General features: G+C 48.8%; 60 protein-coding genes and 2 riboswitches (2 of these 62 only partly in view). Of the genes, 43 read left to right on the top strand and 17 right to left on the bottom strand.

All coding sequences use genetic code 11. The features are described from left to right. The 10 genes from fliR to KCG48_RS06270 form a co-directional block, all read left to right on the top strand. Positions 1–309 carry the 3' portion of a flagellar biosynthetic protein FliR gene (fliR, locus tag KCG48_RS06315; RefSeq protein WP_230977036.1) on the top strand. It extends 450 nt beyond the left edge of the window, so the window shows 309 of its 759 coding nt (coding positions 451–759); its start codon lies beyond the left edge, outside the window; it ends in the stop codon at positions 307–309. Positions 310–321: 12 nt separating this feature from the next. After that, complete coding sequence (gene flhB, locus KCG48_RS06310) at positions 322–1,380, top strand: flagellar biosynthesis protein FlhB (protein WP_211800646.1); 1,059 nt, start codon at positions 322–324, stop codon at positions 1,378–1,380. Between the two features lie 20 nt (positions 1,381–1,400). Next, positions 1,401–3,473, top strand: coding sequence for a flagellar biosynthesis protein FlhA (gene flhA / locus KCG48_RS06305; RefSeq protein WP_211800644.1), 2,073 nt, complete (start codon positions 1,401–1,403; stop codon positions 3,471–3,473). Next, entirely contained in the window at positions 3,470–4,504 is a 1,035-nt protein-coding gene (locus KCG48_RS06300) for a flagellar biosynthesis protein FlhF (protein WP_211800642.1), read from the top strand. The genes flhA and KCG48_RS06300 overlap by 4 nt, the downstream gene beginning before the upstream one ends. Then, on the top strand, positions 4,497–5,372 hold the full coding sequence (locus KCG48_RS06295) for a MinD/ParA family protein (protein ID WP_211800640.1): 876 nt from the start codon (positions 4,497–4,499) through the stop codon (positions 5,370–5,372). The genes KCG48_RS06300 and KCG48_RS06295 overlap by 8 nt, the downstream gene beginning before the upstream one ends. Before the next feature lie 10 nt (positions 5,373–5,382). Next, a complete protein-coding gene (locus KCG48_RS06290) occupies positions 5,383–6,054 on the top strand; it encodes a flagellar brake protein (RefSeq protein WP_211800638.1) in 672 nt (223 codons plus the stop codon). Between the two features lie 18 nt (positions 6,055–6,072). Next, positions 6,073–6,780, top strand: a complete 708-nt coding sequence (locus KCG48_RS06285) for a sigma-70 family RNA polymerase sigma factor (protein WP_211800636.1) — start codon at positions 6,073–6,075, stop codon at positions 6,778–6,780. An 11-nt stretch (positions 6,781–6,791) separates the two neighbouring features. Further along, a complete protein-coding gene (locus KCG48_RS06280) occupies positions 6,792–7,199 on the top strand; it encodes a hypothetical protein (RefSeq protein ID WP_211800635.1) in 408 nt (135 codons plus the stop codon). Between the two features lie 166 nt (positions 7,200–7,365). Beyond that, positions 7,366–8,124, top strand: coding sequence for a flagellar hook-basal body protein (locus tag KCG48_RS06275; RefSeq protein ID WP_211800634.1), 759 nt, complete (start codon positions 7,366–7,368; stop codon positions 8,122–8,124). 11 nt (positions 8,125–8,135) lie between these two features. After that, entirely contained in the window at positions 8,136–8,906 is a 771-nt protein-coding gene (locus tag KCG48_RS06270) for a flagellar hook-basal body protein (protein ID WP_211800633.1), read from the top strand. Positions 8,907–8,931: 25 nt separating this feature from the next. On the opposite strand, the gene KCG48_RS06265 is transcribed toward KCG48_RS06270, so the two are convergent. Next, complete coding sequence (locus KCG48_RS06265) at positions 8,932–9,651, bottom strand: pseudouridine synthase (RefSeq protein ID WP_211800632.1); 720 nt, start codon at positions 9,649–9,651, stop codon at positions 8,932–8,934. A gap of 361 nt (positions 9,652–10,012) precedes the next feature. Here KCG48_RS06265 and KCG48_RS06260 point away from each other — a divergent pair, with 361 nt between their 5' ends. The 4 genes from KCG48_RS06260 (at position 10,013) to KCG48_RS06245 (ending at position 12,257) form a co-directional block, all read left to right on the top strand. Then, a complete protein-coding gene (locus tag KCG48_RS06260) occupies positions 10,013–10,339 on the top strand; it encodes a helix-turn-helix domain-containing protein (RefSeq protein WP_211800631.1) in 327 nt (108 codons plus the stop codon). Beyond that, the gene (locus KCG48_RS06255; protein ID WP_211800630.1) at positions 10,332–11,684 is read left to right on the top strand and encodes an ImmA/IrrE family metallo-endopeptidase; all 1,353 of its coding nucleotides are present in this window, start codon (positions 10,332–10,334) and stop codon (positions 11,682–11,684) included. The genes KCG48_RS06260 and KCG48_RS06255 overlap by 8 nt, the downstream gene beginning before the upstream one ends. 67 nt (positions 11,685–11,751) lie before the next feature. Continuing rightward, on the top strand, positions 11,752–11,952 hold the full coding sequence (locus KCG48_RS06250) for a cysteine-rich CWC family protein (protein ID WP_211800629.1): 201 nt from the start codon (positions 11,752–11,754) through the stop codon (positions 11,950–11,952). Positions 11,953–12,023: 71 nt separating this feature from the next. Continuing rightward, positions 12,024–12,257, top strand: coding sequence for a glutaredoxin family protein (locus KCG48_RS06245; protein WP_211800628.1), 234 nt, complete (start codon positions 12,024–12,026; stop codon positions 12,255–12,257). Between the two features lie 45 nt (positions 12,258–12,302). Here the strand turns inward: KCG48_RS06245 and KCG48_RS06240 are convergent, their stop codons facing one another. Further along, positions 12,303–13,295, bottom strand: coding sequence for a hypothetical protein (locus KCG48_RS06240; RefSeq protein WP_211800627.1), 993 nt, complete (start codon positions 13,293–13,295; stop codon positions 12,303–12,305). Between the two features lie 193 nt (positions 13,296–13,488). Between KCG48_RS06240 and KCG48_RS06235 the strand changes: the two genes are divergently transcribed. From KCG48_RS06235 to KCG48_RS06205, 7 genes are all read left to right on the top strand, one after another. Next, positions 13,489–14,241 carry an alpha/beta fold hydrolase gene (locus KCG48_RS06235; protein ID WP_211800626.1) on the top strand — a complete coding sequence of 251 codons (753 nt, stop codon included), beginning with the start codon at positions 13,489–13,491 and terminating at the stop codon, positions 14,239–14,241. A gap of 222 nt (positions 14,242–14,463) precedes the next feature. Further along, entirely contained in the window at positions 14,464–15,099 is a 636-nt protein-coding gene (locus KCG48_RS06230) for a redox-sensing transcriptional repressor Rex (RefSeq protein WP_211800625.1), read from the top strand. Positions 15,100–15,332: 233 nt separating this feature from the next. After that, entirely contained in the window at positions 15,333–16,229 is an 897-nt protein-coding gene (locus tag KCG48_RS06225; RefSeq protein ID WP_211800624.1) for a sulfide/dihydroorotate dehydrogenase-like FAD/NAD-binding protein, read from the top strand. After that, positions 16,226–17,626 carry an NADPH-dependent glutamate synthase gene (gltA, locus tag KCG48_RS06220; RefSeq protein ID WP_211800622.1) on the top strand — a complete coding sequence of 467 codons (1,401 nt, stop codon included), beginning with the start codon at positions 16,226–16,228 and terminating at the stop codon, positions 17,624–17,626. Before KCG48_RS06225 ends, gltA begins: the two co-directional genes overlap by 4 nt. A gap of 17 nt (positions 17,627–17,643) precedes the next feature. Continuing rightward, positions 17,644–18,585 carry a DNA-3-methyladenine glycosylase family protein gene (locus KCG48_RS06215; RefSeq protein WP_211800620.1) on the top strand — a complete coding sequence of 314 codons (942 nt, stop codon included), beginning with the start codon at positions 17,644–17,646 and terminating at the stop codon, positions 18,583–18,585. Between the two features lie 440 nt (positions 18,586–19,025). Next, a complete protein-coding gene (locus KCG48_RS06210; RefSeq protein WP_211800618.1) occupies positions 19,026–19,358 on the top strand; it encodes a helix-turn-helix domain-containing protein in 333 nt (110 codons plus the stop codon). A gap of 180 nt (positions 19,359–19,538) precedes the next feature. Continuing rightward, on the top strand, positions 19,539–21,041 hold the full coding sequence (locus KCG48_RS06205) for an ATP-binding protein (protein WP_211800615.1): 1,503 nt from the start codon (positions 19,539–19,541) through the stop codon (positions 21,039–21,041). Between the two features lie 258 nt (positions 21,042–21,299). On the opposite strand, the gene KCG48_RS06200 is transcribed toward KCG48_RS06205, so the two are convergent. The 5 genes from KCG48_RS06200 to KCG48_RS06180 all read right to left on the bottom strand — a co-directional run bounded on the left by KCG48_RS06200 (position 21,300) and on the right by KCG48_RS06180 (position 25,382). Then, positions 21,300–22,091, bottom strand: coding sequence for an ABC transporter ATP-binding protein (locus KCG48_RS06200; protein ID WP_211800613.1), 792 nt, complete (start codon positions 22,089–22,091; stop codon positions 21,300–21,302). Then, on the bottom strand, positions 22,057–22,998 hold the full coding sequence (locus KCG48_RS06195) for an ABC transporter permease (RefSeq protein WP_211800612.1): 942 nt from the start codon (positions 22,996–22,998) through the stop codon (positions 22,057–22,059). The genes KCG48_RS06200 and KCG48_RS06195 overlap by 35 nt, the downstream gene beginning before the upstream one ends. Beyond that, entirely contained in the window at positions 22,998–23,972 is a 975-nt protein-coding gene (locus tag KCG48_RS06190) for an ABC transporter substrate-binding protein (RefSeq protein ID WP_211800610.1), read from the bottom strand. Before KCG48_RS06190 ends, KCG48_RS06195 begins: the two co-directional genes overlap by 1 nt. 315 nt (positions 23,973–24,287) lie before the next feature. Continuing rightward, positions 24,288–24,710: a HutP family protein gene (locus KCG48_RS06185; protein WP_211800609.1), complete on the bottom strand. Its 423-nt coding sequence runs from the start codon at positions 24,708–24,710 to the stop codon at positions 24,288–24,290. A 36-nt stretch (positions 24,711–24,746) separates the two neighbouring features. Continuing rightward, positions 24,747–25,382 (bottom strand): TIGR01906 family membrane protein, encoded by a 636-nt coding sequence (locus KCG48_RS06180; protein WP_211800608.1) that lies wholly within the window; start codon positions 25,380–25,382, stop codon positions 24,747–24,749. A gap of 323 nt (positions 25,383–25,705) precedes the next feature. Between KCG48_RS06180 and groES the strand changes: the two genes are divergently transcribed. The 8 genes from groES to guaA all read left to right on the top strand — a co-directional run bounded on the left by groES (position 25,706) and on the right by guaA (position 33,469). After that, positions 25,706–25,987 carry a co-chaperone GroES gene (gene groES / locus KCG48_RS06175; protein WP_211800607.1) on the top strand — a complete coding sequence of 94 codons (282 nt, stop codon included), beginning with the start codon at positions 25,706–25,708 and terminating at the stop codon, positions 25,985–25,987. A gap of 15 nt (positions 25,988–26,002) precedes the next feature. Beyond that, positions 26,003–27,619, top strand: a complete 1,617-nt coding sequence (gene groL / locus KCG48_RS06170; RefSeq protein WP_211800606.1) for a chaperonin GroEL — start codon at positions 26,003–26,005, stop codon at positions 27,617–27,619. A gap of 318 nt (positions 27,620–27,937) precedes the next feature. Then, positions 27,938–28,432, top strand: coding sequence for a rubrerythrin family protein (locus tag KCG48_RS06165; protein ID WP_211800605.1), 495 nt, complete (start codon positions 27,938–27,940; stop codon positions 28,430–28,432). 191 nt (positions 28,433–28,623) lie between these two features. Next, positions 28,624–29,157, top strand: coding sequence for a helix-turn-helix domain-containing protein (locus tag KCG48_RS06160; RefSeq protein ID WP_211800603.1), 534 nt, complete (start codon positions 28,624–28,626; stop codon positions 29,155–29,157). A gap of 112 nt (positions 29,158–29,269) precedes the next feature. Continuing rightward, a complete protein-coding gene (locus KCG48_RS06155; RefSeq protein ID WP_211800601.1) occupies positions 29,270–29,644 on the top strand; it encodes a type II secretion system protein in 375 nt (124 codons plus the stop codon). Continuing rightward, positions 29,644–30,207: a hypothetical protein gene (locus KCG48_RS06150; RefSeq protein WP_211800598.1), complete on the top strand. Its 564-nt coding sequence runs from the start codon at positions 29,644–29,646 to the stop codon at positions 30,205–30,207. Before KCG48_RS06155 ends, KCG48_RS06150 begins: the two co-directional genes overlap by 1 nt. A 103-nt stretch (positions 30,208–30,310) precedes the next feature. Beyond that, positions 30,311–30,410, top strand: a riboswitch (purine riboswitch). Between the two features lie 60 nt (positions 30,411–30,470). Continuing rightward, on the top strand, positions 30,471–31,928 hold the full coding sequence (gene guaB, locus KCG48_RS06145) for an IMP dehydrogenase (protein WP_211800597.1): 1,458 nt from the start codon (positions 30,471–30,473) through the stop codon (positions 31,926–31,928). A gap of 8 nt (positions 31,929–31,936) precedes the next feature. Continuing rightward, complete coding sequence (guaA, locus tag KCG48_RS06140; protein WP_211800596.1) at positions 31,937–33,469, top strand: glutamine-hydrolyzing GMP synthase; 1,533 nt, start codon at positions 31,937–31,939, stop codon at positions 33,467–33,469. A 92-nt stretch (positions 33,470–33,561) separates the two neighbouring features. Here guaA and KCG48_RS06135 read toward each other — a convergent pair whose 3' ends face one another. The 5 genes from KCG48_RS06135 to KCG48_RS06115 form a co-directional block, all read right to left on the bottom strand. Continuing rightward, positions 33,562–34,641: a site-specific integrase gene (locus KCG48_RS06135; RefSeq protein WP_211800595.1), complete on the bottom strand. Its 1,080-nt coding sequence runs from the start codon at positions 34,639–34,641 to the stop codon at positions 33,562–33,564. A gap of 72 nt (positions 34,642–34,713) precedes the next feature. Then, on the bottom strand, positions 34,714–34,911 hold the full coding sequence (locus tag KCG48_RS06130) for a helix-turn-helix domain-containing protein (RefSeq protein ID WP_211800593.1): 198 nt from the start codon (positions 34,909–34,911) through the stop codon (positions 34,714–34,716). 662 nt (positions 34,912–35,573) lie between these two features. Then, positions 35,574–35,999, bottom strand: a complete 426-nt coding sequence (locus KCG48_RS06125) for a sigma factor-like helix-turn-helix DNA-binding protein (RefSeq protein WP_211800591.1) — start codon at positions 35,997–35,999, stop codon at positions 35,574–35,576. Between the two features lie 347 nt (positions 36,000–36,346). Continuing rightward, entirely contained in the window at positions 36,347–36,658 is a 312-nt protein-coding gene (locus KCG48_RS06120) for a hypothetical protein (RefSeq protein ID WP_211800589.1), read from the bottom strand. Positions 36,659–36,675: 17 nt separating this feature from the next. Then, positions 36,676–37,131 (bottom strand): DinB/UmuC family translesion DNA polymerase, encoded by a 456-nt coding sequence (locus KCG48_RS06115; protein ID WP_211800587.1) that lies wholly within the window; start codon positions 37,129–37,131, stop codon positions 36,676–36,678. Between the two features lie 170 nt (positions 37,132–37,301). Here KCG48_RS06115 and KCG48_RS06110 point away from each other — a divergent pair, with 170 nt between their 5' ends. From KCG48_RS06110 to KCG48_RS06065, 10 genes are all read left to right on the top strand, one after another. Beyond that, positions 37,302–37,739: a helix-turn-helix transcriptional regulator gene (locus KCG48_RS06110; RefSeq protein WP_211800586.1), complete on the top strand. Its 438-nt coding sequence runs from the start codon at positions 37,302–37,304 to the stop codon at positions 37,737–37,739. 182 nt (positions 37,740–37,921) lie between these two features. Then, positions 37,922–38,428 (top strand): ImmA/IrrE family metallo-endopeptidase, encoded by a 507-nt coding sequence (locus KCG48_RS06105; protein ID WP_230977030.1) that lies wholly within the window; start codon positions 37,922–37,924, stop codon positions 38,426–38,428. Further along, on the top strand, positions 38,425–38,829 hold the full coding sequence (locus KCG48_RS15005; RefSeq protein WP_331000383.1) for a hypothetical protein: 405 nt from the start codon (positions 38,425–38,427) through the stop codon (positions 38,827–38,829). The genes KCG48_RS06105 and KCG48_RS15005 overlap by 4 nt, the downstream gene beginning before the upstream one ends. Positions 38,830–38,879: 50 nt before the next feature. Further along, positions 38,880–39,089 carry a helix-turn-helix domain-containing protein gene (locus KCG48_RS06095; protein WP_211800583.1) on the top strand — a complete coding sequence of 70 codons (210 nt, stop codon included), beginning with the start codon at positions 38,880–38,882 and terminating at the stop codon, positions 39,087–39,089. Further along, positions 39,090–40,592, top strand: coding sequence for a class I SAM-dependent DNA methyltransferase (locus KCG48_RS06090; RefSeq protein WP_211800582.1), 1,503 nt, complete (start codon positions 39,090–39,092; stop codon positions 40,590–40,592). Next, positions 40,549–41,664 (top strand): restriction endonuclease subunit S, encoded by a 1,116-nt coding sequence (locus KCG48_RS06085; protein WP_211800581.1) that lies wholly within the window; start codon positions 40,549–40,551, stop codon positions 41,662–41,664. Before KCG48_RS06090 ends, KCG48_RS06085 begins: the two co-directional genes overlap by 44 nt. Positions 41,665–41,695: 31 nt before the next feature. Beyond that, positions 41,696–43,192 (top strand): hypothetical protein, encoded by a 1,497-nt coding sequence (locus KCG48_RS06080; RefSeq protein ID WP_211800580.1) that lies wholly within the window; start codon positions 41,696–41,698, stop codon positions 43,190–43,192. A 33-nt stretch (positions 43,193–43,225) separates the two neighbouring features. After that, the gene (locus tag KCG48_RS06075) at positions 43,226–46,240 is read left to right on the top strand and encodes a type I restriction endonuclease subunit R (protein ID WP_211800579.1); all 3,015 of its coding nucleotides are present in this window, start codon (positions 43,226–43,228) and stop codon (positions 46,238–46,240) included. A gap of 173 nt (positions 46,241–46,413) precedes the next feature. Continuing rightward, on the top strand, positions 46,414–46,803 hold the full coding sequence (locus tag KCG48_RS06070) for a DUF2513 domain-containing protein (protein WP_211800577.1): 390 nt from the start codon (positions 46,414–46,416) through the stop codon (positions 46,801–46,803). Between the two features lie 93 nt (positions 46,804–46,896). Continuing rightward, positions 46,897–47,034, top strand: a complete 138-nt coding sequence (locus tag KCG48_RS06065; RefSeq protein ID WP_211800575.1) for a hypothetical protein — start codon at positions 46,897–46,899, stop codon at positions 47,032–47,034. Positions 47,035–47,100: 66 nt separating this feature from the next. Here KCG48_RS06065 and KCG48_RS06060 read toward each other — a convergent pair whose 3' ends face one another. Both KCG48_RS06060 and KCG48_RS06055 read right to left on the bottom strand, forming a co-directional pair. After that, positions 47,101–48,210 (bottom strand): MGDG synthase family glycosyltransferase, encoded by a 1,110-nt coding sequence (locus KCG48_RS06060; protein WP_211800573.1) that lies wholly within the window; start codon positions 48,208–48,210, stop codon positions 47,101–47,103. 102 nt (positions 48,211–48,312) lie between these two features. Continuing rightward, positions 48,313–49,206 carry a helix-turn-helix transcriptional regulator gene (locus tag KCG48_RS06055; RefSeq protein ID WP_211800571.1) on the bottom strand — a complete coding sequence of 298 codons (894 nt, stop codon included), beginning with the start codon at positions 49,204–49,206 and terminating at the stop codon, positions 48,313–48,315. A gap of 92 nt (positions 49,207–49,298) precedes the next feature. Here KCG48_RS06055 and KCG48_RS06050 point away from each other — a divergent pair, with 92 nt between their 5' ends. Further along, positions 49,299–50,633, top strand: coding sequence for an MATE family efflux transporter (locus tag KCG48_RS06050; protein WP_211800570.1), 1,335 nt, complete (start codon positions 49,299–49,301; stop codon positions 50,631–50,633). A 124-nt stretch (positions 50,634–50,757) separates the two neighbouring features. On the opposite strand, the gene KCG48_RS06045 is transcribed toward KCG48_RS06050, so the two are convergent. The 3 genes from KCG48_RS06045 to KCG48_RS06035 form a co-directional block, all read right to left on the bottom strand. Next, positions 50,758–51,048, bottom strand: coding sequence for a hypothetical protein (locus tag KCG48_RS06045; protein WP_211800569.1), 291 nt, complete (start codon positions 51,046–51,048; stop codon positions 50,758–50,760). Between the two features lie 82 nt (positions 51,049–51,130). Further along, positions 51,131–51,221, bottom strand: a riboswitch (SAM riboswitch). Positions 51,222–51,391: 170 nt separating this feature from the next. Beyond that, positions 51,392–51,961 carry an NUDIX hydrolase gene (locus KCG48_RS06040; protein ID WP_331000382.1) on the bottom strand — a complete coding sequence of 190 codons (570 nt, stop codon included), beginning with the start codon at positions 51,959–51,961 and terminating at the stop codon, positions 51,392–51,394. 59 nt (positions 51,962–52,020) lie between these two features. Further along, positions 52,021–52,605: a TetR/AcrR family transcriptional regulator gene (locus KCG48_RS06035; RefSeq protein WP_211800567.1), complete on the bottom strand. Its 585-nt coding sequence runs from the start codon at positions 52,603–52,605 to the stop codon at positions 52,021–52,023. A gap of 28 nt (positions 52,606–52,633) precedes the next feature. Between KCG48_RS06035 and KCG48_RS15000 the strand changes: the two genes are divergently transcribed. From KCG48_RS15000 to KCG48_RS06020, 3 genes are all read left to right on the top strand, one after another. Then, positions 52,634–53,344, top strand: a complete 711-nt coding sequence (locus KCG48_RS15000; protein ID WP_331000385.1) for a GyrI-like domain-containing protein — start codon at positions 52,634–52,636, stop codon at positions 53,342–53,344. Between the two features lie 557 nt (positions 53,345–53,901). Beyond that, positions 53,902–54,243: an HTH domain-containing protein gene (locus tag KCG48_RS06025; RefSeq protein WP_211800566.1), complete on the top strand. Its 342-nt coding sequence runs from the start codon at positions 53,902–53,904 to the stop codon at positions 54,241–54,243. 551 nt (positions 54,244–54,794) lie between these two features. Beyond that, positions 54,795–55,099, top strand: the start of a protein-coding gene (locus KCG48_RS06020) for a type II toxin-antitoxin system PemK/MazF family toxin (protein WP_211800565.1). Its footprint extends 310 nt past the window's final position; 305 of the gene's 615 nt are visible here — the first part of the coding sequence; it begins with the start codon at positions 54,795–54,797; the stop codon falls past the right edge of the window.

Genomic DNA, 55,099 nt, shown 5'->3' with positions numbered 1-55,099 from the left:
CCGGCGGGGCAGCTGGGCTTTGGGGCGGTGAAGCTGGATGCCGTGGTCCATCTCTTTTCCCTGGCCTTTCGCATGGGGTTCAGTATGGCGGCGCCGCTCCTCATCGTGCTCCTGCTGACGGATCTCGTCATGGGCATCATTTCCCGGACGGTGCCGCAGATCAACGTCTTCATGCTGGGCATGCCTCTGAAAACCCTGGTGGCCATGGTCATGACCCTCATGCTGCTTTCCGTGTTCATGAGCCTTGCGGGGAGAAACCTGGCCCAGATGGAGGGCGCCATCCGAAAAATCGCCGCCATGTTCCCCTAGAAGGAGGCCGCCGTGCAGGATAAACATTCAAAAACCGAACAGGCGACCCCCAAACGGCTGCGGGACAGCCGGAAAAAAGGTCAGACGCCCAAGAGTCACGACCTGGGGTCTTCCGCCGCCTTCCTGATCTTCACCCTGCTCCTCCTGAGCCTGGGGGAAGGGCTCTTCAGGGGATCCCTAAATCTTCTGAGGACCATGCTGGGCGCCGGGGGAACCGAGCCCCTGACCCTCCGGGAAACGGGGAAGCTCCTTCTGGGAGCCACGGGGAAAGGGCTCCTGCTCTTTCTCCCCTTCGGCGCCGTGGCCATGGTCACGGCCTGGATCACCGGGGTGGCCCAGGTGGGGTTTCTTTTCACCGCAGAACCGCTGAAACCGGACTTCAAGCGGCTGAATCCTCTAGAGGGAATGAAGAATCTCTTCTCTTCCCAGGCGCTGTTTAATCTGGTGAAGAGTCTCCTGAAGCTCTTCCTGGTGTCGTACCTCACCTTTTCCCAGGTGAAGGAGCTCTTTCCAGCCCTGTCGGGGACTGGCCAGATGGGCCTGGAGAAACTTTTCCCCTTCTTTCTGGAGATCCTGGCGACGCTGAGTAAAGACATCGCCTTTCTCATGGTCATCCTGGGCGTGGCGGATTTCATCGTCCAGAAGCGGAAGTTCAAGAAGAACCTCATGATGACCAAGCAGGAAATCAAGGAAGAGTACAAGCAGATGGAAGGGGATCCCAAGATGAAATCCCTTCGTCAGCAGAAGCAGCGGGAGATGTCCCGGTCCCGAACCCTGCAGCGGGTGGAGGAAGCCACGGTGGTCATCACGAACCCCACCCACCTGGCCATTGCCCTGCGCTATGAGCCGGGGAAGGATGAAGCGCCCGTAGTCCTGGCCAAGGGCGTGGACCATATGGCCCAGAAAATCCGGGAACGGGCAACGGAAAAGGGGATTCCCCTCATGGAGAACAAACCCCTGGCCCGGGCCCTTTACCCCAAAGTCGAAGAAGGGGACACCGTCCCCGTGGAAATGTATCAGGCCATTGCGGAAATTCTTGCCCTGGTATACCAGAAGAAGAATGCCCGCTGATTTGCCCATAGGAGGATCCCATGCCCAGTTTTCTCAATAAGACCCTGAAAAATCTGAACCAGTACGCGGATATGCTCATCGCCTTTGCCGTGGTGGGCATCATCGCCCTCATGATCCTCCCCATGCCCAGTTTTCTTCTGGATCTTCTCCTGACGCTGAATCTCACCCTTTCCATCATGATTCTCCTCATGACCCTTTTCACCAAGCATGTCCTGGAGTTTTCCGTGTTTCCTACGCTGCTCCTGGTCATGACCATGTTCCGGCTGGGGCTGAACATCTCCTCCACCCGGCTCATTCTCAGCGAAGGGGATGCCGGCGAGGTGATCAACGCCTTTGCCACCTTTGTCACGGGGAACAACTATGTGGTGGGCGCCGTCATCTTCGTCATCATCACCCTGGTTCAGATGGTGGTGGTGACCAATGGTGCCGGCCGTGTCTCCGAAGTGGCCGCCCGCTTCACCCTGGACGCCATGCCGGGAAAACAGATGGCCATTGATGCGGACTTAAACTCCGGCCTCATCCCCGAGGATGTGGCCAAGAAGCGCCGCCAGGACCTGCAGCGGGAGTCGGACTTCTACGGCACCATGGACGGTGCCAGCAAGTTCGTCAAGGGCGATGCCATTGCGGGCATCCTCATCACCCTGATCAACCTCATCGGCGGCGTCATCATCTTCTCCCTCCAGGGGGAAATCACCATCCTGGAAGCTGTGGAGAAGTTCGGAAAGCTCACCATCGGCGACGGCATGGTGAGCCAGATCCCTTCTCTCATCATCTCCGTGGCCTCAGGCATCATCGTCACCCGTTCCGGCAATGACAAGAGTTTCGGCGAAACCTTTTCCTCGGAATTCTTCGCCACCTGGAAGGTCATGATGATCAGTGGTGTGGTCATCCTGGCCATGGGCCTTATCCCTGCCTTTCCCACGCTGCCCTTTCTCTTCTTTGCCGTGCTCCTGGAGGGTGCCGGCTACCTGATCTATGAGAATGACAAGGCGGAAAAGCGGCAGAATGAAAGTCGGGCGGAGCGGCAGAAAACCGCAAAAACCAAGGAAAGCGAAGAAGCCTTTCCCTCCTACCTGGTGGAGCCTTTGTCCCTGGAAATCGGCTATGGCCTAATCCCCTTGGTGGATGAGGGCTCTGAGAGCAGCCTGGTGGGCCATATCACCTCCATCCGGAAGCAGTGCGCCGCCGAGATGGGGATCCTGGTGAGCCCCATCCGCATCCGGGATAATCTGCAGCTGGCGCCCCATCAGTACGTCATGAAGATCAAGGGCAATCCCGTGGCCCAAGGTGATATTCAGGTAAACCGGTTCCTTGTCATCGATCCCGGCACCTCGGACTTCCCTTTGGAGGGAATTCCCACCAAGGAACCGGCCTTTGGGCTGGATGCCCTCTGGATCGATCCCAAGGACAAGGAGCGGGCGGAGCTCCACGGCTACACCCTGGTGGAGCCCGTGACGGTCCTCGTCACCCACCTGAAGGAACTCATCAAGAAGCACAGCCATGAGCTCCTGGGCCGCCAGGAGACCAAGGAGCTCATCGACCATCTGAAGGATCGCTACAGCGTCATCGTGGATGAACTCATCCCGGGAATACTTCCCTTGGGTGAAGTGCAGAAGGTGCTTCAGAATCTCCTGAAGGAGAATGTGCCCATCACGGATCTGGTGACGATATTGGAAACCCTGGCGGATCATGCCGTGACCATGAAGGACACGGAGGTTCTCACGGAACATGTGCGTCATGCCCTTTCCCGCACCATCGTCAAGGATTACCTGGATGCGGAAGGGGAGCTGAAGGTCATCACCGTGGATGCCCAGCTGGAGGACCTCCTGGGGTCCAACATCCACCGCTCCATCGCCGGGTCCATCCCCGTGCTGGAGCCGGAGATGATCACCCGGATCTTCGGGAATATCCGCAGGGCCATGGACGAGGCCATGATGAAGGGGCACCAGGCCGTGATCCTGGCTTCCCCCAAGATCCGAACGGCCCTGAAGAATCTCCTGTCCATGAGCTTTGCCGGGACCGCAGTGCTATCGCTCAATGAGGTGCCCAGCGACGTGAATATTGAAGTAGTAGGGATGGTGGAATTTCGATGATCATCAAGAAATATGTGGTGGAGGACATGCGGGAGGCCCTGATTCGGGCCAAGTATGAAATGGGCAAGGACGCCATTATCCTCAGCCAGAAGGAAGTCCGTCCCGGAAAATGGTATCAGCTCTTCCGCAGGAAGAAGCTGGAGGTGACCTTGGCCATCGAAGAAGAGGTCCAGGAAAAGCACCACCGGGAAAAGGCTGTGCTGAAGGAAGCCTACGAGAAAAAGGAAACCCTTCGCACCGCAGCGCCGAAAGAGGAAAAGCCCTTCAGCGGAAAGAAGAAGCTGGTCTTCGGCGGCGATGAGCGAAAGCTTTCCCGCTGGCAAAGCTACAGCCAGAAAAAAGCCTGGAATGAAGAAGGGGCCACCTATGCCCAGTTGAAGGAGTTCATCGAGGAAACCTATCCCGACAATGCTTTCCTCAAGGAGGCGAAGCTTCAGCGGATCAACATCCTGGTGGGTCCCACGGGGGTGGGGAAAACCACCACCATGGCGAAAATCGCCTCCCAGGAGTATCTTCTGAAAGGCCGACAGGTGGGACTCATCACCATCGACACCTACCGCATCGCCGCCGTGGAGCAGCTTCGAAAGTATGCGGAGATTCTCGGGATCACCTGCGTCAGCCTCGATGATCCCAGTCAGATGAAGGAGAGCCTCGATAAGCTCGCTGACTGTGATCTCATCCTCATGGACACCGCTGGGGCCAGCCCCCGGAACGAGGACCGCATTGAGGACATCCGGCTCTATCTCGACGAGATGCCCCAGGAGAAGAATGTCTATCTCACCTTAAGCATGTCCACGGATGTGGAGACAAACCAGGCCATCTTAAAGGCCTACAAGATTCTGGGCTACAGCGCCCTCATCCTGACGAAGTTTGATGAGGTGGCCCATTACGGCAACTTCTGGAACCTTCTGGAAAACAACGTGCTTCCGGTGCAGTACTACTGCTACGGACAGAACGTGCCGGAGGAGATGGAGGAAGCCACCCTGGACCGGGTGCTGACTTATTTGTGGAGGGAGCTGCAACATGGCTGATCAGGCGGAAGCATTACGAAAATTGATGGAAGAAAGCCAGAGCAGAAGACCCTCGGTTAAGGGGCTGGTGAAGATCTACGCCGTGGTCAGCGGAAAAGGCGGAGTGGGCAAGACCAATGTCTCCGTGAATCTGGCCATTGCCATGGCCCAGAAGGGGAAAAAGGTTCTCCTCATGGATGCGGACATTGGCATGACCAATGCGGATATCCTCATGGGCTGCTCCTTTGAACATGACCTCTTCGACTATATCGAAGGACGGGTCCCTTTAGAGGACATCATCTACGATGGCCCCCAGGGCATCAAGGTGGTTTCCGGAGGATCGGGGCTCCTTAAAATGGAGACCCTGGAACACGAGGTCCAGGTGGAGCTCATTGAAGGGCTTCTATCCCTAGGCGATTTCGAAATCCTCGTCATCGACAATGGGGCGGGAATCAGCCGGGAAAGCCTCTCCTTCATCACCTTTGCCCATGAGGTGCTCCTGGTGACCACCCCGGAGCCCACGGCCATCACCGATGCCTACCGGGTGCTGAAGGCCATTAAGCACTACAATCTTCAGTCCTCGGTGAAGCTCATCGTGAACAAGGTGCCCTCCCGGGAAGCCGGCGAGGAAACCTTCGGCAAGCTCCAGACCACGGCCCGGGAATTTTTGGGGCTGGGTCTGGATAAAGCCGGCTATATCTATGACGACATCCGGGTGAACAAATCCATCATGGAGCAGGAACCCGTCATTCTGTCCTATCCCCAGGCTCTGTCCAGCGGAAATATCCGGGACATTGCCGCCCTCCTTCTGGAGGAAGGGGTCTTTGTGCAGAATGTGTCCACGCTGAAACAGCTGGGCAACCGGTTTATGAAAATATTTGGATCTTAGGCAGGTAGACATGGAACAGATCATGCTCAGCAGCAAACTGGAATATACTCTGGACGACGGCAGCACGGGAGAAGGAATGGTGATGGATCTCACCTCCACCACCGTGGATTTTTCCATCCCCGCCGACGACCGGAAGTTCAAGCTGCTCCACAAAGGACAGCAGATGGAAGTCCGGGTTTTCCAGAAAAATAAGGGAATCAGCTTCAAGGCCACCATCGTGGGCCGCACAGCGGGGGATTTGCCCACTTACACCCTGGGACACCTCCATGATTTTCGGCAGGTGCAGCGCCGAAGCAACGTCCGAGTTCTGGCGGGGGATCCCTTTAGCTACACCACCAACCGCTTTGTGCTGGATTCCGTGCGAAATCTCACGGATAAGGAACAGGTCATGGAGCGAATCAGCCGGTACCTTAGCCGGGGGGCCCTGGTGGACCTTAGCGCCGGTGGCGTGAAGTTCGCCTGTGAAGAAAAGCTGGAGGAGGGACAGCTCCTCCTCTGCCATCTTCTCCTGGGGGAAACCCCCGTCATTTTGGAAGGGACCATCGTCCATCGGCAGTACACGGTGAACCCTCACCAGATCCGATATTACTATGGGGTGCAGTTCCGGGATCCGGATATGCGCACCCAGGACATCATTGTGAACCATGTATTCCGGCTCATGCGAAGGGAGCGGAAAAAATAGTGCAAAGGAGAGGATTTCATGGGATACCCTATGGCGGCGGCGGAAAATGATCTGGTGATGAAACACATTCCTTTGGTGGAACGGATTGTGAGCCGCATTGACGCCGGAGACGGCGCTCTGGACAAGGATGATCTCTTTTCCATTGGGGTCATCGGCCTCATCGATGCCATCCGCAAGTTTGACCCGGGGAAAGCCGTGCCCTTTGAAGCCTACGCCACCCTTCGGATCAAGGGGAACATTATTGATGAGATGCGCAAATCCGGACGTGTGTCCCGGGACCGCATCGGAAAGCTCAACCGCTATTACAGCGCCAAGGAAAAGCTGGAAAAAGAGCTCATGCGCAATCCTGAGGAGCATGAGATCTGCAAAGAGCTGGGGATCACGGAAAAGGAGCTGGCGAAGCTCCATGAGACCGTCCATCACCTGTCCAAGGTGTCCTTCGAGATGACCCTTTTTCATAAGGACGGCAAGGAGATGCAGCTGGCGGATGTGATCGCCGATGATTCCGCCGGTTCCCCCGAGGAGGAGTTTCTGCGCAAGGAACGGAAGCACCTCTTGAAGGAAGCCATGGAACAACTGACGGAGCGGGAGAAGACCATTCTTCAGCTCTATTACGTGGAGGAGCTGACCTTGAAGGAGATCGCTTACGCCATGGATATCTCCATTCCCCGGGTCTCCCAGATCCATGGGAAGATTCTCCTGAAAATGCGGGATTATATGGACTGAGGAGGAAAAACATGTTTATATTTTTAATGATTCTGGGCTCGGGAGTTCTTTTCCTGGGACTCAGTGCCAAGCGCCAGGAAGCCCAGGAAATCCCGGAGCGGGAAATGGCCTTTGTGCCTCCTCCCCGGAGCCTTCGAGAAGAGGAGCTGACGGAGCTTAAAGAGCTGAACCACCGGGTGAAGGCCCTGGAAAAACTTGTCTTTGAAAGCCTCCTCACCCGGGAAACGGAAAAGGCGGCGGAGGAGACGATTGCACCGGAAGTGAAGCTGCCGGAAAAGAAGCCCATGCCGGAATCCATGCGCACTGTGGTGGAGCTGGAAAAAGCTGGCCATGGGGTTCAGGAGATGGTGGCGGCCACGGGAATGAAAAAGGGGGAGATCTTATTACTGCTCAGCTTATCCAAACACTACGCCGAGTAAAAGCCGACGTGCTTTTGGCCCTGGGGGCCGGAATCCTCGTGGGGGCGCTCTTGATGAATATCGCCTACATGACCGAGGTAAACCTGCGCATCGAAGAAAAGGCCCGGGATTTGGGCATGGTCTACCCCGAAGAGATCAACGTGATCAGCAGCCAGGAGGGAAATTAATGATTATCCGCAGTTTAGCCCAAGTCACCGCGCAGATGAATGTCCTGCAGAAGAAACAGGAGAACAGCGCCGCCAATGTGGCCAACGTGAATACGCCAGGCTACAAGTTCCAGGTGCTCCTTCAGGAGACCCAGAAGGAGTATGAGGTGCACAACCATACGGGAGGAAGGGACAATAACGCCTATCAGGTCCTGGGTAGCTTAAGCCTGGGTACCCAGCTGGGCGAAGCCTATACGAACTTCACCCCTGGGACCTTAACCCAGACTGGTCTAGCCACGGACTTTGCCATCCAGGGGAAGGGCTTCTTTCCTGTAGCCCTGGAGGACAACACCCTGGGCTTCACCCGCAGCGGCAGCTTCCGCACGGATGCTGAGGGCTACCTCGTCACCCCGGAAGGCTACCGGGTCCTGGGAGTGGATCCCCAGGGGAACTGGCAGAGCATCAGTACCGGGGGGAACCCCCTAGTGCTCACGGCAGAAGGACAGATTCTGGGAACCGCCCTACGCCTGGCCGCTGTGGATGTGGCGGACTACACCCAGCTCACCCTGGAAGGCGGGAGCCTCTTTGCCGGAGAGACCGCCGTGATCCCGGGAGAAGGGGAAATTCTTCAGGGGTATCTGGAAGGATCCAATGTGAATCTTCTCGACGAAATGGTGAAGATGATGGAAGTTTCCCGGGAGTTCCAGGCCAACCAGCGCACCTTGAAGGTGCTCAATGACACTCTGTCGAAAACCGTCAATGAAATCGGACGCAATTAGGAGGAGAACCCATGTTCAACGGACTGAAGATAGGCCAGACGGGGATGAACACCGCCCAGAAGGTCATGGACAATGTGGCGGACAAGATCGCCAATGGAAGCACCCCCGGTTACAAAAAAGCCCAGGTGGGCTTCCAGGAGCTCCTGCGCAACGAGATGGGAGGCCAGGAGGTTCCTCTGGGACAAAGCGCCACGGGAAGCTCTGTGGGCATCGGTTCCCGGGCAGTACGGCAGAAGACGGACTTCACCCCCGGGGCTATCCTTCCCACGGAAGGCCCTTGGGATCTGGCCCTGGAAGGGGACGGATTCTTTGGGGTCCTCCTGGAAAACGGAACCCTGGCCCTGACGCGCAACGGCGCCTTTCAGCGGGGGGCTGAGGGTATGCTTACGGACAGTCAAGGTCACCCCCTGGTGGTGGATGAGGCTGTTCCCGCGGCTGCCTGGCCTTCAGGAAAACTCACGGTGACGGCGGAGGGACGGATTCTCGGAGAGGGGAACGCAGTCCTGGGACAGATCCTGCGCTTTGCCCCGGGAAATGTCGATGAGCTCATTCCTTTGGGCGAAGGGCGATTTCTCCCCACAGCTGGGGCGGATGTGCGAAACAGCCGGGAAAATCCGGAAACCTCCTTTGGCCCCATCCGCCAGGGCGCTTTGGAAAGCTCCAATGCCGATGCCCTGGAGAGCCTGACAGAGATGATCGTGACCCAGCGGGCTTACCAGGCCAATGCGAAATCCCTGACCACAGCCGATGAAATGCTGGAGGCCATTAATACCATTCTTTAATTTGAGGCAGCAAAAAAACCATCGATTATTCGATGGTTTTTTTGGAATCCGTCAGGAGGAGATTCAGTTCGGAAAGCTCCAGGGGAGACAGATTCCGGTAGGTGCCCAGTTTCAGGTCACCCAAGTGGATATTCATGATGCGGATCCGCTTCAGCGCCACCACGGTATAGCCCAGATATTCGCACATGCGGCGGATCTGGCGGTTAAGGCCCTGGGTGAGGATGATGCGGAAAGTGTAGTCATCCAGTTTCTCCACCACGGATTTGCGGGTGACGGTACCTAAAATCGGGACTCCCTGGCCCATGCGGCGGATGAACTCGGCATTGATGGGCCGATTCACCCGGACAATGTATTCCTTCTCGTGGTTGTTTCGGGCCCGAAGGATCTTGTTGACGATATCCCCATCATTGGTGAGGAGAATCAGTCCTTCGGAATCCTTGTCCAGTCGGCCCACGGGGAAGATTCGTTCTTTATGCTTCACAAAATCCACGATGTTGTTTCGGGTTTTCCGGTTCGTGGTGCACTCAATGCCCCGGGGTTTGTTCAGGGCGATGTACACGGTGGGGGGCTTGTGGGAGATGAGGTTTCCATCCACGCGGATCTCATCCTCTGCCGTGACCTTGAGGCCCATGACGGCCACCTGACCGTTGACCGTGACTCGACCGCTGTCGATGAGGCCGTCGGCCACCCGTCGGGAGCAGTATCCGGTGTCGGATATGGCTTTATTGATTCGTTTTTCTTCCATGGGTTCACCTCCAGCCTTTTATTATACAGGATATTTTTCCGGGTGTTAAGATTGAAACCCTAGCAATTTCGGAATAATCATCGATAACCATCTGTTTTATCGCTTACCGGAGAATAGTGGGATAAGTCCTATCAGTATAAGACTAGAGGGATAAAAGCGAACTTTAGGGGTTCAATCGGCTCATGTTCGCTGAGGAGTTAAAAGATCTAAATCAAGGAGAGTCTTCAAAATAAGTCTAAGTGCCCCGGTCTTTCTCATTATATGTTATAAATCCTAACAAAAAAATGTTGCAAATTCTTACGCAAAGAATTAAACTAAAGCTAATTAAACTGTGGACAGCTGTTAAAGAAAGGAGGTTAACATGAAAACTTTAGCAGATCGAATTAAAGAATGCCGGATTAAGCTCCATCTATCGCAAGAGTATGTCGCGAATTTTATTGGACTGAATCGAGCTACAGTAACACAAATTGAACTGGGGAAGAGGAAAGTAACGGCAGAGGAGTTGGCAAAGCTCAGCATGCTGTTTGGGATATCTGCCGATTCACTTCTGCATGGTAAGAATGTTGAAATGCCAGCGACTATTTTTGCCAGAAGTTTTAGTGAACTAGATCAAAAGGATCAGGACGAAATTATGAGTCTGATGCAATTCAAGAAATTAATGAAAGAGCAAAGACGCAGTAATGAGTGAATTTTACCAGAAGATACATTTGATCGAAGATCCAGAAGAACTGGCAACTTTATTTTTGCGGAAAATTTCTCACACTCAAGAACTTACCTATCCTTTAAACCCCTTTCAGATGCTGGTTGATGAAGGCGTGCAATTCGCCATAAGAGACTTTGGTAAGCTGGAAGGGGTTTATATTCCTGCAGAAAATGAGAATGATATCCCTATTGTCGGGATAAATCTTAATCGACCGATCACCAGGCAACGCTTTACGGCTGCACATGAGCTCTGCCACTTTTTTCGAGAGAATGAAAAACAGATCTGCCCAATTGGAAGTAAGTCCGCAGCTGAAGTGTTTGCTGACCGTTTTGCTGCTGCGCTTCTAATGCCCGAGTATGAGTTAAGAAACCAAGTTGATGCGCGTAAGGTTCAAGGCTTTGTTACCTTTGATGATGTGGTGGATATTGCTCATTTTTTTGGTGTTAGTTTTGAAGCGTGTCTGTTTCGAATCGCGTTTTTGCTTCAAGCAATAGATGGAAATACACAAATAAAAGAACTCAGAAAAAGAATCAATAGCTATAAGCCCGAACTTCAAAGAAAACGTCGCGGTCTTAACCGAGTACTTCTTTATGAGGGACTAATCGACTCCTATTCTTATGCTTTGCATTTTGTTCCCAATGATTTTGCATCCTATGTATTTAAGAATAATTATATTTATAACGATAGTCGGCTAGAAGGTGTTGATATTGATATCGAATCTGCCGCAGAAATCATCACAGACCTTCGACTTAAACATCAAGGAAGTGAATATTGTAAGGAAGAAAATGAAGCGTTCTTGTCTATTGCTGGCCATGTTGCCATGTACACCTATATTTTTGCGTCGCCTGTACCAATGCGATGCTCGGTCTTTGACACCGTATCTTTACATCAATATCTATATTCTTGTTTTCCTTACCCTGAATATGGAGGAAAATTTCGTCAAGACAATACTGTCGTCGTAGGTGCTAAGTTTGAAGCCGTTGATTACCAGAGAATTGTCCCAGAAATGTTGAAATTGGAGGATGTACTCAAAATAGTTTTTGAAGCAAGAAAATCGGAAAAGGTGAGTACATATATTAAAGAAGCGGTAAAACTACATCATTCATTAACGGTAATCCATCCTTTTGGAGATGGGAATGGAAGGACGATGAGGGCATTTTTCAATGTAATGATGGTGCGCAATAATCTTACACCCGTCTATATCAAAGTTGAAGATCGGAAGGAGTATGTCGCCGCTCTGGAGTTCGCGGATAAGGAAAGGGATTACGCCTTGCTTTATGAACTCTTCTTTAAGGCGATATTACGCACCAGTACGGAGTTGATCCGATAATCCATAAAGATGTAAATGAACCAATATAAATTGCTCGATGAGTAGATGAAAAATAAGGAGATAAAACATGGAGAAAGCGATCTGCCCCATCTGTCATGAGCCCAATGGCTGCCACCGGGAGAACGGCCTCAATCCGGATACCTGCTGGTGCAACACCCTCATTATTGATCCAAAGGTTTTTGAGCTGGTTCCGCCGGAAAGTTTGGGTAAGGCCTGCATCTGTCCCGCCTGCCTGGCGGCCTTTTCCCGGAAGATTGGACAAAATTGATTCCATGCGCTACAATAGGGGGCAAGGACCTTGGTCCCCATATTCATTTTAAATTTTGGAGGGAAATTCCCATGGAGAAAAAAGTTACCATATACACCTCAAACACCTGCACCTACTGCGATATGGCCAAAGAGTACTTCAAGGCCAATAACATCGCTTATGATGAGAAGAATGTCACCAATCCGGAATTCCGCAAGGAACTCTTAGGAATGGGACTTCGTAGTGTCCCCGTGATCTTCGTCAACGAAGAGCGCATGGTGGGCTTTGATCAGCAGGCCTTTGAGGATCTGTATCAGAACGCATAGCGAAATAAAGACGCGGCAGCTTCCATGAGGAAGCTGCCGCTTTTCTTATTCCAGAAACAGGGGACGCCCCCCGTTGTTGATCTTGCACCGAAGCTGATAAGAGATCACCCGGTCGTGGGTTTTTCCCTGCTTGAAGAAGTCCTCGGGGAGGACGGTGCCCGAGATGAGCAGGGTCACTTCATCCCGCTCCCGGATGCTTTCGGAGATATAGGCTTCTTCGAGGATCCCCGCCACGACGCTGTCCAGATCCTTGGCGGTGAATTTTGCCCGCTGGACGAAGACCTTGCCCTGGTTATTGAGCCCTAAGATGCCCACCAGATGGCCAAAGCGGTTGAAGTCTGCCTTGACTTCTCCTGAAGCCATTATGACCACGGAGCGGTCCACCTGATGGGTGAGGGCCCGGGTTCCTCCATAGAGGAGCAGGGTCAGGAGTAGAAGAGCGGCAAAAGGACGTTCCCAGCGGAACCGTCGGGGGGCTTTCTGCCCGGTGACCACGGGAGCACCGCCCTCGGCTTTGGCCTTTACCTTGACAAACTCCCCCTGTCCCGTGAGGATGAGGCTTCCTGAACCCCAGGGACGAAGAAGAACTCCGGTGTAGGAAGCGTTCAGAGGAAGAGGCTGCTCACCGGCTTCGGTGGCATTGCCCTGCTGGAGAATCCGAGCTAAAAGCGGATATCGGTTGGGCGAAAGAAGAAGAACATAGGCCGTGAGATACCCTGCCCAGGGAGCCAGGTCAAACTCCGGAATCTGGACTTGTTTGGCCACCTTTTTCAATGGGAAACGGCCTTCTTTCTGGAACTTCTCCACCAAGGGGGCCTCCGTGAGAAAAAGCATCGCCAGGGAAAGGAGAAGATCCCGGGTATGCTTGGGCGGGATGGCCTCCGTGAGTCGGGACAGCTTCACGCCAAAGCCCTTCAGTTCCTTTTCAAAAGCCTGGGCTTCCTCCTGTCGCTTTTCCATCTCGGCGGCATCGATGATTTCTATGATGGGTCCATCGAGAAAAACCCTCCGGTTTTTTTCCAGTGATCTGCTGTCCATGTGCTCACCTCATTTTCATAGGTTTATCATACCATAAGCTCTGGGGGTTTTGGGGAGAAGGCTTAACCTTGGGAAGGATTTTATCCTGGGGGATTTGCGGGAAAACTCTTCAAGGGACACGGGTCATGGGGTATACTGGAACCATGAGTAAAAATAGGGAAGCCCAGGTGTGGCATTAAAGGTGGACATAACCATGGAAAGAAAGAAAAACACAGCACTGAAATACCGAATTCTACGACTGCTCCTCATTCTGGTGATTTTTGCCGGAACAGCGCTCTATATTTATGGGGAGGACTATTACCGGCCCTCGGCCAATGCCCAGGCGGCCATGGCTACGGGAGAAGGCATCACCTTCACCCGGGAGGGGAAGGATCTGGTCTTCACCCCGGAAAATCCTTTGGGTGGCGTGGTCATCTACCCCGGCGGAAAAGTTTCGGAGGAGGCCTATGCCCGGTTAGCCCGGGAAATCGCCAGGGAAGGCTACAAAACCGTCGTGGTGTCTGCCCCTTTGAAACTTCCTATCCTTCGGACCAATGCCGCTAAGCGGTATGTGGAAGAGGAGGGCATTGAGGATTGGGTGATCATGGGTCATTCTTTAGGCGGGGTCACCGCCGCCCGATTTGCCAAGAAAAATCCGGACAAGATCCGGGTACTGGTGCTTCTGGCCGCCTATCCGGATAAGAGTACGGATTTGGGGGAAGTTTCCTTCCCCGTGTATTCTTTGGTGGGGACCAAAGACCAGATACTGGATCAGGCCAGTTATGAGGAAGGACTCCAGAGGCTTCCCGTCGAAGCCAAGGAGATCCTCATCCCCGGCGGAAATCACAGCAGTTTTGCCAATTATGGTCTCCAGGACGGCGATGCCCTGGCGGATCTTAGCTATGCGGAGCAGCAGCAGGTGATCCTGGATCTGTTTCCCCAGATCTTTGACGAAATCATCAGATAATTCACAAGGCTGAAGGATTTGGACAAAAAAACTCGTGAATTTTATTAAAAATATTGCGGTTATCCTTCAAATATTACCGTTGATCTTCGGTTCCATCCCGTCCTCAGTGATAAATTCATAAATCTCTTGAAAATGGACCCCGGGGTTGATAAAAAACTACACAAGTTCTTGTCTGTTGTGGTATGATATTGTTAGAATTTTATTTAACAATGAGGTGCTCGAATGGATAAGAAAAAAGAGATTTCCATGGCCGTCATCAAGCGGCTTCCCAAGTATTACCGTCATCTGGCGGAGCTTCTTCGTAACGATGTGGATCGGATTTCCTCCAAGGAACTCAGCGAAAAGATCGGCTTCACCGCTTCCCAGATCCGTCAGGATTTCAACTGCTTCGGCGGCTTTGGCCAGCAGGGCTACGGCTACAACGTCAAGGAGCTCTACAATGAGATTTCCAAGATCCTGGGACTGGATAAGCGATATTCCACCGTCATCATCGGTGCCGGAAACATCGGCCAGGCCATTGCCAATTACACCCGCTTTGAGAAGTTTGGCTTTGATCTGAAGGGAATTTTCGATGTGAACCCCAAACTTCACGGCATGCGGATCAAGGATGTGGAAATCAGCGATATTGACACATTAGACAGCTTCCTGAAGGAAAACCATGTGGATATCGGTATCCTCTGCGTTCCCCAGATGCAGGCCCAGAAAGTGGCCGACACCCTGGTGGACAATGGAGTCCGGGGCATCTGGAACTTTGCGCCCCTGGATATTGACGTGCCCGAGACCGTTTCCGTGGAGAATGTTCATCTCAGTGAAAGTCTTTTGACCCTGGTCTACCTCATGAACGACCTGGAGAAATAGGAAGTCCAAGAAGTCTGGTGCCCGGACCCGGTAAAAGGGGACGGGCACCAGACTTTTCACTTTTAAGCGGAAAATAGTTTAATATTAGGGCTTTGCAGCCCGTTGAGGAGAAAAAGGACAATTTACACATAACGCCGTACGCGGGAAGACATTGAAAAGCGTTGCAAAGCTCCGTATACTGAATAGGTAAACATCGAGATCGTCCGTTAATGCAGCGGACCAAGGGGGAACACATGTATAAGATCATACGTAAAAAGGAACTGGTGAGCCAGATCTACCTCATGGATATCGAGGCTCCGCGGGTGGCAAAAAATGCCAATCCCGGACAGTTTGTCATTGTGAAAGTTGATGAAGTGGGGGAGCGGATTCCGCTGACCATCTGTGACTACCACAGGGAAGAGGGCACGGTGACCATCGTGTTCCAGACTCTGGGCATGTCCACCAAAAAACTGGCAGCTCTGGAGGAAGGGGATTATATCCGGGACTTCGTGGGACCTTTAGGAAATCCGTCCGAAGTGGTGATGGACAGTGTGGAGCACCTGGCCGGAAAGAAGATCGTCTTTGTGGCTGGCGGAGTGGGCACCGCTCCGGTTTATCCCCAGGTGAAGATGCTGAAGGAGAAGGGGATCGATGTGGATGTGATCATCGGCACCAAATCCAAAAGCACCCTGATTTTTGAGGAGGAGTTCAACCAGGTGGCCAAGAACCTCTATGTCTGCACCGATGACGGAAGCTACGGATTCCAGGGCCTGGTGACGGACCGGCTGAAGAAGCTCATGGAAGAGGAAGGAAAAGCCTATGATCTTTGTGTGGCCATCGGGCCCATGATCATGATGAAGTTTGTCTCTCGCCTCACCGCCTCCTATAAGCTGAAAACCATCGTGTCCCTGAATCCCATCATGGTAGATGGTACGGGCATGTGCGGCGCCTGCCGGGTCACCGTAGGCAGCGAGGTGAAATTCGCCTGTGTGGATGGTCCGGAGTTTGACGCCCATCTCATCGACTTTGACGAAGCCATGCGTCGTCAGTCCATGTTTAAAACCGCCGAGGGAAAGAAGGCCATCCAGATGGAACAGGCTGCTGTCCACGCTGAAGGCGAATTATGTGAATTGGGGGAACTGCAAAAATGAAGCTTGATCGCGTACCCGTGAGGGAACAGGAACCCGCCAAGCGGATCCTGAACTTCCAGGAAGTCAGTTACGGATATAATCAGGAGGAAGCCGTGGAGGAAGCCAGCCGCTGCCTTCAGTGCAAGAATCCCAAGTGTGTGGGCGGGTGCCCCGTGGCCATCGACATTCCCAAGTTCATTCGGGAGCTTCGGGATGGCGACATGAAGGCCGCCCGGGACACTTTGGGAAAATCCTCCAACCTCCCCGCCGTCTGCGGCCGGGTCTGCCCCCAGGAGGAGCAGTGTGAGGGCAAGTGCATCGTGGGGATCCGCGGCACGGCGGTGAACATCGGCAAGCTGGAGCGCTATGTGGCCGACTGGGCCATGGCGGAAGGATACCGCAATACGGAAAAGGCACCGTCCAACCACATCAAGGTGGCGGTCATCGGCAGCGGTCCCGCAGGGCTCACCTGCGCTGGAGACCTGGCCAAGCTGGGCTATGAGGTGACGATTTTTGAAGCCCTCCATGAACCCGGCGGCGTTCTGGTCTATGGGATTCCGGAGTTCCGTCTGCCCAAGGAGAAGGTCGTTCGCGAGGAGATTAAGCTCCTTCTTGATCTGGGCGTCACCTTGGAGACCAATGTCATCGTGGGCCGCACCGTCAGCGTGGAGAACCTCATGAAGGACGAGGACTTCAAGGCGGTCTTCATCGGTTCCGGGGCAGGCCTTCCCATGTTCATGGGGATCAAGGGGGAAAATGCCAATGGCGTCATGTCCGCCAATGAGTACCTCACCCGGGCCAACCTCATGAAGGCCTTCCGCAGCGACTATGACACCCCCATCAGCCACGGCAAGAAAGTGGTGGTGGTGGGCGCCGGCAATGTGGCCATGGATGCCGCCCGTACCGCCGTCCGGCTGGGCGCGGAGGCGCGTCTGGTGTACCGCCGTTCGGAGAAGGAAATCCCGGCCAGGGCCGAGGAAGTTCACCACGCCGTGGAGGAAGGGGTCATTCTCAACCTCCTCACCAACCCCAAGGAAATTCTGGTGGATGAAAAGGGCTTTGTGAAGGGCATGGTCTGCGTGAAGATGACCCTGGGCGAACCTGATGCCTCGGGACGACGAAAGCCCTTGGAAATGGAAGGCACCGAGCATGTCATCGACTGCGACAGCGTCATCATGAGTCTCGGCACCTCCCCCAATCCCCTCATCGCCTCCACCACCCCGGGCATCGAGACCAACCGCCGGGGCTGCATCCTCATCAATGAGGAGAATGGAGAAACCACATCCACCGGCATCTTTGCCGGCGGAGATGCCGTCACGGGATCCGCCACGGTAATTCTGGCCATGAGTGCCGGAAAGAAAGCGGCCCAAGGCATCCATGCGGAAATGGTGAAAAAGGGCCTGGTGCCCGAAGTATAAATCAGTGGGGAGGAACCATGGACTACAAGGCGTTGATTGAGGAAAAGGATGGCCTTCGGCTCACGGGGGTGAAGAACTTTCATCCCCGCCATGTCTTCGAATGCGGCCAGGCCTTTCGCTGGGATCGGCTGGACGACGACGGGGAGCATTATCGGGGGATCGTCGCCGGAAAAGTGCTGGAGGTGAAGCGGGAAGGGGAAGATCTATTTCTTCGCCATGCCACCCGGGAGGATTTTGACCAAGGACTGCGCCGGTATTTTGACTTTGGCCGGGCCTACACCCCTTTGAAAAAGCGCCTTGCCCAGGACCCCTGCCTCAAGGAGGCCGTGAAGGAAGGCTGGGGGATTCGGATCCTCCAGCAGGATCCCTTTGAGACGCTCATTTCCTTCATCCTTTCCTCCAATAACGGCATTCCCAAGATCCGCCAGGGCATCCGGGCCATCAGCGCCCGTTATGGCCGGCTGATCTCCGGGGAAGGGGACTATGCCTTTCCCACACCGGAGGAGCTTTCCCGGGCCACGATGGAGGAGCTTTACGGCCTCGGCGTTGGTTACCGGGCCAAATACATCCATGGAGCCACGGCCCAGGTTTGTGAAGCCCAGCGGCTGAAGAAGGAAAGTCAGAAACGATCCCTCACGGCGGAGGAAGAAGAGGCCGCTGCCCTGGATTTGGAGGAGCTGGAAAAACTTTCCACGGAAGAGTGCTACGAAAGACTGCAGAAGTTTGTGGGGGTAGGCCCCAAGGTGGCGGACTGCGTTATGCTGTTTTCCCTGGGGAAAACCGGGGCATTTCCCGTGGATGTCTGGATGAAGAAGGCCATGGACTATTTCTACCAGGTGGAGGGGAAGAGTCTTCCCAGAATTCGGGAAGCCGGTCAGGAACGCTTTGGCACCTTGGCGGGATTTGCCCAGCAGTATCTATTCTTCTATGCCCGGGAGAAAAAGATCCGAATCGAGTAAGAAACAGTATCCTTATTATTGATATGCTCCCTTTAAGAGAGACGGTGAAATAAAACACTGGTGTTCTTGAAAGGAGCATTTTCTATTACCCAAAGAGCAAAAAGTCCACCGGAGGAGAAGTAGAGGTTGGTCCAAAAGTATAAAGCGGGAGAACTAATAAACACCAAGGTAGCTGAGATCTCTAGCATAAATCGTCAAACGATAAGTGATTGGGTTTTACGCTATCACCAAAAACGACCATAAGGCCTAGTGATCACGGAGTTGAATCGAACATATACCTCTGAGCTGAAAACAGAAGCAGTGATGACGTATTTGGCTAGTGAAGTATGCCTCCAAGTGTTCGGTTTTCGGTTCAAAATCAAGGCAATAAGCAACACCTAGACTGGATAAAGTTGTATAATAGCGGCAAGAAACTCAATTCGATGAGTGGAGGGAGCCGCATGAAAAAGTCACGGAACACAACCCTGGAAGAGCGAATTCAGATCACCCAGGACTGCATCGCATCTGGATATGACTATGGCGGGATCGCGCTCAAGTATGATGTCGGGTATCAGCAGGTCTACACGTGGGTGAAGAAATTTACAAAACTGGGCAATGCCGGGCTTGAGGATCGGCGAGGTCAGCGCAAGCTTGACCAGATACCGCGAACACCGGAAGAGGAAGCACAGATTGAGATCGCCCGCTTAAAGCATGAAAACTACCTCCTGCGCATGGAACGGGACTTACTAAAAAGATTGGAAGAGTTGGAGAGGAGGGATGTCTTTCGTAAGTAAGGTAGGGAATCAATATAATGCCATCCAAGGGAATCATCAGGAAAACGGTAGCGTGTAATCACTGCATGATACTTTATACTAATTTATTGCCCATTTGATGGATGGCTAAAAATAAAGGACTTTTTTCAGACGTTGATATCTTCGAAAAGTGTAATAGCATAAGTTTCTGGGGGGGGAATTATGACAAGGCCAATCAATATTTATACGATTACTAGGGTTCAAGATGAAAATTCTTTTAATGTAGTTGAGAAACACGAATCGAGCAAAAAAAGCTCCTCGATTACACAATGTCATGAGATTAGCTCACTACGAATACTTGTAGATGAGTTTAAGAAAACTGGCTTTACAATTACTGATTTTGATGGTTTCTTCTTCAGTTATAGTATTCCTCAAATTGGAAAGGAATTTGATTTACTTAAGTTCACAAAAACTTTGTGTGTAAATATAGAACTCAAATCAGAAACCGTATCAGAAGAGCAAATATTAACTCAGCTTCGAAAGAATAGACACTATTTAAGTCATCTTGGAAAAAGGCTCATAATTTATTCTGTTATTACTGACACAATGAAATGCTATAAACTTTCATCAAATGAAGAGTTGGTAGGTGTTGATATTACTGAAATTACAGATTGTTTAAAAGGTTGTACTCATGAGTATTCAGAAACTATTGATGATAAATTCCGAGTAGCCGATTATCTTGTCTCACCTTTAACAACTCCTGATAAGTTTATTCAGGGTGAATATTTCCTTACACAATCCCAAGAGCAGATTAAGAAAGAAATATTGAAAGGAATTGACGGCAATTCTTTTGGAGGTTTTTATCATATTATTGGTAAACCTGGTACAGGCAAAACTTTGCTGTTATACGATATTGCAAAAGCACTATCAATAAGAGGAAAAACGTTGATTATACATTGCGGAAAATTATCAACAGAACAAATTAAGATTCGTAGGAAAATTAATGATTTGCAGATAGTTTCTGCAGCTGATTTAAGAAGGGATGATTTTTGTTTTTCCGAGTACAGTTACCTTATTATTGATGAATCGCATCGTATATACATATCACAATTTGAGGCTATTTGTGAAGCGGCGAAAGAAAATATGCAAAGCTGCATTTTTTCATCAGATCCAGGACAAGTATTATCTAGAGCAGAAAAGAGAAATGCAATAGTTGATAAAATTCGTTCACTAGATTTGGAAAAGGAATGTGAGTTATCTGAAAAAATTCGAATGAATATGGAAATGCATTCATTCATTGCAAGAGTGTTAAATTTAAATCACAAACCGAAAAAAGATATGGATTATAGCAATATATCTATAAATTTTGCGAATACAAAACTGGAAGCTCAGAGCTTAATTGACTATTTTAGAAAAAAAGAATATGTTTTTATTAACTATACAAAGTCTAATTATAAATTTAGTCCATATTCAGAATATGAAGAAGATTATGATACTCATCATGTTATTGGAAAAGAGTATGACAAAGTTGTTTTGCTAATGGATAATTCTTTTTACTATGATGAATATAGTATGCTAAGGGGAATACAACATCCGAACCCGGATTATTTGTATCCAAATCTTTTTTATCAAGGAGTAACACGGACCCGCGAAAAATTGGCTATTATTGTTGTTGAAGCCCCAACGTTATTTAGTAAATTAATACAAATTATCGAGAAGGCCTGAATCATTAATGGTATCATACAGTCGATTTTATCCTTCAGCGAGGTCTCATTATTGATTTTCCTCTATTTTGAGCTATTCAGTAAAAGTGTCTTCCTTTTTGTCATTATTCAGATGAATTATAGGATGCGCTATTAATTAGCACATGAGAAAGACATCACAAAAAAAGAACAGCATGGCGCTGTTCTTTTCGTTATGATGATGGCCGCAGGCAGGGAGGGGTATCTCGGGTCTGCGGTCCATGCTCATTGAGGGGAAGGGTTAGAGCCCCAGGACAAAACGGTCTTCGATGGAATCGGCATTGTCCTTGAACATCTGAATGACATTTTCCGTGGTCAGGTGGGATTTCTCCTCCCCGGACACGTCCTTGACGATGTGGCCCTCATGCATCATGATGAGGCGGTTTCCGAATTCCAGGGCATGCTTCATGTTGTGGGTCACCATGAGGGTGGTGATCTCCTCCTTGCGGATGAGGCTGTCCGTGACGGTCATGATGAGCTCGGAGGTGCGGGGATCCAGGGCGGCGGTGTGCTCGTCCAGGAGGAGCAGCTTGGGCTTCTTCATGACGGCCATGTAGAGGGCCACGGCTTGGCGCTGTCCGCCGGAGAGAAGACCGATTTTGGTGTTCAGTTTATCTTCCAGACCCAGGCCCAGCTGGGCCAGCTGTTCTTTGTAGTAGCTGATGCGCTTGAGGTTGACGGCTTTTTTCAGACTGAAGCTCTCCCCCTTGGCGTCGGCCAAGGAAAGGTTCTCCAGAAGCGTCATGTTGGGGGAGACGGAAAGCCTCGGATCCTGATGGACACGGCCGATGAGCATGGCCCGTTCGTAGGCCTTGCGGGAGGTGATGTCCTTTCCGTCCAGGGAGATGGTGCCTTCATCGGCGGGGTACGTCCCGGCGATGAGGTTCAGCAGCGTGGATTTTCCTGCGCCGTTGGAGCCCAGGAGGGTGATGAAGTCCTTGGAGGCCACCTGGAGGCTGAGGTTGTCGATGACTTTGTTCTCCAGGGGAGTGTGGGGACTAAAGGTTTTCGACAGGTTGCTGATGTCGAGCATAGCTAGCCCCTCCTTTCTTCTTCTTTCCCAGGCTTTTTTTTAGCTTGGGGAACTTGAGGGAAAGTTTTTGACTGGTGGCGCCCATGGCGATGATGACCGCGATGGCCGTGGCCAGTTTGAAGTCATTGGGATCCAGGCCGAAGCGGAGCACCAGCACCAGGATCCCCTTGTAGAGGACTGCTCCGGTGATGGCCACGGTGCTTTTGGCCAAAGGGAGGCGCTTCAGGAGCGCACTGCCGATGATGACGGCGGCCAAAGCCGTGACGGCGCTTCCCGTGCCCATGCCCACATCGGCGAAGCCCTGGTACTGAGCTGTCATGGCACCGGATAGGGCCACGAGGAAGTTTGCCAAAGCCAGACCCAGGATCTTGATCTTATGGCTGTCCGCGCTGAGGGAGGTGAGGATTTCCTCATTGTCCCCCACAGCCCGGAGAAAGAATCCGGTCTTTGTCCGGAAGAAAACTTCATAGAGGACTTTGACGACGACCACCACGGCGGCCAGAAGGAGAAGCCGGCTCAGATCCATGCCCAGAACCTTGATCTGGGGCAGGTTAAAAATGCTGGCCTGATTAAAGAGGGGAATGTTCGATTTCCCCATGATCCGAAGATTCACGGAATACAGGCCGAACATCACGAGGATGCCCGCCATGAGGCCGTTGATTCCCAGCTTCGTGTGGATGAACCCCGTGACCATACCCGCCGAAGCGCCGACGAGGGCGGCAATGAGGGTGGCCAGCCAGGGGTTCATGCCTCCGATGATGAGAATTCCGCAAACGGCACCACCCAAAGGGTATGTGCCGTCCATGGAGAGATCTGCAAAATTCATGATTTTATAGGTGATGTAGATTCCCAGAACGGAAAGGGCAAAAAGCATGCCCTGTTCCAGGATATTCACAACGATGTTCATTACTTATCACCCACCAGTTTGGCATTTTCCAGCACGGACTGGGGGATGTCGATGCCCAGAAGCTTTGCCGTGTTGGTGTTCACCACCACGGAAGGATTCTTCAGGGTGGAGATGGCGATGTCTGTGGGTTTGGTGCCCTTGATCAGCTCGATGGCCATGAGTCCCGTTTCCCGGCCCAGGTCATAGTAGTTGAGTCCCGCGGAGATGAGTCCGCCGGCGTTGACCCCGGCATCCTCTGCGCAGAATACGGGAACCTTGGCCTTGTTGGCCATGTCCACGATGACGGCGTAGGCGGAGGCGATGGTGTTGTCCGTGGGGGTGTAGAGCACATCGATATTTTCCAGGGCAGAAGGCAGGACGCTGTTCACATCATTAAGATTGGTGACGCCCACTTCCTTCACGGTGAGACCAAATTCCGCAGCGGCTTCCTTCAGCAGATTGACCTGCAAAATGGAGTTGGCCTCGGAGGTGTTGTAGATGACCCCCAGGGTCTTGGCCTCGGGAAGAACTTTCTTTAAAATCTCCAGCTGGGGTACGATGGCGACGCCGTCGGAGGTGCCGGTGATGTTGGTTTCTGAGTGTTCAAAGGACTTGGCGATGCCCGCATCCACCGGATCCGTCACCGCAGTGATGATGATGGGAATGTCCTTGGTGGCATTGTATGAGGCCTGTGCACTGGGCGTGGCAATGGCAAAGATCATGTCCTTGCCGGAATTGACAAAGTCCTGTGCAATGGTCAGGGCTGTAGACTGCTCGCCGTTGGCATTCTTGTACTCGACTCTGATGTTCTCGCCATCCACAAAACCATTCTCCTTGAGAACATCCAGGAATCCTTGCCGCGAAGCATCCAGCGCTTCATGGACCATAAACTGATTAATGCCGATTTCCGTGACTTCTTTTGATTTTCCCTGGCAACCCATCATGCCAAGGGCCATGACCCCCAGGGCCAGAGCTGCGATTTTCTTAACTACCATACTTCCATCCTCCTATTCTTCGTTCATATCTTGAAATATGAATGCTTCAATTATAGCCATGGAAATCTGATTTCGCAATGGGGGAAATGGGTTTATTGGCCTCGAAAACCGTAATTGTGATAAAAATATCCACAATAAATTGATATTTTTACTGGCAATAACGAGGAAATCCAACAGATTATTAATGGTAAAGAAAATGTAAACAACTACATCCGCGAATTCTGAAATTTGAGGAAAAGAAAACCCGCGAGGAATCGATTCTTCGATTTCATCGCGGGTTACCGTACCTTTATGGGTGGAATTCGTGGGATGATCTTATGCCCGGGGAAAGGAACCCAGGGTTCGATGGCCAATGCCGATGGCAAACTCATTGAGATGAAGAAGACCAATGCTGACATAGATGCAGACGGCGATATCGTCGTTCATCCGAACGATGCCGATTTTGCCGCCCACGTTGAGGTTACTGGAGCGTTCCAGCACCTGCATGAGGGCATCGCGGGTGGCCCCCATGACGGCCCCTTCCTGGGCATATTCCTCTTTAATCAGACCCACCCGCTTGGAGGCCACCAGGGCACGCTCCAGGATCTTGGCCAAACTGGTGGAGATGTTGCCGCCGATATCCACGGCGGCGGCTTTACCGCCCATGGATTCAATGCTGGCGATGAGGGTTCTTTCCTCTTCCCGATTGGTCAGGGCCATACGGACGGCTTCTTTTGGGATATCTAAGCTGGAAATCATGTGTTGCACCTCGATTTTATTTTCCGTGGGATCAGGTTAATAGGGTTTTCTCTTGGTCGTGAGCTTCTTGCCCCAGAGCCAGGCGAAAAATGCCAGAAGGGCCATGAGGAAGAGAATGAGAAAGGCGGCCTGCATGAAGAACCATTCCGGGAGGATGGTGATCACGGGATCCAGGCGAGGATCGAAGATCCAGTAGTCATTGGAAAAGACCAGCTCGTGGAACACCACAAAGGCCCGGGAGAAATCCAGGACGAAGGGGATGCTGAGAAGGAGCGGGATAATGAAGGTCATGGCGGCAGAGATCTTCAGGTACCGGTAGTTTCCGCTTTTGCGCTGGAGAAGATAGATCACCAGGCTGAGGCCCAGGGTCACAAAGAGCAGGAGATAGACCAGATTGAAGATCTGCTTCACTTCGTAGAAATGGAACTCCCCCTGAGGCGACATGGCCAGATTGGACAGGGTGAGCTTTCCCCGGTAGAAGGGATTCAGATAATCGATGAGCCGGTCATAGTTGTCTTTGATCAAGGTGGCGGAGTAGTCGGGATTAAGAGCTTGAATGGCTTTTAGGTTTCCATAGTATAGGGGCCGAAAATGCAGCCCCAGGACCACAGCGCCGCTGATATGGAAAAGCGCCTGGATCAGCGCATAAAGATAGTCTTTCCATGATTTCATGTTTCTGCGGGCACTCGCTGAAGGAGGCCCTTCACCTCGTCTTTCTTTTGCAGGTGGGCCTTTTTCTGCCTCTACGCTGCTTTTTTCTTGTTTCATCATAGCATGATATCCTTTTTTCGGAAATCATCTCCGGGGGATTTTCCCCGAGATTTGGGGAGAAAAACGAAGGTTAATTTTCATTTCCCCTGATTTTTAGTGAGATTTAAGCGATTTGGTTTAAAATTTGAGTTGAAATCGAAGGCAAAGCGATTATAATTAAAAATAGGTGTTAGCACTCAATGCTATCGAGTGCTAACAAAAATCTACCACAGGAGGAATATCAAATGATTAAACCATTAGGCGACAGAGTTGTTTTAAAGAGACTGGAAGCTGAAGAGACAACGAAATCCGGGATTGTCCTCACCGGTTCCAGCAAGGAAAAGCCCCAGGAGGCCCTGGTTATTGCAGTAGGCCCCGGAGGGTATGTGGACGGCAATAAGGTGGAAATGGAAGTTAAAGTGGGAGACAAGGTGCTCTTCTCGAAATATGCCGGAACGGAAGTCAAGCATGCCGGCGAAGAAGTCATCGTAGTCCGTCAGAGCGATATTCTGGCAATTGTAGAATAGGAGGATGTAACGACTATGGCGAAGAAAATAATTTACGGCGAAGAAGCAAGACGTTCCATGCAAAAGGGTGTGGATATCCTGGCGGATACCGTCAAGGTCACCCTGGGTCCCAAGGGCAGAAATGTGGTCCTGGAAAAGAAATTTGGTTCTCCCCTCATCACCAATGACGGTGTGACCATCGCCAAGGAGATCGAACTGGAGGACGCCTTTGAGAATATGGGTGCCCAGCTGGTTAAGGAAGTTTCCACCCGCACCAATGATGTGGCTGGAGATGGAACCACCACCGCCACCGTCCTGGCGCAGGCCATGATCAAGGAAGGCCTGAAGAATGTCACCGCAGGGGCCAACCCCATGTTTATCCGTCAGGGCATGAAGCTTGCTGTGGATAAGGCAGTGGAAGAAATCCAGAAGAACAGCATCGCCATCCGCGGAAAAGAAGATATAGCCCGCGTGGCCGCCGTTTCCGCCGGAGACGAGGAAGTGGGTCAGCTCATTGCCGATGCCATGGAAAAAGTCGGCACGGAAGGGGTCATCACCGTGGAGGAATCCAAGACCTTCGGAACGGAGCTGGAAGTGGTGGAAGGCATGCAGTTTGACCGCGGTTATGTTTCCGCCTATATGGCCACCAACACCGAAAAGATGGAAGCGCTGCTGGAGGATCCCTACATCCTGATCACGGACAAGAAGATCAATGCCATTCAGGAACTGCTGCCCATTCTGGAGCAGATTGTCCCCACGGGAAGAAAGCTTCTTCTCATTGCCGAGGATATTGAAAGCGAAGCTGTGGCGACGTTAGTCGTGAACAAGCTCCGCGGAACCTTCATCTGTGTAGCGGTTAAGGCTCCGGGCTTCGGCGATCGCAGAAAGGAAATGCTTCAGGATATTGCCGTCCTCACCGGAGGTCAGGTCATTTCCGAAGAACTGGGCCGTGAACTGAAGGATGCCACCCTGGATATGCTGGGAACGGCAGATTCTGTTCGCATCAACAAGGACCAGACCGTCATCGTCAGCGGACGGGGCGACAAGAACGAGATCCTTAACCGTGTCAATGTCATCAAGGCGCAGATTGAAGAGACCACGTCCGACTTCGACCGGGAGAAGCTCCAGGAAAGACTGGCGAAGCTTGCCGGCGGCGTAGCCGTCATCAAGGTGGGCGCAGCCTCCGAAACCGAGCTGAAGGAAAAGAAACTAAGAATGGAAGACGCCCTGGCAGCCACTAAGGCTGCTGTGGAAGAAGGCATCGTGGCAGGAGGCGGCACCGCCTACATCAACGTCATCGATACCCTGAGCGCCCTGAAGAGCGATGATTCCGATGTGGCCGTGGGCATCAACATCGTGAAGCGCGCCCTGGAAGAGCCGCTGAGACAGATCGCCACCAACGGCGGTGTGGAAGGCTCCGTGGTCATCGAGAAGGTGAAGAACAGCCCCAAGGGCATGGGCTTCAACATCCTCACCGAGGAGCTGGTGGACATGGTCAAGGTGGGCATCGTAGACCCAACTAAGGTTACCCGTTCTGCTCTGCAGAATGCGGCTTCCGTATCCGCTACCTTCCTGACCACAGAAGCTGCTGTGGTGGATATCAAGGAACCGGCCCCAGCCATGCCCGCTCCTGATATGGGTGGCATGTACTAGTCTCCCGAAAAAAGAGAAGATAAGAATTCAGCGCCGTCCTGCAAACCTGCAGGACGGCGTTTTTCCTGGGGCTGAGGAGAATAGGGGTTCAAATTGTTTCTTGTTTAATATATTTATAATCATTATAAATTATACTTGATTTTATTTGAAAGAAAGCGTACAATAAAAAAGTCAGATGAGCCAGGAAGAAGGCTCTCCGGGGGACCATCTTTTAGATGGCAGGCCCCAACATATAACTTCACGGGGAATGGGGAAGTTTTACGCAGGAGTGTTATCGTCAGGCCATCAGATGAGACGACATAAAATGGAGGGACAAACATGAACGAAAAGAAGACACTGGAAAACTTAATGGCGGCATTTGCCGGGGAATCCCAGGCTAACCGCAAGTACACCGCTTACGCCAAGAAGGCAGAAGCCGAAGGAAAGCTCAATGCGGCAAAGCTCTTCAGAGCTGCTGCCGATGCGGAAACACTCCATGCCCTGAAGGAATTTGAAATTGCCGGCATGATCAAGTCCACCGAGGAAAACCTCAAGGATGCTGTGGCGGGTGAAACCCATGAATACAAAGATATGTATCCAGATTTCGTCACCATGGCCAATGAAGAAGGCGAAAAAGCAGCGGCAGCGATTTTCACCATGGCCATGAAGGCGGAGGAAGTTCACGCCAGACTGTATCAGGAAGCCCTGGAAAGCCTGGAGGAAACGGAAGAAGTCTTCTACTACCTCTGCCCCGTTTGCGGAAACCTGGAGAAATTCGTTCCCGAGAAGTGCTCCATTTGCGGAGTTCCCGGAGACAAGTTCATCAAGTACTAAGAGAATTGTTCCTTCGGGAGCGTTCCCCCATACCACAAGAAATCACACCATCGGTTTTCCGGTGCTGTGATTTCTTTTTTTTTCCTTTTTGAAGAATTTTCTAAGTGGGTTGAATAGTAAAATGTTTTGTAGTAAAATATATTTAAGTAAAAATTAATTGAGCAAAGAGCTCAGGTATCGGAGGAAATCCCATGAACGTGATGGATATTTTTCTGCAGAAGTTTGGCATGACCCGTTATGATGTATCCCAAAAGACCGGCATCTCCCAGCAAACCCTGTCCAGCGCCAACAAGAAGGATCCGGAAGGGTATTCGGGAAAAATTCTCATGGCTTTGTCCCAGGCCACGGGGATTTCTCCGGGGGAGGTGCTGGATGCGCTGCTGGCCATTAAAACCAACCAGGAGCTCTACTTTGTCCGCAACTGGGAGGAGATGAAAATCGCTGTGGACAGCCTGCATCCGATTTTCCAGGTGAAGGGGGAATTTGCCGCCATCATCCGGGAGGTGAAGTCCGGTCAGCTTTCGGACACGGAGCGCCTGGGCACGGAACTGGGAAGTCATGGGGGATCTGTAGTCCTGGAGGTCCTGTTTCAGTGGGTCTACAACCAGATCAAGGGGCTGAACACCGAAGAGGAGAAAATCAAGGACAAGGTAGGTCGGCTCTACGATATCAGCCTGAAGGATGAGACCACTGCTGTGCTTTCCCTGAAATCCCTGAAATACTAAAAATCAACGATTTAATTTTTGAGAGGACTTCCTTCTGGGGAGTCCTTTATGCTGCATGAAATCGAAGGGGATTCCCATAATGGAGGTATCAAAGGACAAAGGGGGATTATTAATGAAGCAAAGAATGACGAAACGAAAAAAGCGAGGCTTCAGCCTCATGGAACTTCTGGTGGTCATCGGCATTACCGGGATTCTCATGGCCATGGCGGCGCCCAAGTATGAGGGGATGATTCGGAAGGCTCAGGAGATGGAACAGAAGAGCTACATCCGGGAAGCGCTGAACTATGTGGATCTTCATAATCTGGAAAATCCATCGGGACGCATCGCCCTGACGGCAACATTGGCCTCCACGAAGGATGTGATTACCCATGAGGAATACAGCAAAATTCTAGGAAAGATCAACTACAAAAACACCACCGTTGGGAATCTGGAGCTCTTTGTCCATGGAGAAGGAGGAGCCTTGACGCCGGATGGGGAGAATCCTTAATGGCAAGTTCCCTTCGGGTATTCCTTTATCTCCTTCTCCCGCTGCTTTCCGGGCTGGGAGGCCGATTCCTCGTGAAGGAGGAGGCTTCCGGGAAAGGGATGAAGGGGATAATCCCCGTGGGAGTCCTCATCCTGGCTTCCTTCCTGTTGCACCTGGATTTGCCGGATCTTCTCTTTTTCAGCCTCTTTCTCGTCAGTGCCCTGACGGATCAGGAAACGGGAATGGTGTATGAGCTTCCCCTGTATCTCCTGGCACCCATTGCCCTGTGGAAGTTCTACACCCGGCAAAGTTATGTGGTGGCCATCTTCCTCCTTCTTCTCGCCGCCCACCGAAAGTCGCCGAAATTCCAGTACTACATGGGGGAGGGGGATCTTTGGCTGCTCCTTCTCCTTTCCATGGCCTATGGGCGTCTGGTGTTCTACATTCTGGTTTATGCGGCGGTTCTGGGGCTGATCTATGGGGCAGTTCGGAGGAAACGGGAAGTCTGGTTTGCGCCGTTTCTCTTTTATGGCCTTCTCTTGAGTCAGTTTCATGAAATTAATAAGTTGTTTCATATTTTCTGATGATTGTGCCGGTTATGAAAGTTATCTCTTAAGGTATTTCATAAATTACAATAAATCCTGCAAAACAGGTTTGACAAGGCCCCAGGACATGACTATAATTAACTTTAACTTAAAAATCGTTACTCGTATAAACCCTCGATAAGGGAGGGTGTTTCTACCGGAAACCAATGTAATTTCCGCCTATGAGTGACAGGGTGCTTTTTGGCATACCCTGATCACTTATCGTGGCACGGGTATGCTTTTTTAATACAAAGGAGGACAAGATGGGGAAAATTGTAAAGACTGCCTATACGTTTGATGATGTGCTGCTGGTGCCCAACAAGTCGGAGGTGCTGCCGAAGGATGTTTCCTTAAAGACTAACCTCACCCGCACCGTTGCCCTGAATATTCCGCTCATGAGCGCCAGCATGGATACTGTCACGGAGTCCACCATGGCCATCGCCATGGCTCGGGAAGGCGGCATCGGCATTATCCATAAGAACATGTCCATCGCGGAACAGGCCCATGAGGTGGATATCGTCAAGCGTCAGGAAAATGGCGTCATTGTAAATCCTTTCCATCTGAGTCCGGAAGCCAGTATTAATGAAGCCAATGAACTCATGCGCAGATACCGCATCAGCGGTGTGCCCGTGACCGAAGACGGCAAGCTGGTGGGTATTGTCACCAATCGTGATCTGGTTTTTGAAACAGATTATACGAAAACCATTGCCTCCGTCATGACCAAGGAGAACCTCATCACCGCGCCGGAAGGCACCACGGTGGAGGAAGCCAAGGAGATCCTGAAAGCCCACAAGATTGAGAAACTGCCCCTGGTGGACAGCGAGAACAACCTGAAGGGACTCATCACCATCAAGGACATTGAAAAGACTCGTCTCTTCCCCAATGCCGCCAAGGATGCAAGAGGCAGACTTCTCTGCGGAGCAGCTGTCGGTGTCACCGCCGATGTCATGGAGCGTGTCACTGCGCTAGTTAAGGCTGGTGTGGATGTCATTACGCTGGATACCGCCCATGGTCATTCCCAGGGGGTCATGGACACCCTGAAGAAGATCAAAGCGGTTTATCCTCAGCTTCCCATCATCGCGGGTAATGTGGCTACGGCAGAAGGGGCAAGAGCCCTGGCCGACGCTGGAGCAGATGCGGTGAAGGTCGGCATCGGACCCGGATCCATCTGCACCACCCGTGTGGTTTCCGGTGTAGGCGTTCCCCAGCTCACCGCTGTCATGGACTGTGTGGAAGAGCTCCGCGGCACAGGCGTGCCCGTCATCGCGGATGGCGGCATCAAGTATTCCGGAGATATCGTCAAGGCCCTGGCTGCAGGCGCTGCATGCGTCATGCTGGGCTCCATCCTGGCCGGATGCCAGGAATCCCCGGGAGAGATGGAAATCTACCAGGGAAGAAACTACAAGGTTTACCGAGGCATGGGTTCCCTCACCTCCATGAACAAGGGATCCAGCGACCGTTACTTCCAGGAGAACGCCAAGAAGCTCGTTCCGGAAGGCGTCGAGGGCCGCGTAGCGTACAAGGGACCTGTGGCGGATACCGTGTATCAGCTTTGCGGAGGCATTCGTTCCGGTATGGGCTACCTGGGATCCAAGGATCTGGAGACCCTGGATGCCACGGCAAATTTCGTGATCCAGACAGCCAATGGACTCAAGGAAAGCCATCCCCACGACATCTACATTACCAAGGAAGCCCCTAACTACAGCAATAAAGAATCGTAGGAGAGAATATGGAAGAGAATATGATCCTGGTCATTGATTTTGGCGGCCAGTACAATCAGCTTATCACGCGCAGAGTCCGGGAAGCGGGCATCTACAGTGAGCTGATTTCCGCCAAAACCCCCATCGAAGAGATTAAACGAAGAAAGCCCATCGGCATTATCCTCACCGGCGGACCCAACTCCGTCTATGAGGAAAACTCCATGACCATCTCCGAGGAAGTATTCCATCTGGGGATCCCGGTACTGGGTATCTGCTACGGCCATCAGCTGATGACGGCCAAGCTCGGCGGCACGGTGAAAACCGGATCCGTGAAGGAATACGGCAAAACCGAGATTTCCTTTGATCCCGACAGCACCATTTTCCAGGGCCTGGAAAAAGACTCCATCGTCTGGATGAGCCATGGCGATGAAGTAGTGGAAGTTCCGGAAGGCTTTAAAGTTGTTGCCTCCACCAAGGACTGCCAGGTGGCAGCCATGGAGAACAATGACGCCAAGCTCTACGGCCTCCAGTTCCATCCCGAAGTGAAGCACTCCGTGCTGGGAACGGAAATCCTCTCCAACTTTATCCATAAGGTCTGCCAGGGTGAACGCACCTGGGAGATGAAGGACTTCGGCGCCCAGAAGATCGAAGAGATCAAAAAGACCGCCAACGGCAAAAAGGTGCTCTGCGCCTTGTCCGGCGGCGTAGATTCCTCTGTGGCAGCGGTCCTGGTGCACAAGGCTGTGGGGGATAACCTCACCTGTATCTTTGTGGATCACGGACTTCTGCGCAAGAACGAGGGCGATGATGTGGAGCGGATCTTCCGCAAGCAGTTCAACATGAACCTCATCCGCGTCAATGCCAAGGACCGTTTCCTTTCCAAGCTGAAGGGCGTGGAGGATCCGGAGCGTAAGCGCAAGATCATCGGCGAGGAGTTCATCCGCGTTTTCGAAGAAGAGTCCGAAAAGCTCGGAAAGATCGACTTTTTGGTGCAGGGCACCATTTACCCCGATGTGGTGGAATCCGGCACCGATACCAGCCAGGTGATCAAGAGTCACCACAATGTGGGCGGACTGCCTGAAGATGTGGACTTTGAGCTCATCGAGCCCCTTCGCGAGCTCTTCAAGGATGAAGTACGCGTACTGGGCGAGGAGCTGGGAATTCCCCATTACCTGGTTTACCGTCAGCCTTTCCCCGGGCCGGGACTGGGCATCCGTGTTCTGGGTGAAGTCACCGAAGAGAAGCTGGAAATCGTCCGCGAGGCCGATGCCATCTTCCGTGAAGAAATCGCCAAGCACAACCTGGATGAGACCATCTGGCAGTACTTTGCCGCACTCCCCAATGTCAAGAGCGTTGGCGTCATGGGTGATGGCCGAACATACTCCCACCTCATTGCCTTAAGAGCGGTGAATTCCACCGACGGCATGACATCGGAATGGTCCAGAATTCCCTATGAAGTCCTGGATATTGTCTCCCGCAGAATCGTCAATGAAGTTCCGGGGGTCAACCGCATTGTCTACGATATCACCAGTAAGCCACCCTCAACCATTGAGTGGGAATAGCAGTTAAAAACCCTGAGACCATTGATATAACGTGGTTTCAGGGTTTGCTTTTTGGTGACCGTACTAAAAGCGTACTACAGGTGCTTTTGTAATTATTCATTTGGACTATCTGGTTTATTCATTTGTTCCAAGCGGTTGGCGACCTCGATCTGCTTATTGGGATAAAGGTGGGAATAGGTCTGAAGCGTCGTTTCGATGCATTCGTGTCCCAGTCTTTCTGAGATCAGGAGGGCTGAAAAGCCTTCTTCAATCAGCATGGAGGCATGGGAGTGTCTCAGGTCATGAACGCGAATGCGTTTGATGCCAGATTTCTTCGTCCCTCGTGTCATCTCACTGTGCAAATAGGATTTGGTCACCGGGAAAAGCCTTTCGTTTGGTTCGTAATCATAAAGCTGCTCGGCGTATTTCTGGACCAGAGCACAGAGAAAGGTTGGCACTGCGATCAGGCGGCGACTCTTGGGTGTCTTGGGTTCCATGATCAGATCTTCGCCCTCATGGCGAGCGTAGTTTTTTGTGATAGACAATGTTTTGGCATCAAAGTCAAAATCGTTCAAGGTCAATGCCAACAATTCACCCGATCGGATACCCGTCCAAAACAGGATTTCAAAGGCCAGCTTTGAAACTGGCTTATCCGAGACAAAGGGGAGAAATTTTCTGAATTCCTCTACAGTCCAGAACAACATGGACTCTGCATTTTTCTTACCCATGCTGCCGCACACTCTGGCAGGGTTGGTTTGAAGCTTATAATACTTGGAGGCAAAGTTAAAAATGGCGGAGATCTGGTTGTGGATGGTTTTCAAATAAGTTTGTGAATAGTCGCTCTCATCCTCCATCAAGGTATTTTGCCATTTGCGAATCGTTGCGGGTTCAATTTTGTTGATGGGCATCTCTTCGAAAAAAGGCAGCAGCTTTGTGTTGATGAGGCATTCCTTGCCACTGTAGGTGGTTGGCTTGAGCCGTGTCTTACAATCCTCCATGTAGATGGACACCAGGGTGCCAAAGGACATGTCGGGACTGGCTTCCGCCTTCTCAATGAATTGTCGTTCGAAAGTCTTGGCTTCTCTTTGGGTTTTAAAGCCTTCCTTCTTTTTCTTTTTTCGGTTGCCTAACCAGTCGGTATAGTAAAAGGCACAATACCAGCTGCCGGTGGCTTCATTTTTATAGGTTGGCATAGCATCACCCTCTCTGGCCGCAAAGCACTGAACCATGAAATCTCGTGTCATGTGGCTTTACGTGTTTAGAATTTACAGCATCACTTTCTCTTCAAAATAGCGTCTGCTGATCTTACCGGCCACGGTGATTTTATCCTGGTCCTTAAGAGAATTGTTAAGACGCTTGATGATCCGGTACGCAGAGGATACCGACACACCTAAAATCTCTGCGACTTCTTCAGCATGAATAAATCTTGATGGTTCGATGGTGAATTTTCTTTCGGTTGTCATTTTCGTTTTCTCCTTTCTTTCTCAGGATGGATCTCCTGAATATACCAAGCCGTCGGTAAAAGCGCCCCGGCGGTTTGGTATGTCCAGGATGAATGCAGGGGTTTTATTTAATTCTGCAGGGATGATGAACTTAAGGTGAGGGTATCACGTTTCGGTTTCATGCGACAATGTTGTCGATGCAGTGGAATATAACCATCAATAAAATTGACATGAAAATCAAAGCAGCCGCACCGCGTAGGATGAAGCATCATTAAGAATGCCTGAATGCAGTGCGGCTGCTGTATTTGATTCTGGTTCTTTGGATGGACCGGACAAGCGTGGGCTTACGCTCTCATAGGACTTTCACCTCCCTCCATTCTGATGGCGGGCCGTACTCATTGCCTGCGACGGTTTGATCACGCTCGGACTGTGACTATACGGAAGTATCATTATCTGATGCACAAGGTCTTGGCCAGCCAATCTGCCACGATTGGCCTGCAGCATGGGTATGTCTCGCTCTCTTCGTGAAACGAAGGTCATTGCGTACCTGCTGCCTGGCTTTTCCTTCCGGCTCATGCATCAAAGGTATCCGGTTCTCCTATATGAAGTTGTCATAGATCGATTTTATGAGAAGATAAACATCCCTCTCATAAGCCATGACATTTACAGACGTTTTTTGAACCCTATTTCTGAAATTTTTTAAGTTCTTTTTCCAGCGTCTGTAAACCTTGGTTGATGGATTTGCAGACTGCTTTCACGCTGACGCCTTCAGCCCGGGCAATTTCAGACTTATTCATGTCGAGAAAATAGTACGCGTAGATCCGTTTGGCCTGGATGTCTGGCAATTTGCTGATGGCACAATGAAGCTCTTCATTCGTCATCTTCCTCTCATAGATCTCATAAGGCGAAAGTGAGATAAAGATGGCATCATGCTCGATCCCATCGTCCCGATCCAGGGAAAAGTGAGCTCCATTTCTGTAGATCTTGCGCTGATAATTCAGCTCTTTTCGCTTGGATTCTTCAAAGATCTCAGCGATCTCATCATCGACCATGACAAAACAGTCATTCTCATAAAACGGGTATACTTCCCGCAAATTAATCTTTTTCATTTTCAATCTCCTTCTCGTTGTTGGCTTCTTAGCGGCGAACAAGAAGAAGGCGGCGGGCTGCGGCATCTCGGTGAGACGAGACAGCCAGCTTTATTCATTTGGCTGTAAGCAAACATGACAGGCTCCTTTTGGCGGGGAGCCTGTCATTGGTGATGCACTGCCAAAAAGCTGATTACTGAATAAAAAAGGCCGGATGATCCTCTCAATTGAGTAATCATCCGGCGGTGGTAGCTCAGTGAATCGGCTCCGGTGCTCGGTATCGATTGATATTCAGTTGTTCATTGCCTGCTTGTGCGGTGGTCGCTACTTCGAAAAGTGCGCCGGTGCTCCATAATCAGATAATGAGTTTATCCCTGGTCTGCAATGACCGGAATGGTTGCGACTTTTCCGCACATCTCACATTTGATGGTGACAATGCCTACGCTGTCAGTGGAGACATCGAAAAGTCTCTTCCCACAATAGGGACAGTTGATGGCTTTGTAGAATTCGTCAAAGGCTTCTTTCTCTGCTCCAAGGACGATCTCGGTGGTTCTCAGACAGTCTGACTTGTAGGGGCAGACCTTTGTATTGCTGCATTTGATCAGGATCTTCAGTTTTGAGCCTTCTATAGTGTCAAAGAGTCTTCTTTCTCGATTGCATTTGATCTGGACGGTTCTCATTGGGTATCCCTCCTGTACTAGGCGTACATGATGCCGGGCATGATGACCTCATGACTGCTGTCTCCAGATGCTTTCATACTGCCTAACAGGGAGGCTGAATAGATCGACCATTTCCCAAAGCGACCTCGTATGATCTCGATGGTATCATCCAGTTGTTCCAGCCTGGCCCGTCTGGCAGCATCATCAAAGAGCATCAGCTGATGTGGCATGAATTTGGGTTCGAGGTTGATGGCGCGAACAGTTACTGCCCGCACAAATGTATGCCAGTCGTAATTATTCTCAAACAGATGCCGTGCTGCTGAGGCAATCTCCATGGGGCTCTGGGTCGCCATGGGCAGCTGCATCTGATATTGACGATAGGATAGGGTACTGTCTTTCACAGTGATTTGAACGCCATTGGCTTTCATGTCATGGACTCGCTGCCGATAATCGATGTTCAAATCACTATGCAGTATTGCACGGTCCTTACTCATAAAAAGCAACTCCTTCCAAGGGTTTCTATAACTTCTTCGTTGACAGATGAAGTTTGCGAAGGTATAATGAAGTTAACTTCATCTTGTAGCTCAATATTAACAGGCTAATGAAGAATAGTCAATAAAAAAATGAAGTTGGCAAAGTTATATTCATTACAGGAGGCAAGGAAATGAAAACTTTCTCAGAGAAGATCAAAGAAGCTCGGGAGGAATTGAAGCTCAATCAGCAGCAACTGGGTGAGCTTGTCGGTGTTTCAAAACGTTCCATTGCTGCATACGAAACGACGGACACCAAGCCTCGTGGAAATATCGCTAGAAAGCTGGCTGCGGCCCTTCAAGTATCCGTAGACTATCTGCTCAACGATGAGATCGCGGACCCAAAATACGGCATAGAAAAAGCTCCCTACATTGAGGAAGCTCGGGAACGGCTTGGATCCAAGGCAGCCAAAGAGATGGATGTTCTACTTGAGCAGAATGTAGCCCTATTTGCTGGCGGAGCCCTGGATCAGGAAGCCAAGGATGCTTTTTTTGAAGCTGTCATGAAGGCGTATTTGAAGTGTAAGGAAGAAGCCCGGAAAACCTATGGCCGAAAAAAGGAAACGGATTAAGAAATTCTTCGTTCTTTATTTCCAACCATCCGACCATTTCGTCATTCACTGTCCGTATTTTTATACCGATACTTTGCTTTAATGATAGTGAGGAATCGTTAGCGGGATGAGTATTTGATTTTATATCTTTTGAAGGTGATTACATGTCGATAGAGATAATTTGCCGGGAAGTATCCCGGATAATGCGTAAATATGATGAGCCAGATCCTTGGAAACTGGCTGAAGCCATGGGGATCATCGTTCAAGTAATGCCGCTTGGCAGTACAGATAAATCGTGCAAAGGGTTTTTTCTGCGACAATCAAGAAAAAAGCACATCACCATCAACAGCGACCTGCCGGAGCCAATCCAACGGATTATCCTGGCCCATGAAATCGGTCATGCTGTCCTTCATCATGAAGCAGCAAAGATGAGGGCTTTCCATGATTTTGCACTGTATGATACATCCTCCCAGATGGAGTATGAAGCCAATCTGTTTGCTGCTGAATACCTGCTGGAAGATGATGAGGTCACAGAATTACTCAGTGAGGATACCTTCTTCTTCTCTGTTGCCAAGGAGCTTGAAGTACCTCCTGAACTGCTTGACTTCAAATTTAGGATTCTCAAACGAAAAGGCTGGCTGATCGAATCTCCTATCCAATCCAACAGCAATTTCCTTAAACACCTTTCGGATCGGGGTGAGGACACGTGACTTCACAGGCTAAAGTCTATGTTGCCGTCATTGCTTCCTTCTCCGAAGACGGAAATCTTTTCCCAAGACGCCTCCGCTGGGAAGATGGCCGTGAGTATTCCATCGAAAAGGTCCTGGATGTTCGTCCTGCAGCAGCACTGAAAGCAGGCGGCCAAGGTGACCGTTATACAGTCCAAATCAATGGTCATCAGAGTTATCTTTTCTTTGAGCAAAGTCCAAATATCAGCGGGACAAACCTTGGGAAATGGTTTATGGAAACGAAAATAAGCAATTTCATCATAATTGATATCGCCGACAGACCGACATCTGATCGGCTTTTTTATTATAAAAATACTTCTTACCATACTAATAGTACGATTTCGCAAACTTATTATTGCTATGTCAAAGAGGGTTGGTTATAATTAACATATGTATGAATTTGTGATATCAATCCTAATAGAGGTGAAGGGCAATGATTATAAGCTATAAAAAACTTTGGAAGCTCCTAATCGACCGAGACTTGAAGAAAAAAGACCTTCGTGAGATGGCAGGTATTAGCCCTTCTACAATTGCGAAACTTGGGCGAAATGAGAATATCAACACGGAGGTTTTGATAAAAATATGCAGAGCTCTTGATTGCGACCTCAAAGAAATAATGGAACTAATCAAGGAGGATAAATAAATGGCAAATGGAAATAACACAGCCAATATCGGTTTTGAACAACAAATCTGGGCAGCTGCAGATATTTTACGTGGCAACATGGATGCGGCCGAATACAAACATGTCGTCCTTGGGCTTATTTTCCTAAAGTATATTTCCGACAAGTTCGAGGAACGTTACCAGGAACTTGAAGCTGATGATGACGACGTTGAGGATAAGGATGCCTACTCGGAAGTAAATGTTTTTTTCGTTCCACCCTCTGCTCGCTGGAGTGTTATTTCCGAAGCAGCTCATAAGGAGGAGATTGGTTCAGTTATCGATGATGCGATGCGGGCAATTGAAAAAGAAAACAAGCGGCTGAAAGACATACTTCCGAAAAACTATTCCCGTAGTGAATTAGATAAACGTCGTCTTGGGAATGTAGTGGATCTGTTTACCAATATTCAAATGGTTGACCATGGAAGTGACAAAGATCTTCTTGGCCGTGCATATGAATATTGTCTTTCCAAATTTGCTGAACAGGAAGGCAAACGAGCAGGCGAATTCTTTACACCATCTTGTGTCGTAAGAACACTTGTTGAAGTTCTACAGCCGTTTAAAGGGCGTGTATACGACCCTTGTTGCGGCTCGGGTGGCATGTTTGTTCAATCTGCTGACTTTGTTAAACATCACTCGGGTAATATCAACAACTTGTCTGTATTCGGTCAAGACTCCAACCCCACAACTCGTAAGATGGCTCTAATGAACCTTGCTATTCATGGTATTGAAGCAGACCTTGGAGGTTACAATGCAGATACTTTTCACAAAGATCTGCATCCACAATTAAAAGCAGACTACATCCTAGCGAACCCACCGTTCAACCTTTCTGATTGGAATGATGGCTCCCTTAATGACGATCCGCGCTGGAAATATGGTCTGCCACCCTCAGGAAATGCGAACTTTGCATGGTTGCAACACATGATTCATCATCTGTCACCAAACGGGAAAATCGGTATGGTCCTTGCAAACGGATCGCTTTCATCTCAAAGTGGTGGTGAGGGTGATATCCGTCGCAGAATTTTAGAAGATGATCTGGTGGAAGCCATTATTGCCATGCCTACTCAGCTATTCTACACAACCCAGATTCCAGTTTCTCTGTGGTTCATCAGCCGAAACAAAAAGCAGAAAGGCAAGACGCTGTTTATCGATGCCCGCAAAATGGGGACGATGGTCAATCGCCGCTTACGCGAGATGACCACGGAAGACATAGCCAAGATTGCTGCCACTTTTGAGGCCTTCGATGAAGGAAAACTTGAAGATATAAAGGGTTTCTGCGCCGCTGTTACTACGGAAGATATTGCAAAGCAAGACTACATACTCACACCTGGGAGGTACGTCGGTATTGAGGAGCAGGAAGACGACGGCGAGCCGTTTGAGGAGAAGATGGTACGGCTGACAAGTGAACTGTCCGAGATGTTCAAACGTTCGCATGAGTTAGAGGATGAAATTCGCAGAAGACTGGGGGCATTTGGATATGAAATCTAAACTCTCAGAAAATATCGACCTTATAGGCGGTGGCACGCCCAAAACAAGCGTCCCTGAATACTGGGGTGGTGACATCCCGTGGCTTTCAGTCAAGGATTTTAACGATGATAGCCGTTATGTTTACTCTACCGAAAAAAAAATTACTGAAGCGGGTTTGGCGAATAGCTCAACAAAGCTACTTAATGTGGACGACATAATTATTTCGGCACGTGGCACAGTCGGTGAGCTTGCTATGATTCCTTTTCCGATGGCGTTTAACCAGTCATGCTATGGAATTCGGGGAAAGAAAGGCAAGGTTATTCAGACGTACCTATACTATCTACTAAAAGACAGTATCCGCCTTCTGAAGAGGCAGACGCACGGTTCGGTATTCGACACGATTACGAGGGATACATTTGCCAACATTTATGTAGACTTTCCTTCCCTCGCTGAACAGCAGATGATTGCCGACACGCTTTCTGCGCTTGATGCTCGGATTGCTGAAAACAGAAAGATAAATCATCATTTAGTGCAGATGGCACAGGCCATTTTCACAGAATCATGTAGCGAGGGCGAAACTGCAGTTTTATCGGATATTTTGACAGTGTGTTATGGTAAAGACCACAAGCGTTTAGGTGACGGCGTGATACCGTGTTACGGCTCTGGTGGCATCATGCGCTATGTGGACAAACCACTCTATACTGGCGAATCGGTATTGATACCACGGAAAGGGTCTTTGAATAATGTCATGTATGTGAACGAGGCATTTTGGACGGTAGACACGATGTTCTATACACAGATGACTCATCCAAATGTTGCCAAGTTCGCATACTTTATCATGCGGGCCATCGATTTGGCTGGAATGAATGTCGGCTCGGCTGTTCCCAGCATGACAACCACCGTTTTGAACTCTTTGGAGATTGTTTTGCCGAGCGATGACACACTCGCAAATTTCGAGGAAAATGTGACCCCGATGTTTTTAAAGATGCAAGCCAATAATGAGGAATCCGCTCGCCTTGCCGAGTTACGTGATACCCTCTTACCACGCCTGATGTCTGGCGAACTATCCGTTTCCGACCTCTCCTCTAAATGATGATTTACCAAACTGCGAAAGGAGGCCGCCGATGGGCAAATTCAATTTCTACTATGACGAATCCGAGCATAGCAGGAAGATTAACCACAAAACAATAACTGCGGAGAATTACTCCGACAGTTTTATCGCGGTTATCGTTGGCTGGCTCTCTGAGAATCAAGCCAGTTTGTATGAAAGGTATGGCGCATTTGAAGAAAAGTATCAGCACAGGCAGTCCGATGGCGAATTGAAGAGCAATACTATCAAGCAAAGCCAACTGAAAAGTGGTTTTGCATCGTTGAACAATGACAATCTTTCTTTGCTGGAAGACTTCTTGGGTTTGTTCGATGAAAGAATCTTTGTCTACTATGCAGTCATAAGTAAAATTGAATATATCATCCGTCAGCTATTTGAAGATTACGAAAATACCTTTTTCGTGGACATGGACGCGATGAAATATTCAATCACGAAGGCATTAGTCTTGTATCAGCCAAGCGACATTATGGCGGGGCTATATGAGAACACGGGCGAACTGATCGCTTTGTTGAAGAGCTTCTTTTCAGCTCAGATAGAAAAGGATAAGGCAAATGAAACGCTGAAGCAAATGGAAATTGAGCAATTTAGCCAAATTCTTATGATTTTAGATGATATATCTACGATTAGAACAATCGACTGGAATTACGACATCTCTTTCGTAGGCTTCAAAAAATATCTGGCTGAAAAAGCTATTCATACCTATTCGCTAACCATTGACAAGGAAGGTGAAAAGGGGAATACGGTTAAAGCAGCGGAACGTGTGGGCTTATTTCCGGTAACCGAAGCCGATTCGTTGACCTCCTGCGGGATTCGCATGGCAGATTTGTTAGCAGGGGTCATTTCCAAATTGCTTAAGGCGCTACGTAGTACGCTGCGCTATACCTCGCCAGAAGAGCAGGTAAACAAGAAGATTCTTGATAAAAGCTGGTTCGTGCTAAACGAACGACAGCTTGCCCTTTACAAAAAGATGTATCAAGTTGCAGTCGAATTGAATAAGGCTTGGTATAAGTCGTATGCAGGAACCTATTCAGACGACTTTATTGTGTTTATTGCTCTCTTGAGGTTTATGAATCATTTCGAGTCAGCAGAAGAGATAAAGAAAGATCTTGAAATGCAAGGCGAATACTTTAACGCTTATACTTGCGAAAGCCTGGCTGACTATTTTGAACGTATGCGGAATAAACTTCCAATTGATCCTGTGGTCGACACCACAAAAGACTATTTCTATAACCAACGTGGTGCAAAGGTTTATTTCGATACGAGCAGGCAGCCAATGCTTGTCATTAAAAGCGGCCTACAAATATGCAACGTTTTGTCGGTAGGCTTTAGCAAAGAGATGATTCCAATGATTACTGTAACAGAAGAGACTGAAGCAAAGTGCTATCGAATTCCAACGGAATTAACTGAATGGGCTATGACTTTGGTCGGATTTGCAAATTTGGGTGAGAACTTGTTTCCGTCTAAAATTATGTTTTCCAAGACCGAAGAAGGATATTTCGCAGATATTTTGTAACGGAAGCTAATCAGTATAAAGGAGGTTAGCCGCATGCCATATACCGAAGCAAATTATGAAAATGCTGTTTTAGAGGTGTTTCGCGACACCTTGGGGTACAGCCATATTTACGCACCTGATTTTGCCCGTGATTATACGGACCCGCTACACAAAGAGGAGTTGCTTGCTGCGTTGCATCGGGTAAATCCCCAGCTACCAGAAGTCGCACTTTACGAGGTTGTATATAAGTTGCGCAATTTTGAGGGTGGCACGGTATTGCAGAAGAACATCCAATTCATGGATTACCTCCAAAACGGGGTCTCGGTAAGTTACTTTGATAGTGGTGAACAGCGATCTTCTCTCGTTTATCTAGTCGACTTTAAAAATGTTGAACGGAACACTTTTACCGTTGCCAATCAATGGACCATAATTGAGAATAGCGAAAAGCGCCCTGACGTTATCGTATTCCTTAATGGTCTCCCTGTTGTAGTGCTTGAGCTCAAGTCGCCCAGTCGTGAGGAAACGGATGCGAGTGAAGCATTCTTGCAACTTCGTAACTATATGCATGAGATACCATCGCTGTTTATATACAACGCCTTTCTAGTGATGAGTGATCTTGCCATCTCTAAAGCAGGAACTATCACGGCAGGTGAAGACCGCTTTATGGAATGGAAAACAAAAGACGGTAGCTATGAAAATACACAGTATGCTCAATTTGATACATTCCTTGAGGGAATATTTGAAAAGGAGCGACTGCTTGATATAATCAAGAATTTTATCTGTTTTTCCGGGGATGCTAAAATTCTTGGCGCGTACCATCAATATTTTGCTGTACGAAAAGCAGCCGCCTTTGCCATCAAAGCTACTGAGACGGACGGAAAGGGCGGTGTGTTTTGGCATACACAGGGCAGTGGTAAATCGCTATCCATGGTTTTCTATGCCCATCTTTTACAAGAAGTGCTAAACTCTCCCACGATCGTTGTTTTGACAGATCGAAACGATCTTGATGATCAGCTTTTTGGCCAATTCGCAAAATGTGCAGGGTTTCTCCGTCAAACACCTCAACAGGCCGAAAGCAGAACCCATTTGAAAGAATTGCTTGCTGGACGGCAGGCAAACGGCATTATCTTTACGACCGCACAGAAATTTGAGGAAAGCTCCGAGTTTTTATCTGACCGACGTAATGTCATCGTCATAGCGGACGAAGCGCATCGCAGTCAGTTTATCGACGAAAGGGTTGACAGTCAGACCGGGCGGATTCAGAAGTCCTTTGGCCTTATCATACGTGAAAGCCTACCTAATGCTACATACATAGGGTTTACAGGAACACCGATTTCCTCGAAAGATCGCTCCACCATTGAGGTTTTTGGAAACTATATAGACATTTATGATATGACCCAAGCTGTAGAAGACGGCGCAACACGTCCTGTGTATTACGAAAGCCGCGTGATCCACCTTAAGCTAGATGAGGATGTCTTGCACCGTATCGACGCTGAATACGATCTTGTAGCGGAAAGCGCAGAGCCTTACCTTGTAGAAAAGAGCAAGAAAGAACTAGGTCAGATGGAAAGCATTCTCGGTGCGGACCAGACGATAACAGCTCTTTCCGTAGACATTATCAAGCACTATGAAGAAAACCGCCAATACGAACTGACAGGCAAGGCCATGATTGTTGCATACTCTCGCGCCATCGGGATGAAAATTTACGATAAAACACTCCAGTTGCGCCCAGAATGGATAGAAAAAGTTGGCGTCGTCATGACGGATAGCAACAAAGATCCAGAAGAGTGGCGCAGTATCATTGGTAATAAACGTCGCCGTGATGAATTGGCCAAGAAATTCAAAGATGACAATGATCCAATGAAAATCGCTATTGTCGTAGACATGTGGCTAACGGGCTTTGATGTCCCTTCTCTTGCAACCATGTATGTCTATAAGCCTATGGCAGGACATAATTTGATGCAGGCCATAGCTCGAGTTAATCGGGTTTATAAGGATAAAGAAGGAGGGTTGGTAGTCGATTATGTAGGAATAGCCTCAGCGCTGAAACAAGCAATGAATGACTACACCAACCGTGACAAGAGTAACTACGGCGATACGGACATTGCTAAGACTGCTTTGCCAAAATTCGTAGAAAAACTGGAGGTTTGCCGCGATCTGTTTTTTGGATTCGACTTTTCCAATTTTATGGATGAAAAGGCCACAGACCTAACTCGTGCTAAATCCATCAGCGGCGGAGTGAACTTTATTTCGGGAGTGGATAAAGAAAAACAACGTGAATCGTTCATTAAAGAAGCAATGCTACTACGTCAGGCACTGTCTCTTTGTCGTTCGTTGCTGAAACCAGAACAACGCTATGAGGCAGCATTCTTCGAGGCAGTGCGTACTCTTCTGACCAGGTTGACCGGAGAAGGTAAGCCTTTATCACTGAAGGAAATTAACACTCGCATTAATGAACTTCTAAAGGCGAGCATTCAAAGTGAAGGTGTTATCAACTTATTTTCGGATATTGACACAGGGTTTTCTCTATTTGATCCTAAGTTCCTTGATGAAATCGCAAAGATGAAGGAACGCAATTTAGCCGTTGAAATTCTAAAAAAACTGCTTGCAGAGCAAGTCTCGCTATATCGTAGGACGAATCTTGTGAAATCTGAAAAGTTCTCAGATATGCTCTCTCGTGCAATGAAGGCGTACCTAAACGGTATGCTTTCCAATGAGGAAGTCATAACTGAACTGATGAAGATGGCAAAAGATATGGCAAACGCTCATGCACAAGGTGATGCAATGGGATTGAGCGCTGAGGAACTGGCGTTCTATGACGCCCTAACCCGACCGGAAGCAGTCAAAGATTTCTATGAGAATAAGGATCTCGTTGAACTTACCCACGAACTCACAGAAATGCTCCGCAAAAACCGTACCATAGACTGGCAGAAGAAAGAATCTGCCCGTGCAGGTATGAGGCGTATGGTCAAGAAACTTTTGAAGAAGTATAAATATCCGCCTGAAGGTCTTGAAGACGCAATCGCCACAGTTATCGGGCAGTGTGAGATGTGGACGGATAGTATCTAAATAATTTATATAACCCATATACGATTAAGTACAAGACCAAAATGCCTGAAACACAAGATTGGGAAGCAAGCATATTTGTTCTGGATCCCGATGAAGATCATAAATATTTTTGATTGAGTGGTAGACACCCATAATTTTGAACTTGATTACAATTAAGCATGTGAGAGGCTAAAATGAAACGAGATATGGACCTTGTTCGCCTGATATTACTGGAAATTGAAGATAAATATCGCTCAACAGCCATATACGATTTGGCTATTGATGGATATGATACCGAGATGGTTGCTTATCACTGTAAAATTCTATATGAAGCAGGTCTGATTTCGGACTATAAAGCACAATATGCTGACAACGAAATTTATGTGTTTGGTGTCGGTTCTCTAACATGGGATGGGAATGATTTCCTGGAAAAAATAAGGGACGATTCTCAGTGGAAGAAAGTCAAAGAAACAATTACCAAAAAAGGGTTACCATTGGTTGTAGACACAATTAAGTCGGTTGCAAATGCCCTTATTTCTGCAACAGTTGAAGGAATAACAAATTCGATAATGAAGGGAAATTAGTTAAAGAATAATGGCAAGCAATGCAAGTGTTTATACACTTGCAAAATATCCTTGGGGAAAACCCCAATCCCCTCAATAACCATTTTAACTACGATGAAAGGAAGAGTTTATCTTCATTATTTTGAAGACCAGGATCTCAACCTGATCTTCTACACATTGGGAAAATCAGATACCCTGCTGGATGATTTTGAAGAAGACATCCTGAAGGAAACAGAAATCATTTTCCCATGACGATCTTAAGAAAGAACTGGAGAAGAAAGTGCAGCCTGCACCTCTTCTCCAGTTCTTTTTATCTACTTATATGTTTTCCAGCAGCTCATCCAGTGTCCCGAAGAGGTCTTTCGTCGCATCGGGCTTCGCATAATACGCCTGAAGCTCTTTCATGTGCTTGAGCCTCACTTCATCCTGTATCAGATCCTCGATGAGAATATGAAGTTCCTCATCCTGGTCCAGCCTCACCCCAATGCCATGATTCAGAAGATAGGTTGCGTTTTCTTCCTCTTGGCCCGGGATCGGCTTAGTGATCACAAGTGGAAGGTTCTTGATGAGCGCTTCCGTCACCGTTAGTCCGCCCGGTTTTGTGACCAGAATGTCCGCTGCATCCATATAGAGGGAGATTTTATCTGTATACCCTAAGATGATCAGATCTTTCACGGCTTCCTCCACCAGCTTATCCAGTTCCTTCTTGAGCTTTCTGTTGCTGCCTGCTATGACGATGACCTGAAGGTCCAGCTTCGATTTCATCAGAGAACGGACAAGTTTTGTGAGGTTCCCCGCTCCGAAGCTGCCACCCATGACAAGAATCGTCTTCTTGTCTTTGATGTCCAGCATATATCTGGCCTTATATTTATCCAGTTTCACCTGCAGGTCGTGGCTGGTGGGAATGCCGCTGTCGCGTATTCTCTCTTCTGGAATCTCATCCTCCATGAGTTTCAGTTTCATGAAGTTACTGGAAACAAAGAACATGTCCACATCCTGATGAATCCAGCTGGCATGGTAGTCATAATCTGTCACCACAACACAGACCTTATAATCGAACCCGAATTTTTCCCGAACACGAATGATGCTGGTCACAGAGACGGGGTGCACGCATAGAATCACGTCCGGTTTCTGTTCCATGACCAGTTCTTTCAGTTTATTATGAAACGGCAGAAGGTTTCTCGAGATCTTTCCATCTGTGGAATTGTTCAGATCGTACTGCCATCCGTAGAATTCAGGAAAATTCTTCACATTGATTTCATAGGTCTTCTCCGCCACCTTCGAAAGAATCGGACCGATATATTCCAGAACATCGACGACTGTAACCTGATATTCTTCTCTGAATTCTTCCGCATATTTTCTGATGGCATTGGAAGTGGCATTATGTCCCCCTCCTATGGAGGCACTGAGAATCAATACTTTTTTCATGTTTACCATCCTTTGTCTTCATTGTATTTTGGGTATTTCGTTTATACCTCTATGATAGCACTCTTTCCTTAAATGCATTCAGATTTCCATGAACAGTTTCATTCAGAGAACATCCTTGTCTCCATGAAGCTGATACTGCTTCGGGGTGATGTCATACTGCTTCCTGAATGCCCGTATGAAATAGGAATAGTTCTCGAATCCGCACATGCCGGAAACTTCAAGACCTGAATGTTCTCCCGTCTCCAGAAGTCTTTTCGCCTTTTCCAGACGAATCAGATTCCTGTAGGAAACGAAACTGGACCCTGTATAGTTCCTGAAGAACTTGGTGAAATAGGAGATGCTGTATCCGCAGAAATCTGCAGCGTCCTTCAGCGTGATGTCCTCTGTGAGCGTTTCGTGAAGCCAGGATGTGAGCTCCTTCATCTTTCTGATCTGCTGGAGACTCACCGGTTTGCTCTCGCTCTCCTTGAGATGACCCCTCAGGTGGTAGAAAAGCTCCAGTAAGGTGCTTTTCACAAGAAACACCAGGCTTTCCTCCTGCTCTCTTCCCCGATAGGTCATGAATCTTTCTACAAGATCCTTGATTTCCTTCTCGGAAGGCAAATCCAGTGGAATTCTTGTGGTGAAGATCTTTTCTCCCCGAAGAAGCGGCGCCAGATAACGGACACTGAGCACATCCTTCTCCTCTTTCGCCATGATCATTCCAGGATGGAAAATCACATTGTAATACACCGCAGCGTGGTCCTCCACCTGATCGATGGCATGGATCATGCCGGGAGAGATGAGGATGAGATCCTGCGCTCGCGCAGTGAACTTTTCTCCATCGATGGTGATCCTGCATCTTCCTGACTCCACATAGATGATCTCCATCTCCTCATGCCAGTGCATCGGATAGGAGGAGAGTTTCTCCGGAATCTTGGAAAGATACACCGCAAAGGGCAGAGAGTCCGTGCCATGTTTTTTTGTTTCATAATAATCCAGTCCAATATGATTCATTTGTATCACTTTTTACCTCAATTCTGCAAGATTTCATCCCTATCAGGATTGTATAATATTCATTATATCAGAAAAAGGAAGTAGAATTCATCATGAGTGATCGTAAAAAACTGCTGAAACTCAGCTATCCCATTTATTTCGAAAGCCTGCTCTTTTCCATCATCGGGAGCATGGATACCCTGATGCTGTCAAAATACAGCGATGTGGCCGTAGGGGCCGTTGGCGTCGTGAACCAGTTCCTCTTTCTCATTCAGATTGCGGGAAACATCATCATAGCAGGGACCGGTATTCTTCTTGCCCAGTATATCGGGGCCGGAAAATCCAGAGGAGAGATCCAGAGACTCACCCTTTCAGCTCTTTTCATCAATCTCATCCTGGGCATCCTCTTCAGCGGTCTCATCGTGGTGCTCCATCCCACCATTTTATCCTTCCTGAACATTGATGGACAGATGCTCGCCTTCGCAAAAGACTATATGGTGATCATCGGAAGTTTCCTTTTCCTGCAGCTTATCTCCATCACCTTTTCCATGTTTCTTCGGGCTCATGGAAAGACCAGGACCACCTTCAAGGTCTCCTTTCTCATGAATCTCATCAATGTGCTTTTGAACTATGTGCTCATCTACGGAAAACTGGGACTGCCTTCCATGGGCGCTGCCGGCGCCGCCTGGGCCACAGTGATCAGCAAGGGCATCGGCCTTGTGATTCTGGGGTTCATCGTCTACAAGATGGCCTTTCACGGTTTTCCTGTGCACTACAGCAGAAAGGATTTCAGAGCGGTAGTCCCAAAAATTCTCCATTATGGTGCACCTGCGGCGGGAGAGCAGATCTCCTATACCCTGGCGAAGTTCATCATGATGATCTTCATCACAAAACTGGGAGAAGATGCCATCACCGCCTATTCCTACAGCAATACCCTGGCCAGTTTCGTCTATGTGTTCGCCGTGTCCCTGGGTCAGGGCACTTCCATCATGGTGGGATGGCATATGGGTGCGAAGGAGAAGGAAAAAGCCAATGGGCTCACCCTCTACTCCGCCAGAGTATCCTTCCTGGTGAGCATGACTTTCTGCACGGTGCTTGTACTTTTCAGAGTGCCTCTTCTCGGTATTCTCACAGACAACAAAGACATCATCGCTCTAGCCGGTACGGTGCTCCTCTATAACTTCATCGTGGAAGCGGGCAGAAGCCAGAATCTCATTTTCGTCAATGCCCTGAGAGCATCGGGAGATGTGCGCTTTCCTTTCTACATGTCTGTAATCTCCATGTGGAGCATTGGTGTCCTTCTCTCCTACGTCTTCACTTTTACGCTTTCCATGGGACTGCCCGGAATCTGGCTGGCCCTGGGTCTGGATGAGCTCTTTCGAAGCATCTTCATGAGACTTCGCTGGAGAAACAATTTCAGAATGCTCACCGCCATCGCCTCTTCCTGAGAAAAGCCTGCCTCATAGGATGACATCTTCGCGGATGCGCATCCCTTGAGACAGGCTTTTTTCAATTCTTCTTTTCTATTCTTCTTTCAGTCCGCTTCATCCTGTCTTCTTCCCTGAACACAGCTCATCCCTTCTTCACCAGCTCCTGCACCCAGTTCTCAAAGGAATGAACCGCAGTGCATCGGTGGATCTCCACAAATGCATAGTCTTTGATGATCACAGGTACATCATTTTCTGAAATGATGAAGAAGGCTTCTGCGCCGAAATACCTGTAGGGAGCGTCTTCGCCCCATTCCTTCTCGATGATGCGTTCCGTCATCCTTCTGGCGTAATCTTCCGGTGAAGCGCCCAATCGGTACAGGGCATCTGCATAGGAAGAGCCCCCATGCACTCGATTTTCTTTGTAATCGTACATTTCAATCCCTCCTTCATTTTCATTTTGCTTCTTCTCAAGTCAAGGCAACAAAAAAAGCCCTTGAAGGAGCTTGATTTCAATCTCCTCATTGATATTAGCTTTACCACCTTACAGCATCTGCAGGTTGGTGTGTGGTCACGGAGCTAATTCTCTACCATCACTCTTAATAAGAAACTTTATTGAATTGTACATACTTAACATAGCATATATTCATCGATATGTATACAGTATTTTTCTTCAGTCCTTTCTCAAAGTCAGAGCAACTTCCCCCTGCCATGCCCATGATTCCATAAAAAAGACTCCAGATCGGATGGGCCATCCGCTCTGGAATCTTTCTCTAATATTATTTCGCTCTTCTGATCAGATCATGATAGATGGGTGTGATCTCTGGCTCCTTTGCCAGAGCATCGATTTCCGAAACAGGCACCCATCTGATGCCGTTGGTCTCATCCTTGTTCTGAAGCAGGGTGTCTTCTTCCTTGGCTTCCAGAAGGAAGGCGGCATTCAGGTGCAGGTGCGCAGTGATGGGCTTTCCTCTTTTGTAGTGGGCCTTCACCGTCAGGATGTCGAGTTTGCGGATGAAGCCTTCCTCATTTTCCAGCACCTTGAAGCTTTTAAGACCGGTCTCTTCTTCCGCCTCTTTCAAAGCGACATTGAGCAGATCCTCCTCACCGTCGGTGTGTCCGCCCTGCCAGGTCCAGGTGTCATAAATCTTATGGTGGATCATCAGCATTTTCGTTCGTTCCTCGTTTATGATGACGCTAGATGCTGTCATATGGGCGATGGGATTTTCACGGGTCAGAAGGGTATCCCCATGCTGCTTTAAAAGAGAAAGCATATTCTCCTTCACCTGATGGTCCATCTCATCCTTGGGTCTGTAGGCTCTGATCAGCTCTCTATAATGTGTTTTCACTATTAACCTCACTTTACTCATTCACGCAGTTTCATTTTCTCACCTCAGGGTTATTGTCGCTACACGCCCTGACGGATGAGCTTTACAACTTTATCAATATAATCCATCCTCTGGTTTTCCTCACTGAGAAAAGCGGTTCCATTGAGCTCATTGAATTCCAGGGTAGGATAGATGATGGATGAGAGAAAAATGGTTTTTCGGATGCTGAATTCGTCCTCCACATCCTTCAGGTAACGCTTCATCACCCTGTTTAGTTTCTCTTCCATAAGCATGGTCTCTTCGACGATCTTCTGGGACATCTCATCCTGGTCTTTCGTTTCGAAGGCATCCTTGACCAGAGCGATGGCTCCAGGAAAACGCAGACTGTATTCCATGGACATGGCGGCATATCTTTTCAGCTTCTCCTCATCCTCCAGAGATTCATCCTCCAGCGGGACCACGGTGGAAAGGAGATTCTCCAAGTAGAACTGTTTCACCTGTTGGAGCATATTCTCCTTTGTGCCGAAGTAATAATTGATGGCACCGATGTTCACGTCCGCTTCCTTCACGATGGTTCTCACAGGTACGTGCACGCTTCCCTGCTTGCCGATGAGATAAAGAGTCCGGTCCAGTATTCTCTCTTCCACACTTTTCAGTTCTTTCATGATCCTCACCCCTTTCCTTTAGGTATCTATTATACTTCTTAATTATAGAGACCCATATATTAGGTTAAGAAGACTTTCAAAAGCAGCGATAGAGATTAGAGAGAGCACTACTCGAGTAATTGATATTGCTATGAAGTACGGCTATGAATCCTCAGATTCATTTACAAATGCATTTAAGAATTTTCATGAGGCAACACCGTCTGATGTAAGACGTGGAATGGCATATAAGGTCGTTTCTCCGATACATTTAGCCATCAGTGTCAGTGGTGGTAAACATATGGAGGTTAAAATTCAAAGACGTGATTGCATTAATCTTGTGGGCGTAAAGTTAGAAAATATAAATTCGATCTTATGTACGGATGCATGGGACCAGCTTTATTCTAGGTATGACCACGAAAAACTTGCATCTTTAGGTTCTGGACAAAGTTACGGTGTTTGCTTTGCCATGGAACATAGTAATAAGATTAATTATATGGCTGCTTATGATGTTAAGGATATTGACAAAGCAGATCGTTTGGGTTTGGATTCTTTACAGGTAGAACCAGCTGAATATGCAATATTGCAGCTAAAGGGACGTGTTCCCGAATCTATACAAGAAGGTTGGAAGTATGCTGTTGAAGTTTTTCTCCCTGAGGAAGGTTATAAGCATTCAGGAAAGCCAGACTTTGAAGTTTATTTGGAAGGTGACATGAATCGTGATGACTATGAGATGGAACTTTGGATACCGATTGAAAAATAGGCAAATAGATTTGTTAGTACTTGTATATTTTAAAGGTAAAAAGAAAATGGGGATTGTGGATGCTTTGAAATATTTAAAGATGGTTTAGTAGAATTGTTAGGTGAAAAATATAAATCATTAAATGATTTTAGATGGCATTAATAATTAAACAAAAAAACATTGTATTTATCAATCTTTGAGGTGGCTTGATAAAAGCCATCTCAGTTTATGTTATTATAAATAAAAAGAATAAACTTTTTATTTAGGAGGAGATTTATGAGAAAAAAAATATACCCCATAATAATACTGTTTTCATATCCAATTACACTAATTATATTGACGATATTAAGATTAATTACTAGAGGAAATATTGATTATAACACTATTCCAATCGTATTAATCACTATTTCTATCGTTATATACTCACTTATTAAGTACAAAGAGTAGTAAAAAAAGACATGCGTAGATTATTTTTAAAATGTACCCTATAGAGTAGACAACCGAAAAAAGGTATCTACTTTGTAGGGTATTTTGTTATACTCAGAGAAACATCAGAAAAGGATTCAGGAGGAGACCATATGAGCAATAAACTGTTTACGGTGGAAGAGATAGAAGATCTGTCCCAGAACCCACATGTCCAATCAGTCAGTTCCAAAGGTATCACCTATACCGATAATTTCAAAGAGATCTTCATCGCATCATATTCCAGCGGTATGCTTCCCAGGGAGATCTTCGAAACCCACGGATTTAGGGTGGAGGTCCTTAGCCTCAAGCGGATCCATGCCGCTCAATCACGCTGGACCAAGGCGTATCAAATCGATGGGATTATAGGACTTAAGGATAGTAGAAAGGGAAATTCCGGAAGGCCTATTACAAGAAATCTGACCCTGGAAGAGAAGAATGCTCGGCTTAAGGCCTAAATCGATATTGTTTAGAAGGAATCTATGGAAAGTATCGATATGTTTCCACAAACGATATCAAATTTTGGATACGTTCCCACATACGACCATTGATAAAAAAGGGGCTTGGACCAATGAACTTGATAGCTATCAATGCAACTCCAAGCATGTTGAGACGGTAGTATTGATAACAAGGGTGAAAGAGTAGGGGCTGGAGAGCCCAGTGTTTAAGCCGTTTGTGGATTTTTACCTTCGAAATCAGAGTGCGGGAAATGTGACTTTTTATACCTCGTGGGAACATATCGAAATAGGCTTAAACCCTTGCAAGTAGTCAATTTAGATAACAATGATTAGTGAGAAGTCGATTTAGATAACATGGGTTTGTTGTGGTCGATTTAGATGATTTATGTAAAAATGAAAGTCAATGGTCGAGCCAAACGAAATCATTGAAATAGAACATTTTTGCAGTAGGGCAGTAGGGCAGTAGGGCAGTAGGGCAGTAGGCAGATGAAGTTAGTATTGTCGAAAATAGACTATTGGTGTATACTTTAATTTTAAGAAGAGGTGATGATTTGCGTTTTAGTGATATTAAAGTTGGTTACATATATAATGTTGTTTTCGATCCTGTTAGAGGCTGTGAGTTCGATGGGAAACATCTGGCGCTGACGCTAAAAAAAAATAATGATAAAAAGACCTTTATTGTCATGCCATTAACATCTTCTCCAAGTGGTGCAGGTGTCAATAAAATCGAGCTTGGATCGATCAGTTCCTTACCTACATCTCTAAAGGGCAACCGAACATTTGCTGTTATTAACCAAATCAGGACAGTGAATGTTGACCGTTTCATCGCCTTGAAAGAAGGGAATAACGCTATTGA

The sequence above is a fragment of the Proteiniclasticum sediminis genome (assembly GCF_018128025.1).
Lineage (GTDB): Bacteria > Bacillota > Clostridia > Clostridiales > Clostridiaceae > Proteiniclasticum > Proteiniclasticum sediminis.
Note: the sequence above shows the minus strand (reverse complement) of the source record. Positions and strands in the feature narration are given on the sequence as shown.

What these genes read in the sequence shown, in the direction of transcription:
- KCG48_RS06055 (WP_211800571.1), bottom strand. Translation starts at nt 49,206, where the DNA reads ATGAATCATATTGGACTGGATTATTATGAAACAAAAAAACATGGCACG.
- KCG48_RS06210 (WP_211800618.1), top strand. Translation starts at nt 19,026, where the DNA reads ATGAAAAAGTCACGGAACACAACCCTGGAAGAGCGAATTCAGATCACC.
- KCG48_RS06035 (WP_211800567.1), bottom strand. Translation starts at nt 52,605, where the DNA reads ATGAAAGAACTGAAAAGTGTGGAAGAGAGAATACTGGACCGGACTCTT.
- KCG48_RS06280 (WP_211800635.1), top strand. Translation starts at nt 6,792, where the DNA reads ATGTTTATATTTTTAATGATTCTGGGCTCGGGAGTTCTTTTCCTGGGA.
- KCG48_RS06125 (WP_211800591.1), bottom strand. Translation starts at nt 35,999, where the DNA reads ATGAAAAAGATTAATTTGCGGGAAGTATACCCGTTTTATGAGAATGAC.
- KCG48_RS06250 (WP_211800629.1), top strand. Translation starts at nt 11,752, where the DNA reads ATGGAGAAAGCGATCTGCCCCATCTGTCATGAGCCCAATGGCTGCCAC.
- KCG48_RS06205 (WP_211800615.1), top strand. Translation starts at nt 19,539, where the DNA reads ATGACAAGGCCAATCAATATTTATACGATTACTAGGGTTCAAGATGAA.
- KCG48_RS06095 (WP_211800583.1), top strand. Translation starts at nt 38,880, where the DNA reads ATGATTATAAGCTATAAAAAACTTTGGAAGCTCCTAATCGACCGAGAC.
- KCG48_RS06235 (WP_211800626.1), top strand. Translation starts at nt 13,489, where the DNA reads ATGGAAAGAAAGAAAAACACAGCACTGAAATACCGAATTCTACGACTG.
- KCG48_RS06135 (WP_211800595.1), bottom strand. Translation starts at nt 34,641, where the DNA reads ATGCCAACCTATAAAAATGAAGCCACCGGCAGCTGGTATTGTGCCTTT.
- KCG48_RS06120 (WP_211800589.1), bottom strand. Translation starts at nt 36,658, where the DNA reads ATGAGAACCGTCCAGATCAAATGCAATCGAGAAAGAAGACTCTTTGAC.
- KCG48_RS06230 (WP_211800625.1), top strand. Translation starts at nt 14,464, where the DNA reads ATGGATAAGAAAAAAGAGATTTCCATGGCCGTCATCAAGCGGCTTCCC.
- KCG48_RS06245 (WP_211800628.1), top strand. Translation starts at nt 12,024, where the DNA reads ATGGAGAAAAAAGTTACCATATACACCTCAAACACCTGCACCTACTGC.
- KCG48_RS06090 (WP_211800582.1), top strand. Translation starts at nt 39,090, where the DNA reads ATGGCAAATGGAAATAACACAGCCAATATCGGTTTTGAACAACAAATC.
- KCG48_RS06025 (WP_211800566.1), top strand. Translation starts at nt 53,902, where the DNA reads ATGAGCAATAAACTGTTTACGGTGGAAGAGATAGAAGATCTGTCCCAG.
- KCG48_RS06185 (WP_211800609.1), bottom strand. Translation starts at nt 24,710, where the DNA reads ATGATTTCCAGCTTAGATATCCCAAAAGAAGCCGTCCGTATGGCCCTG.
- KCG48_RS06110 (WP_211800586.1), top strand. Translation starts at nt 37,302, where the DNA reads ATGAAAACTTTCTCAGAGAAGATCAAAGAAGCTCGGGAGGAATTGAAG.
- KCG48_RS06265 (WP_211800632.1), bottom strand. Translation starts at nt 9,651, where the DNA reads ATGGAAGAAAAACGAATCAATAAAGCCATATCCGACACCGGATACTGC.
- groES (WP_211800607.1), top strand. Translation starts at nt 25,706, where the DNA reads ATGATTAAACCATTAGGCGACAGAGTTGTTTTAAAGAGACTGGAAGCT.
- KCG48_RS06295 (WP_211800640.1), top strand. Translation starts at nt 4,497, where the DNA reads ATGGCTGATCAGGCGGAAGCATTACGAAAATTGATGGAAGAAAGCCAG.
- KCG48_RS06060 (WP_211800573.1), bottom strand. Translation starts at nt 48,210, where the DNA reads ATGAAAAAAGTATTGATTCTCAGTGCCTCCATAGGAGGGGGACATAAT.
- KCG48_RS06085 (WP_211800581.1), top strand. Translation starts at nt 40,549, where the DNA reads ATGAAATTCGCAGAAGACTGGGGGCATTTGGATATGAAATCTAAACTC.
- flhA (WP_211800644.1), top strand. Translation starts at nt 1,401, where the DNA reads ATGCCCAGTTTTCTCAATAAGACCCTGAAAAATCTGAACCAGTACGCG.
- KCG48_RS06050 (WP_211800570.1), top strand. Translation starts at nt 49,299, where the DNA reads ATGAGTGATCGTAAAAAACTGCTGAAACTCAGCTATCCCATTTATTTC.
- KCG48_RS06045 (WP_211800569.1), bottom strand. Translation starts at nt 51,048, where the DNA reads ATGTACGATTACAAAGAAAATCGAGTGCATGGGGGCTCTTCCTATGCA.
- KCG48_RS06105 (WP_230977030.1), top strand. Translation starts at nt 37,922, where the DNA reads ATGCGTAAATATGATGAGCCAGATCCTTGGAAACTGGCTGAAGCCATG.
- KCG48_RS06260 (WP_211800631.1), top strand. Translation starts at nt 10,013, where the DNA reads ATGAAAACTTTAGCAGATCGAATTAAAGAATGCCGGATTAAGCTCCAT.
- KCG48_RS06080 (WP_211800580.1), top strand. Translation starts at nt 41,696, where the DNA reads ATGGGCAAATTCAATTTCTACTATGACGAATCCGAGCATAGCAGGAAG.
- KCG48_RS06240 (WP_211800627.1), bottom strand. Translation starts at nt 13,295, where the DNA reads ATGGACAGCAGATCACTGGAAAAAAACCGGAGGGTTTTTCTCGATGGA.
- gltA (WP_211800622.1), top strand. Translation starts at nt 16,226, where the DNA reads ATGAAGCTTGATCGCGTACCCGTGAGGGAACAGGAACCCGCCAAGCGG.
- KCG48_RS06195 (WP_211800612.1), bottom strand. Translation starts at nt 22,998, where the DNA reads ATGAACATCGTTGTGAATATCCTGGAACAGGGCATGCTTTTTGCCCTT.
- KCG48_RS06290 (WP_211800638.1), top strand. Translation starts at nt 5,383, where the DNA reads ATGGAACAGATCATGCTCAGCAGCAAACTGGAATATACTCTGGACGAC.
- KCG48_RS06285 (WP_211800636.1), top strand. Translation starts at nt 6,073, where the DNA reads ATGGGATACCCTATGGCGGCGGCGGAAAATGATCTGGTGATGAAACAC.
- KCG48_RS06155 (WP_211800601.1), top strand. Translation starts at nt 29,270, where the DNA reads ATGAAGCAAAGAATGACGAAACGAAAAAAGCGAGGCTTCAGCCTCATG.
- KCG48_RS06270 (WP_211800633.1), top strand. Translation starts at nt 8,136, where the DNA reads ATGTTCAACGGACTGAAGATAGGCCAGACGGGGATGAACACCGCCCAG.
- KCG48_RS06180 (WP_211800608.1), bottom strand. Translation starts at nt 25,382, where the DNA reads ATGAAATCATGGAAAGACTATCTTTATGCGCTGATCCAGGCGCTTTTC.
- KCG48_RS06150 (WP_211800598.1), top strand. Translation starts at nt 29,644, where the DNA reads ATGGCAAGTTCCCTTCGGGTATTCCTTTATCTCCTTCTCCCGCTGCTT.
- guaB (WP_211800597.1), top strand. Translation starts at nt 30,471, where the DNA reads ATGGGGAAAATTGTAAAGACTGCCTATACGTTTGATGATGTGCTGCTG.
- KCG48_RS06065 (WP_211800575.1), top strand. Translation starts at nt 46,897, where the DNA reads ATGAAAGGAAGAGTTTATCTTCATTATTTTGAAGACCAGGATCTCAAC.
- KCG48_RS06200 (WP_211800613.1), bottom strand. Translation starts at nt 22,091, where the DNA reads ATGCTCGACATCAGCAACCTGTCGAAAACCTTTAGTCCCCACACTCCC.
- KCG48_RS06160 (WP_211800603.1), top strand. Translation starts at nt 28,624, where the DNA reads ATGAACGTGATGGATATTTTTCTGCAGAAGTTTGGCATGACCCGTTAT.
- groL (WP_211800606.1), top strand. Translation starts at nt 26,003, where the DNA reads ATGGCGAAGAAAATAATTTACGGCGAAGAAGCAAGACGTTCCATGCAA.
- KCG48_RS06225 (WP_211800624.1), top strand. Translation starts at nt 15,333, where the DNA reads ATGTATAAGATCATACGTAAAAAGGAACTGGTGAGCCAGATCTACCTC.
- KCG48_RS06275 (WP_211800634.1), top strand. Translation starts at nt 7,366, where the DNA reads ATGATTATCCGCAGTTTAGCCCAAGTCACCGCGCAGATGAATGTCCTG.
- KCG48_RS06070 (WP_211800577.1), top strand. Translation starts at nt 46,414, where the DNA reads ATGAAACGAGATATGGACCTTGTTCGCCTGATATTACTGGAAATTGAA.
- KCG48_RS06165 (WP_211800605.1), top strand. Translation starts at nt 27,938, where the DNA reads ATGAACGAAAAGAAGACACTGGAAAACTTAATGGCGGCATTTGCCGGG.
- guaA (WP_211800596.1), top strand. Translation starts at nt 31,937, where the DNA reads ATGGAAGAGAATATGATCCTGGTCATTGATTTTGGCGGCCAGTACAAT.
- KCG48_RS06130 (WP_211800593.1), bottom strand. Translation starts at nt 34,911, where the DNA reads ATGACAACCGAAAGAAAATTCACCATCGAACCATCAAGATTTATTCAT.
- KCG48_RS06255 (WP_211800630.1), top strand. Translation starts at nt 10,332, where the DNA reads ATGAGTGAATTTTACCAGAAGATACATTTGATCGAAGATCCAGAAGAA.
- KCG48_RS06115 (WP_211800587.1), bottom strand. Translation starts at nt 37,131, where the DNA reads ATGAGTAAGGACCGTGCAATACTGCATAGTGATTTGAACATCGATTAT.
- KCG48_RS06300 (WP_211800642.1), top strand. Translation starts at nt 3,470, where the DNA reads ATGATCATCAAGAAATATGTGGTGGAGGACATGCGGGAGGCCCTGATT.
- KCG48_RS06215 (WP_211800620.1), top strand. Translation starts at nt 17,644, where the DNA reads ATGGACTACAAGGCGTTGATTGAGGAAAAGGATGGCCTTCGGCTCACG.
- KCG48_RS06190 (WP_211800610.1), bottom strand. Translation starts at nt 23,972, where the DNA reads ATGGTAGTTAAGAAAATCGCAGCTCTGGCCCTGGGGGTCATGGCCCTT.
- KCG48_RS06075 (WP_211800579.1), top strand. Translation starts at nt 43,226, where the DNA reads ATGCCATATACCGAAGCAAATTATGAAAATGCTGTTTTAGAGGTGTTT.